Below are 57671 nucleotides of genomic sequence, written 5' to 3' on the forward strand. Positions count from 1 at the left end.
GAAGACCATTTTAATAACAATCAACGTGAGCATTTGACAGGCATTTATAAGATGCTGATTTCTGTCACAGAAGATGTGCGTGTGGTGTTGATTAAATTGGCTGAACGTACTTTTGCGCTTCGTGAATTGGCACATTCTTCTAAAGAGCGCCAAGAGCGTGTCGCACGAGAAATTTTAACCATCTACTCTCCATTGGCGCATCGTCTGGGGATTGCTCAGTTAAAGTGGGAGTTGGAAGACCTCGCTTTCCGTTATCTGGCACCTGAACGCTATAAAGAAATTGCCTCATTACTGAATGAAAAGCGTTTAGAACGAGAGCAATATATTCAATTTGTGGTAGAAAAACTTAAAAGCGAACTGGCTGACCATGATATTGAAGCTGAAATATCAGGGCGGGTGAAACATATTTACTCAATCTACCGGAAGATGAAGAGTAAAAACCTAAGCTTTGATCAGCTCTATGATATTCGTGCTTTACGGGTGTTGGTCAAATCGGTTGCTGAGTGTTATCACGCCTTGGGCATCGTTCATCAAATTTGGCGTCATATCCCACATCAATTTGATGACTATATTACCAATCCGAAAGCCAATGGTTATCGCTCATTGCATACGGCGGTAATTGCTGAAAACAAATCTTTGGAAATTCAAATTCGTACCAAAGAAATGCATGAAGAAGCGGAACTTGGGGTATGTTCACATTTCAATTATAAAGAAGGTTCTAAAACGACAGATTATTCATTTAATCATCGTCTACATTCTTTACGTGCGGTATTGGAACATTATCAGGAACGTACTGAAACCAGTGCGCATCCTAATGAAGATGAAACTGAAGATTTTGAACAAATCCAAGATTTTGAGGGTTTTGAAAAGATCTATGTCTTCAGCCGTGATGGAGATATTAAAGAGTTACCCCGTGGCTCTACAGTGCTTGATTTTGCCTATCATGTGCATACAGAAGTTGGTAACAAGTGCTATGCAGCACGGGTAAATCAACGTTATGTACCATTGACTTATACCTTGAAAACGGGCGAACAGGTTGAGATTTTAACCAAAAAAGACCGTGAGCCAAACCGTGATTGGTTGGTCAATTCATTGGGCTATATCAAGACTGCTCGTGCACGAGATAAACTTCGTCATTGGTTTAGACAACAAGATCGTAGTAAGAACTTGGAAGTTGGACGTGAGTTGTTAAATAAAGAGCTTTCACGTTTAGCGATTCATCCAAAAAGTATTGATTTAAGTGATTACTGCAATCACTTCAATGTGAAATCTGGCGATGATATTTTGGTTTCACTGGTCAGTGGTGATATCAGTCTTCATGCGTTGATTAATCAAGTCAACCGCCATATGCATTTGGATCAGGATGAACCAGAACTTGTACTGAAACCTACATTAAATCCACGCGCAAGCCATACGTTGTCTGCACATGGTATTTTAATTGATGGTTTGGATAATGTTGAATTGCACATTGCGCAATGTTGCCAACCTGTTCATGGTGAGTCGATTGCAGGTTATATCACCTTAAATCGTGGTGTAAGTATCCATAAAGTTGCTTGTCCTGATTATATGCGGATGATTAAGTTAGAACCTGACCGTGCAGTCGAAGCGGATTGGGAAATGCAACCAACGCGTGGGCAAAGTGTTCAAATCGTTGTGGAAGCCTATGATCGTCGTGGATTGCTCAAAGATTTGACTCAAGTGATTTTCTCTGACCAAATCAATATTCGCCAAGTCAATACGATTTCAGAAGCAGATGGTATTGCGAATATGAAATTGTTGATTGAGGTTAAAGGCTTGGCGCAATTGTCTCGCTTGCTCGCTCGTTTGGAGCAACAACCAGGTATTATCAGTGCACGCCGTTTGGTTCAAGGGAACTAAACAGGATTGCATTGATTAGACTCACTCATTGAAGCCATAAAAAAACTCGCTAAATGCGAGTTTTTTTATGGCTTACAAGAATATATTGAAATGGTTAAGCAAAATGGTTTGATTCGTTTTTAATTTTATGCAACTCAACTTTTAGGCTTTCGTGTAAGGATCAAATTACTCAAGCGATTGATAAATTGAGGGCTAATTGCAGAAAGTGTAAACATGACCTTGGTCTTTAATCCCACTGGGCGATGTGTTGCTGTGAAAAGTGTACCTTTGGCTTTCACCTGAGCAAATACCTGTTCTGCAACATCTTGCGGAGAAAGACTAACACCAATATTTTGAATCGCACCAGAATCCATATCCTTGACCATCGCCGTCTGAACAAAGAGTGGCATGACATCAAGTACACGAATGCCATATTTTTGCCATTCGATATCTAAACCTTCTGTAATGCCACGTACCGCAAATTTACTGGCAGAATAAGAAACTAAATCAGCCTGACCATAGATGGCTGATGCTGAAGAAAGGTTGATGACACGAGCAAATTTAGCTTCTTTAAGGTAGGGAAATGCAGCATGGCAACCATTGAGTACGCCATTCACATTGATATCAATCGTGCTTTGATGTGCTTGAATGTCTGTTTTTTCAAAATCACCTGAATAAAGAATGCCCGCATTATTGACTAAAATATTTAAGCCTTGAGCCCACTCAGAAAATTCTGCTAATGCTTTTTGCCATTGTGCATAATCACGAACATCCAATTTTCCAGCTTTGGCGTTATGACCCAATTGATCTGCTAAGGCTTGCGCTTGTACTTCATTGATATCATAAATACCAACTTGGTAACCTTGTTGGTAGAATAGACGTGCGATTGCAGCCCCAATGCCTTGTGCTGCTCCACTAATGAATATACTTTGGCTCATTACAACATCCTTCAATTTTATTTTTTAATTGCAAAGAGTTGAACATAAAATATTCGCAACAACAAGCGTTGTACCGTCATTTGTTATTGATCTTAAAGGACATAAAATGGAACAGTTATTAGCCATCATGAAACAGTTACGTACAGAGTGTCCTTGGGATCGTGAACAAACCCCAGAAAGCCTAACTCAATTTGCGATTGAAGAAGCTTATGAAGTCGAAGAGGCTGTGCGTTCTGGAAATATTGATGAGATTAAAAATGAATTGGGGGATTTATTACTCCAAGTCGTTTTTCAGTCACAAATGTACAGTGAACAAGGTGCATTTGATTTTAACGACGTGGTTGATGCAATTTGTCAGAAATTAATTAGACGTCATCCACATGTATTCCAAAAGCAAAAATTTGAAAATTTAACCCCAGAACAAGTATCGTCATTATGGCAAGAAATAAAAAAACAGGAAAAGCAGGGTAAAGTTCAATCCCGATTAGATACGGTAAAACATGGACCAGCGTTGACTCAGGCAGAAAATATTCAAAAAAATGTGGCAAAAGTGGGGTTCGATTTCCCCGATGTTACGCAAGCTTATGACAAGGTCAGAGAGGAGTTGGCTGAGTTTGAAGAAGCCATGCAAGCGGGAGAGTCTGAAAAAATTATCGAAGAATTTGGTGATTGTTTATTTTCTTTAATCAATGTTGGGCGTAAACTGAATATCTCGAGCGAAATGGCACTTTTAACCACCATTTTTAAATTTAAATCACGCTTTGCTTATATTGAAGAACAAATCAATTCTAAAAACAAAAAAATAGAAGAAGTGACTTTGACTGAAATGGATCAATTATGGGATGAAGCAAAGCAAAAATTACAACATTAGGAACATCATGAGTCGTTTTAAATATGTGATAAATTGTATAGTTAAATTAAATAAATCTGTGCTTTTGAGTGGGTTATACCTAGCTTTATTGGGTATGACTGTGATGTCACATGCACAGAAATTTGATCAGGCTTATTTAAAATGGAAAGCTGAGCAACAAGCACAAGATGCTCAGTTAAAAAAAGTAGATGACAATTACTATCTTTCACGCCCCAATATCCAGCCTTCCCAAACTCATTTGGGAAGAAAAGGACAGGCTTCTTCAGCACAGGTTCCATCCGCTTCCAGTCCAAAAATAAATTTGAACAGTGCCAATGTCATCCAATTACAGCAGTTAAGTGGGGTTGGTGCAAAGAAAGCACAAGCCATTATTGATTATCGAAATCAGTACGGAAAGTTTAAAAATGTGGAAGAGCTAAAGAATGTCAAAGGGATTGGTCCTTCACTTTATGAGAAAAACAAAAACCAACTTGGAATATAATCAATCATCTTATATTGTTTTTATCCATCGGAGCGTAAAACCTCGGGGTTTAGCCCGAGGATATAAGCGAATAGCGTAAACCATACGACATGAAATGTCGTTTTAATATAATAATATCATTTTTCATGAAAAGTTTTTGTTAATATAATGCTATGAAAACACTTAAATTACGTATAAAAGACAAACATTGCAAGGCACTAGACTAACTAGCGACCGAAGTCAATTTCGTCTGGAATTTCGTCAATGATTTGTGTTTCAAGCATCTACAACGCACACAACAATTCTTTTCAGCATACGACATTGCCAAGTACACCAAAGGCACATCAAAAGAATGTAATTTGCATAGTCAAACCATTCAAGCCATAACAGAAGAACTCATTACACGAAGAAAGCAATTCAAAAAAGCAAAATTAAAATGGCGTGTCAGTCATAAAAAATCAGCAAGGCGTTCACTCGGTTGGATACCATTCAAAAAGGTAGCAATCAAGTATGCCGATGGTTATGTGCAGTATGGTAAGCATCAATTCAGGCTTTGGGATAGTTACGAATTAAGCAAATACAATGTTAAAACAGGCTCGTTTGTGGAAGATGCCCGTGGTCGTTGGTATGTATGTTTAGTTGTAGAAGCTATTCCAATAATCAAATCAGAAGCTAAAACCTCAATAGGCATAGACTTAGGTTTGAAAGACTTAGCCACTTGTTCAGATGGCATAAAGCTCAAAGCACCTAAAATCTATCATGAATATGAACAAAAACTTGGCATTGCTCAACGAGCAAAAAATAACAAACGTGTCAAAGCAATTCACGCTAAGATTAAAAATATCCGTCAAAATATGCTGCATCAATTCAGCCGTAAATTGGTAAATGAACATGCAGCAATCTTCGTTGGCAATGTGAATGCCAAAGCACTCGCACAAACTAAATTAGCTAAATCAGTGCTAGATGCCAGTTGGACAACACTAAGAACAATGCTCAAGTATAAATGCGAGAACGCAGGAGTGTGGTTTGAAGAAGTCAATGAAGCGTATACCACCCAAACGTGTTCGTGCTGTAGCTCACGGCTCAGTAGTCCGAAAGGTAGGATGGGTCTTGGAATAAGAGAATGGCAGTGCATGGAGTGCGGTACGCTCCATGATCGAGATATAAACTCGGCAATGAATATTCTTGCGCTCGGACATGAGCGTCTCGCAGGAGGAATCACCCTCTTTTAAGGGAATGAGGATGTCAAAATCAAAGCTAAACGTCATTGATCTGAAATAAAGTATTGTTAAAAAACATGCAAGCTTAAAATTGAGATCAATCATTTAAGGATCACAATTTCAATGCAAGATTGCGAGAATCAAATTGCCCTTTAGCTGTGTAAGCGATATGATTAGCACAATTATGATTTTTACGTCCTGACGTAGGAGACAGTGTCTTTTGCAAACTTTGCGTGCGTCAAAGTGTGGATTATCCACCGCTCAATTACCTTCTTCCATTTTAGATGTTATTGATTCTTTAACCAAAGCTGGCTATGAGGCTTATATAGTCGGTGGAGGTGTGCGTGATTTAATGCTCGGCTTAAATCCGAAAGACTTCGATGCTGTGACCAATGCAACGCCATCGCAAGTCAAAGAAGTTTTCGGTCGTCGTTGTCGAATTATCGGTCGACGTTTTGAATTGGCACATGTCTATTCTGGTCGTGAATTGATTGAAGTCGCAACATTTCGTGCCCCACCCAAGAAAGCGATCACTTCGGCTCAAGGCATGATTCTGCGTGATAATAACTGGGGAACCATCGAGCAAGATTTTGCACGTCGCGATTTTTCTATCAATGCGATGTATTATCAACCACGTAAGGGTGAAGTGCTTGATTTTTGTAATGCCATTGATGATATAAAAACCAAAACTTTAAGATTATTGGGTGATCCGACTCTACGTTTTGAAGAAGATCCTGTACGTATGTTGCGTACATTGCGTTTTGCGGCAAAATTAAATTTCAGTATCGATCCTAAAATTTTAAAAATTTTTACCCAAGAGATGACGCAGCTTTTGCGTGATGTTTCTCCACACCGTTTATACGATGAATCACAAAAACTATTCACGATGGGACATTTACATCGTGTCATGCCAATGTTGATCGAGTTTGGTATTTGGAAACAATTATTTGCTGATATTAGCCCTGAAATTACTCAATTTATGGAGCGTGCAGCAAAAAATACTGACCAGCGAATTCAAATTGGCAAAACCATCAATCCTGCTTTTTTCTATGCCGTGTTACTTTGGAACAATTTTTTAGCACGTTGTGATTTTTATCAGGCTAAAGGTGTAGTTGCGGCAGAAGCCCGCGCACAAGCAGGTTTGGATGTTTTAAAACGACAAGCGACGCGGACCATTATCCCTCGATTTGCGGAGACGTTTATCCGTGAGGTTTGGGAAATGCAGACACGTCTGTTAAATCCAAAACCGCAACAAATTGAAGCGCTGTCAGGGCATGCGCGTTTCCGTGCTGGATTTGACTTTTTACTGTTAAGAGAAAAGTCTGGTGATTCGACGACCAACGGTATGGGGGCTTGGTGGGAAGCTTACCAAACCATGTCTAGTGATGAAAAAGAGCGTGCAATCAGTAGTTATAATCGTCAACGAGCAAAAAGCCGTAAAAAGTTAGCTGAATCTCCTGTTGTTGAAGAAGTGAAAACTGTTTCAACCGAGATTGAACCACTAGTCAAAGAACAAGAGTCACGTAGTCGCCGTTCTCGTCAAAAAGCCAATGCCAGCCATACTCCATCTGCAGCATCACATGATTTTAAAAGCAGAAATGACAGCAGAGCAGCAGTCAACAAAGGTGAAATTACAGCGGATCACCCGATCACCAAGCGTAGACGTGTACAACGTGATTTGAGCAAAGTGATCTTTGGACCAACGCAATGATGAATAAAACCTATATTGGTTTAGGCAGTAATTTGGGTGATTCAGAACAGATTTTGCGTGAAGCTGTTGAGCAGTTAAAACAATTGGGTGAGGTGAAGGTTTCCAAGCTTTACCACAGCCCACCCATGGGCCCACAAGATCAACCGCATTACCACAATGCAGTTGCCCAATTGTTAACCCATTTAGCGCCATTAGATTTATTAAATGAGTTGCAACGGATTGAAAATGAATCAGGTCGAGTGCGTTTACGCCATTGGGGTGAGCGGACTTTGGATTTAGATCTTTTGCTTTATGCTGAAAAAAACATTATAAATGAGCGACTCACAGTACCACATGTTGGTATTTTGCAGCGTGATTTTGTGGTGATTCCTTTATTAGACTTGGATACTGAGTTAAAGGTAAACGGACAATCATTACAAAACCTAGAACTTGTGCAACATTCAACATTGACTGTTTTGGCTGATCAAAGTTGGGCAGGCTGAACTGTTGGATGTGCTAAAGAACTCTCATTGATAGAGGATATCGTCATGATCAGTCTAAGTGATTTAAGACAATTTAAAACTCAGGGTCGTAAATTTTCATGCTTGACTTGCTACGATGCAAGTATGGCAAAAGGTATGGAAGTTGCCGAAATTGATACTATTTTAATTGGCGATTCTTTAGGGATGACCATTCAAGGGCATGATTCAACCTTGCCTGTTACGGTCGCGGATATGGCATATCATACTGCCGCTGTACGTCGTGCGAATCAGCATGCCTTTATTTTATGTGACCTCCCATTTATGAGTTATGCAACGCTCAATGATGCTTTAGTGAATGCTAAAACTGTCATGCAAGCAGGCGCGCAAATGGTTAAAATTGAGGGTGGTGCTTGGCTTGCAGAAACTGTACAAGTGCTGACACGAAATGGTATTCCGGTATGTGTACACTTAGGTTTAACACCTCAATCGGTACATGTTTTCGGTGGTTATAAACTTCAGGCAAAAACACGTGAAGCTGCAGATCAATTGATTGCAGACTGTAAAGCTGTGGTTGAAGCTGGTGCGGCAATATTACTGCTCGAATGTGTTCCGGCACAAATGGGTAAAGAAATTGCTGAATTATTCCCACATGTCCCTGTGATTGGTATTGGTGCTGGTGCTGATACAGATGGTCAGGTATTGGTTGTGCAAGATATGTTGGGTTTGACTTTTGGAAAAGTAGCACGTTTTGTACGCAACTTTATGACAGAGCAAACAGGTGAAACAGCAATTGTAGATGCATTCAAAGCATATCATCTTGCTGTGCAAGACAAATCTTTCCCTTCGAAAGAACATACTTTCCAAGTAGAGCTGTAAAAGATGAAAACAGAAACGACCATTCAAGGATTATCAGCATCACTGAATCCTGCTCGATCAGCGCGTAAAATCATTGGTTTTGTACCAACGATGGGGAATTTACATGAAGGTCATTTAAATCTGGTTCGTGAAGCACGTAAGTTGTGTGATGTGGTGGTAGTTAGTATTTTTGTCAATCCGATCCAATTCGGACCAAATGAAGACTTTGATAACTATCCTCGAACATTAGAGCATGACAGCCACTTATTGGCTGAAGTGGGATGCGATATTGTTTTTGCGCCATCTGTTGAGCAAATGTATGGTAAATATCCACGATTGACCAATATTAGTGTTGGTGAAATTACAGATGATTTATGTGGTTTACAACGTCCAGGTCATTTTGATGGCGTTGCTGTTGTGGTCACCAAGCTATTCAATATTGTACAACCCAATTTTGCATTCTTTGGGCAAAAAGATTATCAACAATTGGCTGTGATTAAACAGTTGGTTCGTGATTTGAATATGCCGATTGAAGTGATTGGTGTACCGATTGCTCGTGCTGAAGATGGTTTAGCTTTAAGTTCTCGTAATGGATATTTATCTGAGCAGGAACGCCAAACAGCCCCTGTTATCTTTAATTCTTTAACAACTGCTGCAGATGATCTACATGCGGGTAAAACACTTGTAAACGTGCTTCAACAGATTCGTCAAAGTCTGACTGATGCAGGATTAGTGGTGGATTATGTTGAAGCACGTAGCCCAACCTTACAAAAAGTTGAACAGTTCGACCAAGATGTTGTATTGTTTGTTGCAGCGAAATTAGGCAAAACCCGTCTGATTGACAATTTACAAGTGAAATATTCTGCATAAACTTTGCTTTTAGGATCGCTATGCCATGAAGCGTATACTTATCGTGACAGGACAATCTGGTTCAGGTAAATCCTCTGCTTTGCAGGTACTGGAAGATTTGGGTTATTACTGTATTGATAATTTGCCTCTGGCATTGCTTCCTGAAATTGTTGAAAAACTTGACCGAGAAAATAATTTAGAATTGTTAGCGCTAGGTGTAGATGTTCGTAGCGCAAAAGAAGATTTACAAGGTTTTGATGATGTTTTTCAACAAATACAAAAACATGGAAGTGTAGATGTTATTTATTTAACGACCCGTGATCAGGAGTTAATTTCACGTTTTAGTGCATCTCGACGTCCTCATCCGCTTTCAAATCGTTTTCAAAGTTTAAATGAATGTATCCAAGAAGAAAAAAATCTATTGTTGCCGATTCAACTGCGGGCAACAGCACATATTGATACCACTGACAAAAGTGTACATGATTTAAAAGATACCTTATTGTCCAAACTGGGACAGTCCGATAAACTAATTTTAATTTTGCAATCTTTTGGATATAAACATGGTATTCCATTAGATGCAGATTTTGTTTTTGATGTAAGGCATTTGCCTAATCCACATTGGGATTTAGAGTTGCGTAAATATTCGGGTTTGGATGAACCTGTGCGTAATTTTTTAGAAGCCAGCGAGCAAGCAAATGAGATGTATCAAGACATCTATCAGTTTTTAAATAAGTGGTTGCCTGCTTTTGCGGAAGGTCATCGTCACTATATTACAGTGTCAATTGGCTGTACGGGCGGTCAACATCGTTCGGTTTATATTGTGGATCGGTTGAAAAAGGCTCTTGAGTCGAAATGGACCATTCAAGTATTACATAGAGAAATGAAGCACTGGTCATGATTGACACAACTGTTGACGTAATTAATAAATTAGGGTTACATGCGCGTGCATCTGGAAAACTCATCGAAGTCACTACCAAATTTAAATGTTCTATTCAAATTGGGAAAGGTGACAAGTTGGTTGATGCCAAGAATATCCTTTCTTTACTTATGCTGGGAGCTGGTAAAGGAACAACCTTGCGTTTAGTGATTGACGGTGTAGATGAAGAAAAAGCTTTGTCTGAAGTTCAAGCACTTTTTGCAGATAAATTTTACGAGGCAGAATAATCGTGGCACGTCGTCCGCAACGTTTTACTGAAGATGATTTTGAGTCTTTAGAAGGGCGTGCAAGTAAAACCGAACAGAAAAAAGCTGTACAGCGTATGGCTGCTTTAGGTGAGCAACTCGCTGAGTTGTCAAAAAAACAAATTCAATCTTTACCTGTTGAAGAGCGCTTAATTGAGGCTTTATTAGATGTGCAGTTGATTACATCTTTTGAAGCGCGCCGTCGTCAATTTCAACGCATTGGAAAGCTTTTGCGTAATGAAGATGAAGCTGTAATTTTATCGTATTTAACGCCAAAACAAGGCGTTAAAAAGCTCGCACAGCTTGATCGTTGGGTTGAACGTATGATTGAACAACGTGACCCTGCAATTAAAGAGTTTTGTAAGTCTTATAATGCGGCAGAAGGGCATTCCTTACGTCAGCATGTATTACGTATTCACCGTGATATTACGCGTCAGGCTTCTGCTGAAGAATTAGCAGCTTCAAAACTGAAGTTGTTAAATTACGCGCAACAAGTGGCATTGATTTCAGACAATTCAAAGTAATTGAATCGCTAAAATAGAATAAACGATCCTAAAGGATCGTTTTTTTTATGAGAGATGAAATATGACTGATGCTTCGAGGAAAAATCCATTAGGGGGGTATTTATATAGCCAATCTGTTGAAAGCTCATACAGTAAAAACAATTTCTCTTGATCAATAAAATTAATGTGATGAATATATTGTTGAATGATTGAAATCAAATCACTTGTATGAAAAATCAGGCGTTTTATCTATAAAACAAAACCTGAATCTCAGTGCTGAGATTCAGGTTTTATGATCGGGATAATCAACAAGTTATGCCGTTTTATCCCACATATCTTTTATACTTTAGGTGGCATGGTCGGCATTGCACGGTCTGCTTTAAAATCGGGTTGAAATTTCACAACACATTGACCAGCTAAAGTTTTATCACCGATTTTCACTTGAATGGCTTTTCCATCAGTCTGACCAGCACAAGATTTTTGGATTGCATCCCATTGCGCTTTACGCTCTGCACGTTTTTGCGCAAATTCCTGCTGAATTTGAGCACGCTGTTCATCTGTCATATCTTTCATACGTGGTCCATCGTGACGCATCATACGTCCACGATCCTCTCCATCACGACGGAAATCATGTTTCATTTCTTTCATCGCTTTACGATCAGCTTTGAATACAATATTACATGTTCCATCAATACTTTGTTCACCAGCTTTGACCTGAACAGTTTGACCAATCGCTTTACCGTCACAGGCTTTTTGCATTTGCTGGCGCATCTCTTTATGTTGCGCACGCATTTTTTTCATTTCTTCACGTTGCTCAGGTGACATTTTATGATGTCCGCCATGCATCATTGGACGACCTTCTGGATCGTCTTTGGGACCTGGATTAGATTGACAGGCAGTTAAAGCCCCCATACTTAGAATACTTGCTGACAATAATGTGATTTTTGTGATCATTTTCATTGTTACTACTCCAATGAATGTTCTGTATATTTGTGGATACAGTAAAGATTAAATAATAATGATGTAGAAACAATGGAGAGTATTTTAAGCAAGTGTTGGGTACAATGTTGAAATGAGAAGAAAAACGAGAGATCAGTTTTGAAAATACGCCGAGTCCCCATCGCTTTACGTTTATTTCTCACGGTGTTGTTGACGACATTAGTCATCACGACAGTGAGTTTGAGTGTATTGCATTGGACCATGCAGAAAAACTTTGCCAGATATGTTGCTGATGTCGAAATGCAAAAACTTGATCATTTGATTGAGAATTTGGCAGATGTTTATGGTGTATATCAAGACTGGGGCAATGCAGTTCAGGCGCAAATTTTACAAATCGAAGGTGATGCTGCACCTGATGATTATGACAAGTTATCGCGGTGGTGGTTACGTCGTCAGTACGATATTGCTTTGCAGCAACGTTATTTTAAAGAACATACGATGATGGCAACTTTGGGGCAGACCGAAGGTGCTACGCCAAAATCCCAATTAGACAAAGAAGAAATAAAAATTCTTGAAGAAAACTTGCCTTCAGCCTACCAACCTTTTGAAGGTTTGAAATTTCCGCTCAGTTCAAATCAAAACTTATTTAAACCTTCTGATCGCAAAGCTAAGCCCCCGATGGACAAAGGACATATCGCGGGAGGTCACGAAAACCCTCCTGCTGAAGGAAAAGAATCGTCTATGCGTGATCCAATGCGTATGGTTAGTCCAAAAAATGGCAAGAAGATGTTTGTATCCATGCCAGACCGTTTAGGATTGAGTTCACGTCTTTCTTTATATGATGCCAAACATCAGTTTGTATTGGGTGAGCCTTCAGATGATCAAGTCTCTTATCGCCCAATTATTGTCAATGAACAAGTGGTGGGTTACTTAGGGCTTAAACCTGTTTTGGATGAAGATGATGCTTCGAGCATCAATTTCTTTAGTAGCCAAAAACGCTATTTGGTACTGATCTATATTTTTACATTTTTGTCGAGTTTGGTTGCAGCATTACTTTTAGCGACCTATTTTAAAACGCCAATTCAACGCTTACTTAATGGTACACGTGAACTCACCAAAGGTAATTTCCAGCATCAAGTTGCAATTAAACGAAATGATGAGCTTGGTGATTTATCAACAGAATTAAATCAATTGGCAGTGATTCTAGATCAGCATGAAACCTCTCGTCGACAATGGGTTGCAGATACTTCACATGAATTAAAAACACCATTGGCTGTATTACAAGCACAAATTGAAGCCATGCAGGATGGTATTCGTAAACCTACACCTGAACATTTTGCTGCGATGTTGCGTCAGGTGACGAGTTTGAAAAAACTCACTCAAGATTTGGCTGATTTAGCACAGGCAGAAGCACAGCAATTAAAATGTTATTTTGCAGAAGTTGATCCGTGGTCTGTGGTTTTGCAAGAGATTGATAATTTTAAACCAAAGTTTGAACAAGCCAATCTCAATGTCTCAGCAACAGGTGAGGGGGCGAAATTACAATTAGATATAGATCGCTTTAAGCAAATTATGGTCAACTTACTGGGAAATAGTATTCGTTATACTGAAGCGGGTGGTGAAGTTCAGGTACATACTGAACAAGACGCTGAATCTTGGAGTGTGATTGTGGATGACAGCCCGCTTGGCTTGAGTGATGAACAGATTGCACGTTTAGGAGAGCGATTCTATCGTGTTGATGATTCACGTACGCGTAGTACAGGTGGCACAGGATTAGGCTTGGCTTTATCTGGTAAAATTGCGCAAGCACTGGGTGGACAATTAACTTTTGATCATTCACCTTTAGGCGGTTTGCGTTGCAAATTGACATTTTCAAAACATACGAAAGTTTAAAAGGAATAGCACAACATGAAACATATCATGCTGGTAGAAGATGAAGTTGAACTTGCGCAATTGGTGCGGGATTATCTAGAAGCGGCAGGCTTTGAAGTCAGTATGTTTCATGATGGTCAAGAAGCCTATGAAAGCTTTCAACAACGTAAGCCAAGCCTCATGGTTTTGGACTTGATGGTTCCTCGTATGGATGGTCTCACGATCTGTCGTAAAGTGCGTGAACAAACCGATCTGCCGATCATTATGGTCACAGCGCGTACTGAAGAAATTGACCGTGTGTTGGGCTTAAATATGGGTGCTGATGACTACGTTTGTAAACCATTTAGTCCTAAGGAATTGGTTGCACGTGTACAAGCTGTGTTACGTCGTTTAGAACGTAAAGCTGAACCTGAAGCCAATGATTTATTCCGGATTGATAAAGCACAACAACGCATCTGGTATCAACAAAAATCGTTGAATTTAACACCAACTGAGTTTCGTCTTTTAGAGCTTTTCCTCGAACATTTGGGACAAGTCTATTCTAGAGCGCAACTTTTAGACCATATTAACCCAGATAGTTTTGATGTTGCAGACCGTGTTATTGATAGTCATATCAAGAACTTACGTCGTAAAATATCTGAAGCAGCGGAAACTGGAAATCGTCATGAATGGGTACAAGCTGTTTATGGCGTAGGCTATCGTTTTGAATATCCAGAAGATTAAGTTTTCGACATTTTAAGTTCATCGTTGTGGATAAACACAGGTTTATCCACAGATATTGTGGGTAAATGTTTATAAATGTAAAAAGTTATGTTTGAAAAATAAACATATAACTTGATATTTATTGATACATTCTAATTTTGACTGAATCGTGAATAGATAGAGGTTAGCTCTGTTGATCTAATGTGCGATCCAAAGCCCGCTAATTATTTAATATGTTGATAAACCGCCAATACCTGCTTTTGGGCTTTGGTCAGGCTCTTGCTCACAAGCTCATAAGAGCCTTCAACCAAGTCTTGAATCAGATCAGCACTGATCTGTTCGCCTTCATAGACTGAAATCCAATGACGTTTATTCATATGGTAGCCCACCTGAATCGAGGGGTAGAGATCTCTCAACATTTCGCTATGATCAGGTTCAACTTTTAAATTAATCAGTTTTTTGCCATGCAGTTCAGAGCCTAACATAAACATTTTTCCCATCACTTTAAAAACAGGAACATCCTCACCAAAAGGATAGTCAAGTTCGGATTTAGGCAAATGTGACGCAATCTTAAATGCTAAAGTTCGGATTTCTTCACCAGTCATTATGTTCTCTTTTAAATTCAATTATGGGTAAATGCGAATCATGGTTCCATCATCCACCAGTTTCCAGATTTCATCCATATCAACATTTCTAACGGCAATACAGCCCCATGTCCAGTCATTTCGAGGTAAATAGTTCATTAAACTCGGCATTTTCTCGATTTGTGAAGTGGTTGCAGAACCGTGAATCATAATATCACCACCCGCGGAAACACCGAGTCGTTTGGCTTGTGCGAGATCTTGCTGGTTTGGATAAGACACATGCAGAGATTTATAAAAGGCACTATTCGGATTGCGCCAATCTAAAATATATTGTCCCTCAGGTGTTTTTCCATCACCTTCTTGTACTTTATAACCTTGGGGGGTAAAGCCTAAGCGCATTGGATAGCTTTGAATTTTTTGATCATGGTGCATCAATTGGACAATGCGAGCAGACTTATAAACTTTAACCTCTGTAATCGGAGTGTTTTGACGAATAAGAGTGATGTCTTGCTGTGATAAATTTTTGACATGTATGGCAGCATTTGCTGTTGGAATAAATTGATTATATTTTTGATAGAACCATCCACCAGCGATCATCACAATGAAAATAGCAAAAATTGAAAAGAGATATTTTTTATTCATTTTAAATTACGAATGTTGTAAAGCAATGTATTGTCTAAATTTTACCCAAATTAAACTGGGAAGCTGTAGTTGAATTGTGATTGTGGATTTATCCTGTGGATAAACACATGGTTATCCACAGAAATTGTGGGTAAGTATGATTACTCAAAATAGACCTAAGATGAGCAACTCACCATAACTTCAGGTAAATCACTTGCTAAAGGAGCCAAATCTGCAGCGGTTTCTAAATCAGTTTGACGTGTAAAAGGTTGGCTGAGTAACTTAAATAAACGATCAACTTCAGAAAAATCATCACGCTCAGCCTGCTCAATGGCTTTTTGAGCCATATGATTTCTTAAGATATAAACTGGATTGGCAAGTTTCATATCAGCATCCAATTCATCTAAATCTTGATGTTCACGAATACTTTCATATTGAGTCAAAAATAATTCAAATTGATGGCGATCTAGGCAATCATCTTGAATGGCTTCATACTGCTTATTTTGTAAACGGATAAAGCTATTGGTATAGTCAAGCTGTTCGCTTTGTAAAATTTTTAAAAAGCTCATACCGCAGTCAAAGCTGTCTTTGTGAAAGTTTGGAAGCCCAAGTTTTTGACATAGCCCATCTGTATAGTGTTTAAGAAAGGTAGGTTCAAAATCTTCCAAGCATTCGACCAAATCCTGTTTAAATTTTTCTTTTGTTTCAGGTTGAGCAAGTGGAATTAAATGATTTAACCAGTTCCATAAGTTCCAATGTGCGATACTGGGTTGGTTTTGATAAGTGTAACGTCCATTGTAATCACTGTGGTTATTGATCCAGTTTGGACGGAATCGTTCCATAAAACCATAAGGACCAAAATCGAGAGTTGAACCTGTAATGTTTAAATTATCAGTATTCATCACCCCATGCGCAAAGCCAACCAGTTGCCACTTGGCAATCATGATGGCTGTATTTTGAATCACTTTGCGTGCAAAAGCCAAGATATGATTTTCAGTGCCTGCTTGCTGAAGCTCTAAACATTCAGGGTAGTGCCATTCGATACATTTTTGGGTGAATTCTGGCAATAGGTCAGGTTGGTATTGGTTGATCCATTCAAAATGCCCTAAACGAATGTGACAATCTGATGTACGTAACATCATTGCACCAAGTTCAAGCTTCTCTCGCTGAACACCTTGAGTTGATGAGGTAAAACCTACTGCATTACTTGATGGGACACCAAGCGAATTTAAGGCATGACCTGCCAAATACTCACGAATGACTGAGCGAAGTACAGCTCGTCCATCGCCCATGCGAGAGTAGGGCGTAGAGCCTGCGCCTTTTAAATGCAGATCAATGGTTTGATGATGACGATTGATAATTTGGGCAATCAACAAACCTCGCCCATCCCCCAATTGTCCAGCCCATTGACCAAACTGATGTCCTGCATAGACCATCGCTAAAGGATGGAATTCTGGGAATGTTTTTTGTCCACTGCAAATCTCCACCCACTGTGCTTTTTCTTCATCCGACCATTGTAATTCATCAGCAAGTGTAAGATTAAAATGTCCTGCTTTTACACCTTTAAGCGGGTTGGGCATTTGCTCATGGTATAGTTTTGGATTCAACGTGGGATAACGAGGATTGAAGTACATAACAGTTGATCGCAATGGATAAATCATGACTTGATCAATATAGCAAAATTTTAATGCTGTGGGAGAATGTCGACTAATTTAGTCGACAATAAATAACTTTGCGCCTGATGTGGTTGAAGAACGATGTGCTTCCGCTTGATCTGCAACTTGATAACTCATACCAGCGGTTAAAGTAAATGTACGTCCATCGTCAAGTTCTGTATATAACTCACCCTCTAAACAAAAAAGGATATGACCTTTCAAGCACCAGTGATCTGCTAAATATCCTGCTGAGTACTCGACCATTCGAACACGAATTTGATCAAATTGTTGAGTTCGCCAAAGTGCAAAACCTTGTTCACCTTGGTGACGGGTGGTCGGAATCTCTGTCCAGTTGGTGATGCCAAAAGGGATATTATTGATCTGCATGTCAGTTGCTCGGTTTAGATTTAGATGGTTATAAAAATTAGGCAAAAGAAAAGCTCCAGTTGGAGCTTTTCTATTTATGTGGATTTTTACTGATTTGATGATTGATAGATTAAGAAACAACGTTCTTTTTAATACCGCGCATCAATGTTTCTAAACGCTCACGGTGGAAAGCCAATTTTTGCTCAACCAACTGAAAATCAACTTTAAGTTTGACATCCATTTGGTGAATTTTTTCCGCAACCGAGGCTTTTTTAGCTTGTAACTCTTGCTCTTTTAAAGCTGCCCAATCGTTTAATGTATGGGTGAAAGCTTCATATTCTTGAGAGACTTTTTGTTTCATTGCTAAAATGTCAGCATTTACATTGTGACCGTAAATTGCTAAGTCCTGTTCAGCATATTTAAACTTCATTGCTAATTCTGCTTTTTTAATATTAAAGCTCGGAATACGACGAAGATTTTTTGCTAAACCAATTTTAGAGCATGACCAAATCAACCATTTCGTCGGGTCATATTGCCACCATTTCACGCCATTACGATAATCGTATTGGAAAATATGATGGTAGTTATGATAACCCTCTCCCCATGTCGCAATGGCAAGCAGGAAGTTATCACGTGCAGTATTTTCGTCTGTATAAGGACGTTTGCCCCACATATGACATAAAGAGTTAATAAAGAAGGTTACATGGTGGCTAATGATTAAGCGGAGTAAACCACCTAAGAGCAATACGCCCCAGATGTCACCTACAGCCCAACCCAATGGAAGGAGAATAGCTGCATGAACTGCAATGACCAATGGAATGTAATATTTGTCTTGGAACATCACCACTTTATCATTTAACAAATCTGGTGCATTTTTATAGTTTGATTCAGCAGCAGGATAGTTACGTAACATCCAGCCAATGTGTGCATACCAAAAGCCATTGTTAATTGAATATGGATCTTGATCAACATCGTCTACGTGACGGTGATGAGTACGGTGACCTGAAGCCCAGAACAAAATACTGTTTTGAACAGCAAATGTTCCCATAATCATCAGAATAATTTTAAGAGGTAAAGTCGCTTCATAAGCACGGTGTGCCCACAAGCGATGATAACCCGCAGTAATGCCTAAACTACTGAGGCCGAGTAAAACGAATAAACTAATCCAAGCTGCCATACTAAAATCATGATGGTAGGCATACAATGGAATCGCAATTAATGCCACAAGTGGTAAGAATACCAGAGCAAAAACACCGATCCAATTTATTGGGGCTTTGGGTAGGGGAGCATTCATCTCCAACAGCACTCCTAAGAACCTTCATTAGGTAAAGTTAAACGCATAGCTTCAGCATTTTTCTAGGCTATACTATTCACGAATAGTATCATGAGCGAACAGATGTTCACTAGTATTAGTGTACATCTGTATTGTATAAAACAGTAACAGAATAAAACACAGATTTTAGCGATTTGATCGAAAAAAATGAATGATTAAAAAGTCGTACTTGATTGTCAAAAGTGTGTAAAAAAATTTACCCAGAATAAGTGCCACAACTTCATACTTGGTCGTGACTGAATCCAAGAAAGTTATGAGTTAAATCACTTCCAACACTATAAAGAAAATCCGATTTTATGCGACTCAATTTATTTTAAATTATTGCAATTGACCTAATGCATCTTGCATCATTTTTGGAAAGTCTGTTATTAATCCTTGGATACCTAAATCACGTAAATGTTGAGCACGTTGAATATCATTCACTGTCCAAACGCTGATATTCAAACCTGCTGCTTGAGTCGCTTGAACTATTGCATCGCTTGCCAACTGATTCATCCAGCCAATTTGGCAACAACCCAGTTCTAATGCCTGTTCAATGGCTTGTTCCTGAATGTCCTCTTCAATCAGTAAACCACGTTTAAATTCTGATTTTTGTTGTTGTAAAGCGTGGTGTATTTTTAAGTCAAAACTGGTAATGACCGCCGTATGTTTAAAATCTTTGAGCTGTTTCTGTAATTCAACAGTGAGCTTTTCAGCATCTTGTACGGTTTCAACAGCCTTTACTTCAACTTCAATATGTTCAAAATCATGCATGATATTTAAACTTTGCCTCAAAGTCGGTGTCATTTGTTTTTCCCAATCCATCCAGATATTGGCTTGGTTAAACGATGCGAGTTGTGCGCTGTCTAAAGGGTAAAGTGGTTGATCAATTCCTGTGGTTCTTAAGAAATTATCGTCATGCATGATAATGAGTTCATCATCTTTTAATTGTCGCACATCAAACTCAACCGCACGGATACCTAAGTCATGAATATATTGAAAGCCACCCAAGGTGTTTTCAGGTGCTTCGCCACGTGCACCACGATGTCCGATAATTCTCATAGAATAAACTCGATATTCAGATCATCGATCTCATCATAGAAGCCTAACCATTAGATTATTTTGACTGATGACGAAACTTTAATCTTTAACTGAAAATTTGTGTTTAGTCCTATTCTTTCAGTAGGACTAAACATGATCATACTGTCAAAAAATCATAGATGAATGGTCAAAGATAGTTAAATTGTATCGTTGATGTTCTTTTGCCAAAGCACTTCACTACCACCTTCTGCACGTTGTAATGTACGAGAGGCAACAAAAAACCAATCTGACAAGCGATTGAGTAATTGTAAGGCTGTGGCTTGAATATTTTGGTCTCTGCTATGCACAGTCATGAGGCTACGTTCAGCACGGCGACATACTGCACGTGCTTGATGAGCATAACTGCATGCCAAGGTGCCTGATGGAAGAATAAACTCTTTTAGCATCGGCAAATCTTCATTCATTTTATCAATTTCATTTTCAAGAAATTCCACACAAACAGGTTGCAGCAAGTTGTAGTTGGGAATACAGACTTCACCCCCCAAATCAAACAGCCAGTGTTGAACTAAACTGAGCGATTTGTCCCAATGGGCTTTATCCGTAATATCACTGATTGAGATTTGTGAACGTAATACACCTATGATCGAATTGAGTTCATCCACATCACCTAAAGCGGTAATACGTAAGTCATCTTTAGGTACACGAGAGCCATCTCCTAATCCAGTGGTTCCCGAATCACCTGTACGGGTGTAAATTTTACTTAAGCGATGTCCCATGATTTTGTCCTAGATAAAAATGAAAAGCTAAAGAATAAAAAAGGATAATGTCGGTCAAAACATTATCCATAAACTGCGCTGTTTTAGATATTTTTTTGAGTCTAGCTTTTAGTAACGGAAAGTTACCCCAACCGAAGCTTGGCGACCATTATTGATATACCAATCTTGTGATGGATAATTATTGAAAACTTCACGATATTCAACATCACCCACATTTTGAATGTTGGTAAAGACTTTAACATTTGGTGTTGCGTTCCAATAAGCGTTTAAGTCTACAGTTGCATAACCAGGAACACGAGTTTTATTGACCGCATCTGCATAAGCTTTCGCCCGTGCAATGAGTGAAGCGCTAATACCATAATTAGTATTTTCTAAACCCGTGGTGAGCGTTAAAGTCTGACGGGGACGATAAGCAATTTCATTACCATCTTTGTCATTCTCTGTCTTCACATAAGCATATGCGGTAGAGAGGAACAAATCATCTTGATGCCATTTAACTTCAGCTTCACCACCGGTAAATTTAGCTTGATCAATGTTCTCATTACCCGCAGGATAATTGTAAACAATCAAGTTTTTGATTCTAGTGTGATAAGCAGAAATATTTGTGCTGATGTTTGATGTTAAATCATAATCAAAGCCCAGTTCATAAGAGGTACTTTCTTCAGGCTCTAACTTCTCATTACCACCCCATTGTGAATATAACTCATTTAAGGTTGGCGCACGGAAAGCGCTTCCGATATTGGCATATACACTTGCATTCGGTAAGAAATGATAACGTACGGCACCTTGTCCTACAGTATGCGTACCAAAACGCTCATTATCTTCTACACGAATACCAGCTTGGGTATCAAACAACTCATTTTTGAATTGGTGTTGTAAATAGTAACCTGTGCTATTTACACTTTGATCATTTTTTAAGATGGTATTACTTTTATAGTTCGCATCATTATATGTTGCACCAACCAAGACATTTTGATTTGGTGTAAACTTCCATTTTAAGTTTAAATCACCCTGATTATTCTCTGTGTTGTAATGCGATGCATAAGCTGGAACATTTTGTTTGTCTTGAACATTGGAATATTGTGCATTTACGATCAGTTCAGGCAAAATATTATAAGAGACTTTGGCATTGATCACACGATTTTCAAATTCACGTGGTGATGTGTTGACAATGTAATCATTACTAAAAATATTTGTACCTTTGTTTTCACTGATTGATGCGTAAGCATCCACGATATCTTCTTGTGAATAACCAAATTTTGCATTATAGCCCTTTTGATCAAAGCTTGCTTTTTCATTTTTTGGTTGGCTTTCAAAAATACGTGTACCGTCACTTTCTAAACGTTGTCCACCGACTTGTGCATAAAAGCCTTGATCAGTCACTAGGTCTGCTTTTGCAATCGCTTTGTAAGTATTATTTTCACCATAGATACCTGTTAATTCTGCTCCAGATTTAACTGGTTTTTTTGAAATAAGCTGAACAACACCACCGATGGCATCACTACCATATTGCACTGAAGCTGGACCTTTCAATATTTCAATCTGTTGAACATCAGTTGTATCCAAGAAAGCAGGATATAAAGGACCAAGTTCATTTTGACTGTTTAAACGAGCACCGTCTTTTAAAACCAATGTATGTACTGCTTTAGTACCACGAAGAGCAATTTCTGAAACTTGTCCAATACCACCACTTTGTTTAATGTAAACAGCAGGATCTCTTTGGATGACATCTGAAACATTCAGTAATGGGTTTTGTTCAATTGTTTTTTGATCAATTACAGTAAGTCGAACAGGAATATTTTTTAGACTTTCTTCTGAACGAGTGGCTGTCACAACAATCGGTGACAAGGATGCTATCGAATTAGAAGTCTGGTCTTGCTGTTCAGCAAATGCAGCAGAAGATAACCCCATCGCAATAGCGACAGCACCTACAAGCGCTGTAGGTTTAAAAATAACAGACATGATACGCTCCATACATTCACTCCCCGTGAATGATTGAGTTTAAGGGCACAACAAGCTGGTATCCGGACTTAAATATAGAATCTAAAACAATTCAGATTATTCCACCTTCCCACAAAATATTGCAGTGGTGTAAGCCATGAGACTTATAAAGAATAATATTTTCATTTTACCGTTGCGGGGGCAGTGTTGGATTTTCACCAACTTCCCAAAGCCTAAAGCTAGACTTGTTGCATTTGTGTGCAGTATAAAGTTTGTTAAGTGTATAAACAATGTAAAACAGATAATCCTATATAACTTTAACGCAAGTGAAGGAATTTGCTTTACAATGATTTGTCCAAAATATTGAAAAAATCAGTTTGATCTAAACAAATTCGAGTTCAAAACTATGCGTACCCGTGCCAAAATTTGTGGAATTACACGACCACAGGATATTCATGCTGCCGTAAATGCAGGTGTGGATGCGATTGGTTTTGTGTTTTATGAACCCAGCCCACGTTACGTGACAATTGAACAAGCACAACAACTCGCGCAACTCATTCCACCCTATATCAGTATTGTGGGCTTGTTTGTGAATGCCAGTGCAGAAGATATTGCACTAGTCTTAGCATCTGTCCCTTTAGATATTATTCAATTTCATGGGGATGAAACTGCACAACAATGCCAACAGATTGCCCAATATAATAAGCGTCGTTGGTATAAAGCAATTCAGATCAAACCTGACGCAGACAATTCAGCAATTATTACGACAATTCGACCATACCAACAGGCAGGCGCGAGTGCTATGCTTTTAGATGCATGGCATCCTGAATTGAAAGGGGGAACAGGGCACAGTTTTGATTGGTCGCAATTCCCTAAACTTGATATTCCTTTGATTTTGGCAGGTGGTTTAAAGCCTGAAAATGTTGAAAACGCCATACAAACGACTCAAGCCTATGCAGTCGATGTGAGCGGAGGCGTAGAGTCCGCAAAAGGTATTAAAGACCAACAACTCGTAGAACGATTTATGCAAGGAGTCCAACGTGGATCAGCAAAGTAATCAACAAAATAGTGTGATTGACTATACCCAATTCCCAGATCAAAACGGGCATTTTGGTATCCATGGCGGACGTTTTGTGTCAGAAACTTTAATGGCAGCTTTAGAGGATTTAGAGAAGCTCTATTTCCGTATGAAAGATGATGCTCAGTTTTTGGCAGAATTCGACCGTGATCTCGCTTATTATGTAGGACGCCCTAGTCCTTTGTATTATGCTGAACGATGGTCGAAAGAGTTGGGTGGTGCGCAGATTTATCTTAAACGTGAAGACTTGAATCATACAGGCTCGCACAAGGTCAACAATACCATCGGTCAGGCATTATTGGCGAAGCTTTCTGGAAAGAAACGTATTATTGCAGAAACAGGTGCGGGGCAACATGGTGTTGCAACAGCAACCATCGCAGCACGTTTAGGTCTCGAATGCGTTGTCTTTATGGGTGCTGAAGATGTTAAACGTCAGGCGATGAATGTCTATCGTATGCGTTTGCTCGGAGCAACTGTTGTTCCTGTAGAAAGTGGCTCTAAAACATTAAAAGATGCCATGAACGAAGCAATGCGAGATTGGGTCACCAATGTTGACTCAACTTATTATGTCATTGGTACAGTTGCAGGTCCGCATCCGTATCCACAATTGGTACGTGATTTTCAGTCGATTATAGGTCGTGAAGCACGTCAACAAATTCAACAGCAGGCAGGTCGTTTACCTGATGCCTTGGTTGCATGTGTGGGTGGTGGTTCAAATGCGATGGGCTTGTTCTACCCATTCTTAAATGATCCAGATGTGAAAATGTATGGCGTTGAAGCTGCTGGTCTGGGTGTAGAAACAGGTAAACATTCAGCACCACTTAATGCAGGTCACGTTGGTGTTCTACATGGTAACCGAACTTACTTAATGTCTGATGAACAAGGTCAAATTATTGAAACACATTCAATTTCAGCTGGTTTGGACTATCCAGGTGTAGGACCTGAACATAGTTTCTTGAAAGATATGCATCGTGTAAATTATGTGCCAATTAACGATACAGAAGCTTTACAAGGTTTCCGTGATTTGACCCATATTGAAGGAATTATTCCTGCATTGGAAAGTTCACATGCGATGGCTTATGTCACTAAGCTGGCACCAACGATGTCAAAAGATCAAATTATTATCGCAACTGTATCAGGTCGTGGTGATAAAGATTTAATGACTGTGGCGCGTATTGATGGTGTGGAAATGGTGGAAATGTAATTCATCATTTTTATTTGGAAAGCCTCTTTTATAAGGGGCTTTTTTATATCTTGATGATAAGCACTCTATACACAGTATTTGGAATTTACGTTCTTTTGCGCAAAATCTACTAAAAATAAAAGATTATCTTGGTTATGCATTTTTTACAAAAAGTTTGGGCTGAAAACTTCCCTGAAAAAATTATCTGGGGATGGAAAGACACTTTTGCCGTTTCTATTCTCCCATTGATTGTTATAAATGGTCTTATTTTAGAAAAAATATTTGGAATCTCGATAGCTGTCAGTTTGGGCGATACTATTTTAAGAGGCGTACTGTTTATTTTAGTGTGCTGCTTATATAAGGATATGTTGTTTACGCATTGGAAAAAATATCAACAGGCTTTTTGGCGTTCAAGTATATTGGTTGTGGTGGGTGCAATATGCTTACAAGTGATTATCTCACTCACACGTCAATTTCTTCCTGTGAGTGAAAGTCACGAAGAAAGACCATTTATTGATCCTGAAAAAATTGCTTTTCTGAGTTTGTTACTCATCAGCTTTGGACCTTTATTTACTGCACTTTTAGAAGATATCGTGTTCCGCTATACCTTATTACAAAAACTATTTATTCAGCCGTGGTTATGGCGCATGGTTTTGATCATGCTGAATTCGATTTTATTTGGTTTGATTCATTATTATAATTTTGATGGGAACCTAGTCGCAACAATCAGCTTTATGAGTGCAGGATTATTTTTAAACTTGATCTACTTATGCACAAGAAATATATGGCATGTGTTACTCATTCATTTTCTCAATAATGCGGTATTATCTGTGGGTGGGATTTTACTATTAAAACTTATTCAAACATTCACTTAGTTATTTAGTTGTTGCATATGTCTAGTTTATTTATCGTTATGTTGGGTGGTCGCCATGCACGTGCCAATACAGAAGTCCATGATGTCGTTTTGGCTGTTGGAGACACACTTGAAGAAATTTATCCTCAATTAAAAAATGCGTGGTTTGGTGAACAACAAGGTTTGCATATTGATGCTTGGCAAAAGCTACAAGTCATTGAGTTTGAAAATAAGACATATCAGATCCGTTTTAGTGATGCTCAACCGAATCTATTAGACGCTAAGTTGTGGTTAATTAACCTAGGTGGCTACGATGTAAATGAGTTTGGAGAGTTGCATCGTTATGTTCTTGTTGTCGCCCAAGATGCCAGTGAAGCAAAAAGCAAGGGCAAACAGCATTTTGCCAACCATTGGCAAAAGCAGCACACAGATCGGGTTTTAGATATCGATGATTGTATTGCAATTGATCATGTACATGGTCGCTATGTTGAATTGATTGAAGTAGATACGAAAACAGATTTAAGTCAATTCTGTGAAAGTACGTGGGAAAATACCTACTTGACGATTTAACAGTAAACGCGATTTGATTCATCGAAATGGCGCAGTATTTCAGCCTTAAAAGATTAACAGTGGTTTAATTAGCAACAAACAATATAATTCTTTGCAGTACTTACGCATAAGCCTGTTGTTTATACAACAAAGTCTCCGCAATGTTGAACATGAGACTGAATACAATGAGAACTCAAACAAAACACTGTGGAGTGTATGCAATGAGCGGATTATTAGATGAATTGGGTAAAATTGCAGGTGCTGTAATTGCTGAGCAAGGTGTTGATAAATTAGATCCTGATGCTGGATTTTTAGAAAAAGCGGCAGGTGCATTTGCAGGATATGAAGCTGCAAAAATTGCTGAAAATAAACTGGAAAATGATACTGAACAGCAAAGCTCGGATGACCAATCCTAAATTAGCTCTTTAAATCTTTATCTACGAGTGAATCCAAGAGATGATCATGTGTTTAACTCAAGTATTTAAATTGCTTCATGGTTAATCCTCTTTTAATAAGTCTTCAATCAGTTAAAAAGGGCATAGAATCTATGCTCTTTTTTTATTATCTTAAATAAAGATAAGTAATGAAGAAAAACATCAAATGCATTATAACGCTGAGGATATTAAGCGAAGTCTTGCCAATTCAATCCCTGGAGGATGCTTATCAATAAAACCGCTATAAAATATGGAAAAAAAGCATTTCTTTGATAGATCAATACTCGTTATATTGTCCATCGTTATAATGAAACTACTAGCTGTACGCCATGTATTTATATACTGATTTTGATCAGCAACTGATCAACGAACGTGTTGCACAATTCCGTGATCAAACGGAACGTTATTTAGCTGGAAAACTCACTGAAGATGAGTATCGTCCTTTACGCTTACAAAATGGTTTATACGTGCAGCGTTATGCGCCAATGCTACGTATCGCTGTACCTTACGGTTTAATGAATTCTAAACAATTGCGCAAAGTTGCTGAACTTGCTAAAGAATACGACCGTGGCTATGCGCATGTTTCAACACGTCAGAATATTCAGTTTAACTGGCCTGCACTGGAAAACGTTCCTGATATGCTTGAAGGTCTTGCTTCTGTTCAAATGCATGCCATTCAAACCTCAGGAAACTGTATTCGTAATACAACTACTGATCAATATGCTGGCGTTGTGGCTGGAGAAATTGCCGACCCACGCCCAACTTGTGAATTGATTCGTCAATGGTCGACATTCCATCCTGAATTTGCATTCTTACCACGTAAATTCAAAATTGCAGTGTCTGCACTTGAAGAAATTGATCGTGCTGCAACTTCATTCCATGATATCGGTGTATATTTAACTCGAAATGAAGCGGGTGAATTGGGTTATAAAATCAAAGTCGGTGGCGGTTTAGGACGTACACCGATCATTGGTTCAATGATTCGTGAATGGTTACCACGTGAAGATTTAATTGCATATTTGGAAGCAGTACTTCGTGTATATAACTTACATGGTCGCCGTGACAATAAATACAAAGCACGTATTAAAATTTTGGTGAAAGCATTAACACCTGAAGTGTTTGCTGAAAAAGTGGAAGCTGAGTTTGCTGAAACCATCAAAACATTGAAAGTACAACCCGAGATCTTAGAAAAATTAGATCAAGAATTCATGCCGTTTGATTATCAAGATTATGCGGATGAAGACTTTAGTGCCTTATTTGCTGAATATCCAAAATTCAAGCATTGGTTCAATATCAATACCAATGCACATAAAGTGGCTGGTTATCGTATTGTCACCATTTCACTCAAACGTGCAGGTATTGCACCGGGTGATATGACTGTTGAAGAAATGAATTTGATTGCAGATCTTGCAGACAAATATACTTTTGGCGAGTTGCGTACTACGCACGAACAAAATATTTCATTGGTGGATGTTCCGCAAAAAGATTTATTTGAATTGTGGCAAGTTCTTGAAAAGAACAATTTGGCTCGTGCACATATTGGCTTTATTACCGATATTATTTGCTGTCCGGGTGGTGACTTCTGTTCTTTGGCGAATGCGAAATCGATTCCAATTTCTGAAGCGATTACACGCCGTTTTGATGATTTAGATACAGTTTATAATTTAGGTCATATTGACTTGAATATTTCAGGTTGTATGAATGCTTGTGGTCACCACCATGTCGGTAATATCGGTATTTTAGGTGTAGATAAAAAAGGTGCGGAATTCTATCAAATTACTTTGGGCGGAAACGCAGACCACGATGCTTCAATTGGTGACATTTTAGGACCATCATTTGCTGCGGAAGCTGTACCTGATATTATTGATGAAATTTTAAATACTTACCTTGATCTTCGTAATGAAGGTGAAGCATTTATTGAAACTTACCGCCGTGTCGGCATTAAACCATTTAAGGAGCGTGCATATGCTTAATACCGCACTTCAAGTCCTCTCTAAAGATGGCTCTATTGCAGACAATACTTATCAAATTATTGGTGAGGATGGTGTGTTACCTCAAGGTGATGTATTGTTGACTGTTGAACAGTTGGATCAGCTTGCCAATGTAACAGGTAAAAAAGCGCTATTGATCACTGTGGATGCTTCGCCAGAAACTAACCAGTTTCCGCTTGATCAGTTAGATGCAATCTTTATTGATTTTGCAGGGTTTAATGATGGTCGTGGTTATTCCTTTGCGGCATTATTGCGTCGCCAAGGTTACCAAGGTGAGCTTCGTGCAACTGGTGATGTATTTAAAGACGTTTTGAATTATATGAAGCGTTCAGGTTTTGATACCTTTGTAATTAAAGAAGGTAAAGATATTCAAGAAGCTGCTGCTGGTTTAGGTGATTTTACTCACCCTTATCAAGCCTCTACAGCAGTACCGAAAGCGCATTATCAAACCGGCGCTTGATTATTTTAAGCATTGATTTTGAATTAGAAAGCCGAACATATGTTCGGCTTTTTTCTGGATGATTGGTCGAATTATTAAACATGAATGCTTTCATGCCGACTAAAACTATGTTCAAAGTTAAATCAGGAATTTAAATTGATCGTTGCATTTTTGCAATGTTGTATGCTGTAAAAGTCGCTGTTTTACCGAATTGAAAGATCACATAATGAAATAAAGATTTATTATGGTGAATGAAATGCTCAATCAAACAACAGGTGATTTATCGTTACTCAAAGGTTGGAATGCAACTTTACCGAATACTGAAGTCATGCCTGTATTGTTTCTTGGGCATGGTTCTCCAATGAATGCCATTCAAACCAATGATTTTACACGTTCGTGGAATCGTATTGGTGCTGAAATGGAGACACAACCGACAGCAATTTTATGTATTTCTGCACATTGGCTTACACAGGGTGTTACAGCAGTTACTGCCATGCAACAACCCAAAACGATTCATGATTTTGGTGGCTTTCCTCAAGCATTATTTGATATGCAATATCCTGCTTCTGGAAATAAAGCACTGGTTGAAGAAACAACTGCTGCGATTCATCGTGTTGAAGTTCATCATGATCATACGTGGGGCTTGGATCATGGAACATGGGCGGTGTTATGTCATGTATTTCCACAAGCCAATATTCCCGTCGTACAGTTGAGTATCGACTACAGTCAGGATGCACAATATCATTATGATTTGGCAAAAGAACTAGCTCAATTGCGCCGTAAAGGTGTTTTGATTGTTGCGAGTGGTAATTTGGTCCATAACCTTAGAAAAGTTGCTTTTGACAAATTTGATGGTCACTTTGGTTATGATTGGGCTTTAGAAGCAGATGCAAAAATGAAGAATTTTTTGTTAAGTCATAATCATCAAGCATTGATTGATTGGCAAAAGCAGGGTCCTGAATTTTTATTGTCGATTCCAACACCAGATCACTATTATCCAATGTTATATGCTTTAGGTTTACAGGAAGAAAATGATCAGCTGAGTATTTTTAATGATCAAGCCGTAGCAGGTTCTTTGACCATGACATCATTTAGGTTGGATCAAGCATAGTTTTTAAAATTCAAACCTAAAAAGGTGAATCGAGGGATTCACCTTTTTATTTATCCAAAGATTCTGCTGGTTGTTGAGGTTTACTCAAGATAAAATTTGACGATGATGATTTGAACTAAAACGACAATGTCTTTCTTACTTGCAAAAATTAATCCTGGGGTATTTTGGCTGTTGATCGCAATTGCGACTGATGTTCTATCCACATTTTATTCTGCTAAAGGCAATGGTCTGGTCAATAAATTTGATCAAGGCATCGCTCTAGTTTTGTATATCATTTCTTTTGCATGTGCTGCTTATGCGTTGAAATTTATGCAAGCTGGAATTCTATATGTTTTATGGTCTGGGCTTGGGGTGATCGCCACTGCGTTATTAGCCAAGACATTTTTAGGTCAAAATATTGATTTAGCTGGCTGGGTCGGGATTGCTTTTATTACTGTTGGTCTCACAATTATTGCGCAATTTTCCAATATTGATGTCTAAAGCTTAACCATAGCTTAGACATCAGTGAGTGAATGCAAAATTTAAAATAGTGGTGAATTAATAAACTTATAAAAAAATGCTGTGCCCAGAGAAGGTTCTAAAAGTAATGGGAATAAGAAACCATAGATTGCACCAGTAATATGAGCACGATGGTCAATCAGTGGTGAATGCCCAGAACGAATCGCATACATGCTATAGCACAAATATATTGTTCCAAAAATAATTGCGGGAACCGGTAAAATATAGATATAGATCATGCCCCAAGGATTAAATAAGATCGAACTAAACAGTACTGCATTGACTGCACCTGAGGCGCCTAAACTTCGATAAGAGTTTAAATTCCGATGATGCAAATAGCTTGGAATAGCAGCAATAATGATGGCGCTACAATAAAATAAGACAAAGCCCATACCACTTAAATAACCACGGAAAAACCATTCAATATTTCGTCCAAAGAAATACAAGGTAAACATATTAAAGAATAAATGCATACCATCATTGTGGATGAAACCATGTGTTAAAAAGCGATCATATTGACCATGCTTAATTGCTGAAATATTGAAAATCAAACGATTCATGACATTGCGTTGTTGCCAAGCAATGATAGAAATTGCAATCGTGATGAGAATAATCAGAAGTGTATGGGTAAGCCCTGTGATCATATTTGTTATAAATGATGTCGTTTTCTTGAGTAAACTATAGCCTATATCATGTCGAATCAATAGGCTATATTTTAATGAGATGATTAAACTTCATTGAGTTGGCAGTTTACCATCCATCGAATACCAAACTGATCTGTGAAAGCGCCATATAGAGCACCCCAAAACGTTTTATCCAAAGCCATTTCAATCTGACCATTGGCAGAGAGTGCTGTAAATAATCGTTGAGCTTCATCCGCTTCATGTGCTTCTAAATTAATCGAAATATAATGATTAGTTCCTTTGCTGAATGGAGCACTATTTGGTGCACAGAACTGTTCAGTGGTATCCGAGCCCATCAATACAGTAAAGTCATTAATGGGCAAAGAAATGTGCAAAATATAATTTTTCTCTTGTTCAGGGACTTGGACATCAGGCAATTCTGAATAGCGCTTTAAAAAAGAGAAATCTCCACCAAAAAACGACTTATAAAAGTTAAAAGCGGCTTCTGTTTGACCTTCAAAATTTAAATAATGATTGAGTTGCATTGTGCTTGTGTCGATTTTGTTGTTTTGAAGTGACTAATTTATCAGCTCATTGTTTAAAAATTGATGAAGGTTTTGTAATTGGACAGATGAATGCTTGATACCAAGGATTCATCTGCCCATTGAGCTTTAAAGCTGTTTATCTTGTTTTTGCTCTAACTTTAAATCTTGTTGATTGGCATATCCATCAATGTCTGCATTTTGCAGTGGTTCATTTGGATTTGGACGATCCACAAAACCAATTTTAGGCACAGGAATCTCAATTTGATTTTCCACAAAGCGATTACGGATCAGCTCATGAATTTCATCTTTAACTTGTAGATAGTTGGCTTGCATACACCAAAGTGCAAATAAAATTTCAATGGATGATTCACCAAACGCGGACACAGTCACACGTGGTTTAGGATCTGCCAAAACCAATGGGTAATCGTTGGCGACCTCAATCAATACTTCACGGACTTTGTTAATATTTTCATTAAAATTAATTGCTACCGTGATCGACAATCGTCGTATCGGGAATTTTGATAGATTATGGACTGGTGCTCGAATCAGTTGCTCATTGGGTAGGCGTACATAAACATTGTCCATGGTTAAAAGTTTCACGGACAAAAGGTCAATGGAAATTACTTCACCTTCAATCGTATGCCCACGAATGAGGGTGATTTGGATTGTATCACCGACTTCAAAAGAACCTTCACCGATTAAAAATAATCCACTGATCAAGTTAGATGCTGAGGTTTGTGAGGCGAAACCCAGTGCTACGGTCAAAATCCCTGCTGCACCTAAAAATACACTGAGTTTAAATCCTGCTTCTTTTAAACTGGCAATTACAAACAGCAAGAAAATAAAATAAAAAATACCTCTGCGCCACACCAAACGTTGATGTGCATTAAAACGTGCACCTATAGTTCGAATAAAAGTATTGGAAATAACACGCGCCAGTACAAAGCCAACAAAGCAGAGAATCAGTGCAACGGCAATTTCACTTAAACGATCTAAATTTACATTGGTGAAAATGCCTTTTAAGCTGTCCGCGATGTCTTTGGGAATATTGGATTGAGCCATTGTTTACCTCATCCCTTAGAAAAATGAATCAAACATGTTAAATAATGCGCCACCCGGTGAACGTGGTGGATGAACATAAATCACTTCTCCAGCCAGTGGTGGGGTACGATTTTCAATTCTAACGCGAGCAGGACGATCATTACCTTCATAAATGACCTTAATTTGTGAGGTCCATAAACGACCTGTACTTTCACTATAAAATAAAGGCAATGCAGGAACAGGCACATTCATCCGATCGAAGCGTAATTGATGACTGCTGACATTGTGAAAATCAATCGGGGTAACAGCACGGAAAGCACGGGGGCGCAATAAATTCAATTCTGTACGACCATCGACTGAGGTCGCATAACACATTTCACCTGTACGGTGATCTGGACCAAACCATGTATCCTTAGGCAAAATCACAGGAATATCAAATAGTGGCTCTTTCTGTGCCTGAACAAAGCCTGAAATCCATAAGGGGGTACTGATATACAGCGTACCACGTTGTCCTGCTGGAATATAAATAGGATCGACAGGACGAATAACTACAGAACGGTCAGCCAATCGGGGCATTAACTGAAATGTTTTGTGAGTTTCTCTAAACATGTAGCGCTCAACATGCACGGGTTCAGGAAAACCAAAATTCACATCATGAATTTTATGCCATTGCTGTTCATAGTCGTACTGGAAGTGTGGGCGATAATATTCTAGACGCCATTCTTGTAAACCGCGTGTAATGCGCATCATCATTGAACCAAACTGCCATGCTTTGGATTGGTTCAATTCAAAATTTTGTTCTCCCCACCACTTTAAATCGGGAAGTTCTGGTTCAAGATGGTCTTTCTTTTTAGACAAAAGTGTTCATCCTATTCATAAAATCATCATCAAATCTTTAACAAACAGACTTCACGCTGTCATGTGCATAGAGTACACTCAAAGCAATTTAAATGATTAATATAAGTTGTAATGCAAGTTCTTAAACAATTACAAATACCATATAGTTTTGCAAAACGGCATGGAGTGCTGTTGCGTTATGAAGGTGATCAAGTTTTTATTGTTCGTCGTCAGGATACCGCACAAATTGCGATTCAGGAAGCACGTCGTTATCTTGGTCGCGTTGCACAACATCAATTATGCAATGAAACTGAATTTAATCAAATGCTCAGTTCAAGCTATGCAGGTGAAACAGGTGAGTCACAACAAGTCGCAGCTGGCTTGGAAGATCATCCCGACTTATTAAGCCTTGCTGATCAAGTTCCTGAAACAGAAGATTTGATGGATCAGGAGGATGATGCACCTATTGTCCGACTGATCAATGCCTTGTTGTCAGAAGCCATCCGTGTGGGTGCATCTGATATTCATATTGAAGCATTTGAAAAGAAATTATCTGTGCGATTACGTGTTGATGGTCAGTTGCGTGAGATTGTACAACCACGTCGAGAACTTGCACCGTTGTTGGTATCACGTATCAAGGTGATGGCAAAACTGGACATTGCCGAAAAACGTATTCCGCAGGATGGTCGTATTTCTTTACGTCTCGCTGGGCGTGAGGTAGATGTTCGGGTATCCACACTGCCATCATCTCATGGTGAGCGTGTAGTGATGCGTTTGCTGGATAAACAGGCTGGACGTTTAAACATGACGCATTTGGGGCTGATGAAAAACGACTATGATCGCTTGACTCAATTGGTTCACCGTCCACACGGCATTATTTTGGTTACGGGACCAACAGGTTCTGGTAAAACAACAACTTTATATGCCGCACTTTCTGACTTAAATGATGGTTCAAAAAATATTCTAACCGCTGAAGATCCAATCGAATATCAACTTGAAGGTATTGGACAAACCCAAGTTAACACCAAAGTGGATATGACTTTTGCGCGTGCGCTGAAAGCGATGCTTCGCCAAGATCCTGATGTTGTGATGGTGGGGGAAATTCGTGACTTAGAAACCGCAGAAATTGCAGTGCAAGCCTCTTTAACAGGTCATTTGGTTTTATCTACACTTCATACCAATACTGCAATTGGTGCAGTAACACGCTTGAAAGATATGGGAATTGAACCCTTCTTATTATCCAGTTCATTGATTGGTGTGATTGCACAACGCTTGGTTCGAACTTTATGCTCTCATTGCCATACATGGCGTGAAGCAGATGATTTTGAAAAAGATGTATTTAAACCTGTAAGTTTAGAATCAGATCTAAAGTTACCTGTGCCAAACGGTTGTGATTATTGTTCACATACGGGTTTTACGGGACGTACTGCGATTTATGAAATTGTACCGATTGATGAGCAAATGCGTCGTTTAATTCATGGTAATGCTGCTGAGTACGAACTTGAAGAATATGCACGTAGAGATGCGAGTTCAATTCGTGATGATGGTTTACGTAAAGTATTGGCGGGTAAAACGACCATGGAAGAAGTATTACGTGTGACCAATGAGGCGGCTGAATAGTTAGAGATGACTTGGTTGTATAATTCGAATTTTCTTTCGCTTTACTGCGTGTGTGACTTAAGTAGCAATTAATTCTATCTCGTTCATAAAGTTCAACGAGAAATAAAACAGTGCGCCCCTACTTAAAAAATAAAAATTCCACTTTTAATTAAGTAGGGGGCATAACATTAAACAATCACATTCAATGTCACATCAATATTGCCACGAGTCGCATTTGAATATGGGCAAACAATATGAGCAGCATCGACTAATTTCTGTGCTTCTTCTTGCTCTAAACCTTCTAAATGAATGTTTAACGTCACTTGAATACCAAAGCCAGTAGGAATAGGACCAATACCGACATCACCTTCGATATATACATCTGGGGTAATTTTTAAATGATCACGATTCGCAACAAATTTCATCGCACCTAAAAAACAAGCTGAATAACCTGCTGCAAAAAGTTGTTCTGGATTGGTTCCACCACCAGCACCGCCCATTTCTTTTGGAACAGCGAGTTTAACATCTAAAATTCCATCTGATGATGTTGCACGACCATCACGACCACCTGTTGCTTTTGCATGTGCTGTATAAACCACTTTTTCTAAAGACATTGGATGCTTCCTTTGATTGTGTTCAAATATATCGTATACGATATAAATATTTAAACAAGTAGTGTTTGTGTAAAATTTAATAAAAAATTATTTTGAAATGTTGTCGCGTAAAGTTGAAAGGAGCTCTTTAAGCTCGGTCAATGTGTCTAAATTACATTCACTGGCTTGAGCGATTTGAAGTGGGATATCAACGGCTTTTAATTTTAATTGCTGTCCTTCTTCAGTTAGGCTAATGATCACTTGACGTTCATCAAGGGTCGAACGTTCCCTATTAAGTAAACCATGACTTTGTAATTTTTTAAGCAAAGGGGTTAGCGTAGAGGATTCTAAAAACAGCTTTTCACCTATTTCAGAGACAGTTACACCATCTTTTTCCCAAAGCACGAGCATGACTAAGTATTGTGGGTAAGTTAAGCCCAATGGTGCAAGTATTTTTCGGTACAGTTGATTGAGTGCCAAGTTCGTAGAATAAACAAGAAAGCAAACTTGATGATCAAGATTTAAATGTGAATAGTCTTGTTGCATGCTTGTCTCAAAAGATATGACTCATACTGAGTATAACGCTGTTTGTCATATTCATAAAATAAAGTCATTTGGGAAAATATTAGAGAGTAATCAATCGGCGATGTTGTATCAGTGGCATTGATGCACGAACAGCATCTTGTTCAGCTAAATCAAAAGGTACAGTCAGCAGTTGAGCGCCTTCCTGATTTGACATTGCCAAAATTTGACCTCGGCTATTGGTTGCCCCAGCATGGCCCCAAGTTTGGCGTTTCTCACCGTGCCAACCTTGTTGAGCAGCACCTAAAACTTGACATTGACTGTCCATCGCACGAGCTTGCAGTAATAACTGCCAATGCATTTGACCTGTGGTATAAGTAAATGCAGCAGGCGCTGTTAAAAGATTTGCACCTTCGGAGCGAAGTATCAGTGCAAGTTCAGGAAAGCGTAGGTCATAGCACACCATCAAGCCGATATTGCCAAAAGGTGTTTTTGCAACCACAACATCATTGCCTGGTTCAAAGAATTTTGATTCTTGATAGCCACCAACAGCATCGCCCACTTGCACATCAAACAAGTGAATTTTGTCATAACGCGCCTCAGTACGTTCAGGGCTAATACATAAGCTTACTGTACGTACACGACCATCTTCAATGATAGAGCCATCTGGACGGAACGGGCACGGTAATGTACCGGCAACTATCCATATTTGATAACGATGTGCTAAATGCTCTAAACGCTTTTGAATATCTTCAAAGCGTGTCGCAGTTTCTCGTTGTTTTCCAGCCGCGAAACAGACAAAGTTTTCTGGGAAAACAATCAAAGATGCACCATCAGCTTTACTTTGTTGCACCAATGACTCAATCACACTGAAGTTAGCTTCAATGTCATTTTGAGAATTCATTTGAACAACAGAAAGTAAAGTCATGTGCTATCCCTAATCATAACAATTTTGAAAAGATTAAGCGTTTTGCTGATCTGAAGATACACATTCCATAGTATCTTGCTGCTTTTCAAGTTGTTTCACTAATGGCTCGAACATATTTTGATTGTTTTCGTTGAGCTTCATTAACGTTTTGTGTGCATCGAGAACGGTACACAACATGGTGCTGTGATTCACATTGTCGTCAATCAAAGCATTGGTACATACTTTAGGGTCACCACAATAATTTAAAATGACAAACACCTGCCCTAAGCCCATGCTATTGGCTAGAGTGGTAATGTCTGGATTTGTGGATAGCATGACTGCTTGGATGTGGTGTACTTGTTTTAACTTTAAACCAAGTTTCGCAAGTATTCCAAGAACAGTACTATCAATAAATGTGGTTTGGGTTAAATCAACAATTGCGCCAATGACGTTTTTCTGTTGTTCAATCCTTGCCAAAAGTTTGTCTAAACTAATACAAGATTGGGCTCGCACTTCACCAATAAGTTTGAAAATATGCGTTCCATTCAAGCTTGCATATTCAACATGACCTGTTGACATATAAATGCCATTTGCAGAGAAGGATAGGAAAATTATCACATAGCGCAAGTCTATACTCAAGCGTTTGCATATCAGTTAATAGTCTAATTAGTTATATGTATTTGATTATAATGTTAATTCATTCTGCGAAGACTGAGGATGGCAATGTCATCTGCGACGTGATCTGGCGCGCGGAATGATTGATTTTGCAAATGATAGACCAATTGAGCGAATTGTTCATTCAAACCACCAGAAAAAGGTTCAAGTGCACCATCAGAACAAATAATGAACCGCGCATGCTTATTTAAAGTACATTCAAATTCTTCAACCTCTAAGTCTTCTGTAAGTCCTAAAGGAAAGCTACTGGTATTTAAAACACGAGGAGCTTGATTGGGTTCAAAAATAATAGGGGGTGGATAGTGCCCCGCACTTGACCACTTTAATGTATGTGTCTCAATGTTGAGAATTCCTGCCAGCATAGTGATGTGTTTTTCAATATTCTCTTGTACAAGCATTCCATTCAGTTTCTTAATTAACTCTCTTGGTGTTTTTGAACGCCCGTGAAAAGCTGCCATCCATGAAGTCAACAAAGAGCTGGTTACGCCATGACCGGAGACATCCGCCAAATAGAACATGATTTCTTTATCACTGATTTTCCAGTAATCATACCAGTCACCAGACAAGTAAGCTGAAGGCTGAAAAAGGGTTTCAACTTTATAGTTTTGCAGGTCTATTGGATTGGGGAGGAGTTTTTTTTGTAATTCTGCAGCAGAGGGTAGATCGCGACTATCTTGGTTTCGTTTATATTGGGCATCTATCTTAAAGAGCGAACCTTCAAGGTTGCTAGGAAGCTTGGTCCATATCCAACCAGCAAGCGCACCAAGTTCCCATGCTAGGGAAAGCTCAGCACCTTCATTCTCTTGTGCAATGACAATCGTTGGCAGTGCCCATTGATATTCTAAAAAATCATGTACATCTGCAATCGCGATTCTGGTTGGATCATAAAGATGAATCTCTTCAATGGTAATCATCTGCAAGCTTGGAAGCGTATTTAATACGTGCTCTAAACTTGAAATCTGGCGACTGGGTTGAATGAAATACATAGAAGAAATGAATGATCCTTAATCAATATAAAAAGCGATACCCACTAGATTTACTATAGATAACACCACATTGCTAGTAAAACTAAAGAGATTACTAGCAAATAAGTTTAACAAAATATTGTGATTATTTGTTTGTGCCTGTATCAGATGAATCATCAGTATCATCATCGTCATCATCAACAAAAGAAACAGCTTCTGCACCACCGCCTTTTTTCTCTGCGATTTGGAAAGCAAGGCGCTGTAAATAAATATCACGGATTGCTGAATAGCGATCACCTTGCAATACATTTTCCACATCTAATAGTTTTGAGCGTGTATTGATCCCGCCTAAAACACGATTTCCCCAAATTAAACCTGTTTGATTGTTATCATCCATTGGATAGCTAATCGGGTTTGCATAGCTTTCAGCAACGTAATCCACAGAGTGGCGAAGTGTACTTGGTCCTAAGACAGGTAACATGAGATAAGGACCACTCGGTACACCATAATAGCCAAGTGTAATGCCTAGACTTTCTTCTTCAGTCGATAAACCTAAACGAGTTGCTGGATCTGCTAGACCTAAAGAAGTAACAGTATTCAGTGTAAAACGACCCAATGATTTAGCTGCACGCTTAAAACGACCTTGAGCAAGCTGATTAACCGCATTCCACGGTTCGCTTAAATTTTTACGAAACAGACTATATGAAGAGCGCACATCTTCAGGAACTTTTTGCTTATATTGAATGGCGACTGGTCGAGCGACATTACGGTCAATCATATCGTTAAATGCATAAATTTCACGGTTTAACGGTTGTAGGGGGTCTTTTACAGCATCTGGTTGAGCAGCATTTGCATTTACTTTTAAATCATTTTTTGTAATGTTTTTGAGCTCTTTAAGTGCTTCAATTCTTGGATGCTTAGACATTGCTGGATCAGAAGAATTCTCTTGAGACAACTTATCAGCTGAAACAGAGTCAACAGCATTGTCAGAATTTTCTTGGGTAGATAATTCTTCTTGAGCAAATACATGGCTCGTCAGACCAATGCTGAGTAAACAAGCCCAAAGTACGTGATAAGGACGCATAGAATTCCTTGAAATATGCTTATAGTAAAAATGGTCGATAATATTATTAAAGACACTTTCGTATTCTAACAGTAGTTGTTGCATATGTATTAAAGCAAATTTGATTAAAAAGTGTGAATAAATTTGATTAATGGATAATATTTGTACAAACAAATGAAATAATTAAAAAAGGGGGTTGTGTTAGGTTAGGAATGCTGTAGAATGCACATCCATCGGCGGTGATGAAGATTAAAACTTCTGATAAAACAATGACTTGGTTGAATTGATTAAGTTGGGTTTTAGAAAGGAAGTTTAAAAAATAATTTGAAATCACAGTTGACTTTCTAGAGATAGAGAGTAATATAGCCGACCTAGCTTGATGCTGACGAAGCATGAAGAAGATCATTAAGAGAATATGAAGAACAACTTGTGTGGATTTTTACTGATTGATTGATCGAAATATTATCATTGATTGATTGGTTTAAATTACTCGAAGTTTATTTGAGAGAATTTGTCAGTAATTGATGAGCCAGAATTGTGACCTTAAGTCACTAATGATTTTAACTGAAGAGTTTGATCATGGCTCAGATTGAACGCTGGCGGCAGGCTTAACACATGCAAGTCGAGCGGGGAGATTGCTTCGGTAATTGACCTAGCGGCGGACGGGTGAGTAATACTTAGGAATCTGCCTATTAATGGGGGACAACATCTCGAAAGGGATGCTAATACCGCATACGCCCTACGGGGGAAAGCAGGGGATCACTTGTGACCTTGCGTTAATAGATGAGCCTAAGTCGGATTAGCTAGTTGGTGGGGTAAAGGCCTACCAAGGCGACGATCTGTAGCGGGTCTGAGAGGATGATCCGCCACACTGGGACTGAGACACGGCCCAGACTCCTACGGGAGGCAGCAGTGGGGAATATTGGACAATGGGGGGAACCCTGATCCAGCCATGCCGCGTGTGTGAAGAAGGCCTTATGGTTGTAAAGCACTTTAAGCGAGGAGGAGGCTCTTTTGGTTAATACCCAAGATGAGTGGACGTTACTCGCAGAATAAGCACCGGCTAACTCTGTGCCAGCAGCCGCGGTAATACAGAGGGTGCGAGCGTTAATCGGATTTACTGGGCGTAAAGCGTGCGTAGGCGGCTTTTTAAGTCGGATGTGAAATCCCCGAGCTTAACTTGGGAATTGCATTCGATACTGGGAAGCTAGAGTATGGGAGAGGATGGTAGAATTCCAGGTGTAGCGGTGAAATGCGTAGAGATCTGGAGGAATACCGATGGCGAAGGCAGCCATCTGGCCTAATACTGACGCTGAGGTACGAAAGCATGGGGAGCAAACAGGATTAGATACCCTGGTAGTCCATGCCGTAAACGATGTCTACTAGCCGTTGGGGTCTTTGAGACTTTAGTGGCGCAGCTAACGCGATAAGTAGACCGCCTGGGGAGTACGGTCGCAAGACTAAAACTCAAATGAATTGACGGGGGCCCGCACAAGCGGTGGAGCATGTGGTTTAATTCGATGCAACGCGAAGAACCTTACCTGGTCTTGACATAGTAAGAACTTTCCAGAGATGGATTGGTGCCTTCGGGAACTTACATACAGGTGCTGCATGGCTGTCGTCAGCTCGTGTCGTGAGATGTTGGGTTAAGTCCCGCAACGAGCGCAACCCTTTTCCTTACTTGCCAGCATTTCGGATGGGAACTTTAAGGATACTGCCAGTGACAAACTGGAGGAAGGCGGGGACGACGTCAAGTCATCATGGCCCTTACGACCAGGGCTACACACGTGCTACAATGGTCGGTACAAAGGGTTGCTACCTAGCGATAGGATGCTAATCTCAAAAAGCCGATCGTAGTCCGGATTGGAGTCTGCAACTCGACTCCATGAAGTCGGAATCGCTAGTAATCGCGGATCAGAATGCCGCGGTGAATACGTTCCCGGGCCTTGTACACACCGCCCGTCACACCATGGGAGTTTGTTGCACCAGAAGTAGGTAGTCTAACCGTAAGGAGGACGCTTACCACGGTGTGGCCGATGACTGGGGTGAAGTCGTAACAAGGTAGCCGTAGGGGAACCTGCGGCTGGATCACCTCCTTAACGAAAGATTGACGATTGGTAAGAATCCACAACAAGTTGTTCTTCATTGATGTATCTGAGGGTCTGTAGCTCAGTTGGTTAGAGCACACGCTTGATAAGCGTGGGGTCACAAGTTCAAGTCTTGTCAGACCCACCAAGTCTACTGAACACAGAAGAGCAGATATATTAAGATCTTAAGCTGGGGACTTAGCTTAGTTGGTAGAGCGCCTGCTTTGCACGCAGGAGGTCAGGAGTTCGACTCTCCTAGTCTCCACCACTACTACGCAGTTACCTGATTAAAAAAGATTGATTATAGAAATTAATGAACTGAAGTTTATAGAGTTTATTAACTTCTGTGATTTATCACAGTGAACTACTTGCTGACGAGGCGGTAGTGAATCATTAACAGAATATATTTGAGTTGAAATAATTGTTTAACTCGTTTTATGAAGCTTAACAAGCAATTGTTAAAGCGGAATGAAATGAGAACTAGCGATAAAACTGAATCAAGCGTTTTGGTATATGAATTAAATTGAAGCTGTACAGTGATTAAGTTCACAAGCAACAAATAGAAGTGGTTAAATCCACATTGTTGATCCTCCTTGTAGGGATTAACGACTGTTTGGGGTTGTATAGTCAAGTAATTAAGTGCATGTGGTGGATGCCTTGGCAGTCAGAGGCGATGAAAGACGTAATAGCCTGCGATAAGCTTCGGGGAGGCGGCAAATATCCTGTGATCCGGAGATTTCTGAATGGGGAAACCCACTTACCATAAGGTAGGTATCGCATGATGAATACATAGTCATGCGAGGCGAACGAGGGGAAGTGAAACATCTCAGTACCCTTAGGAAAAGAAATCAATTGAGATTCCCTCAGTAGCGGCGAGCGAACGGGGATCAGCCCATTAAGTTATATGTGTATTAGCGGAAAGCTCTGGGAAGTGCTACCGTAGAGGGTGATAGTCCCGTACACGAAAGTGCACATATAATGATGACGAGTAGGGCGAGGCACGTGAAACCTTGTCTGAATATGGGGGGACCATCCTCCAAGGCTAAATACTCCTGACTGACCGATAGTGAACCAGTACCGTGAGGGAAAGGCGAAAAGAACCCCTGTGAGGGGAGTGAAATAGATCCTGAAACCGCATGCATACAAGCAGTGGGAGCCGACTTGTTCGGTGACTGCGTACCTTTTGTATAATGGGTCAGCGACTTATATTCAGTAGCAAGGTTAACCGTATAGGGGAGCCGTAGAGAAATCGAGTCTTAATAGGGCGTTTAGTTGCTGGGTATAGACCCGAAACCGGGTGATCTATCCATGAGCAGGTTGAAGGTTGGGTAACACTAACTGGAGGACCGAACCCACTGTCGTTGAAAAGCCAGGGGATGACTTGTGGATAGGGGTGAAAGGCTAATCAAACTCGGTGATAGCTGGTTCTCCCCGAAAGCTATTTAGGTAGCGCCTCGGACGAATACCATAGGGGGTAGAGCACTGTTTCGGCTAGGGGGTCATCCCGACTTACCAAACCGATGCAAACTCCGAATACCTATGAGTACTATCCGGGAGACAGACTGCGGGTGCTAACGTCCGTAGTCAAGAGGAAAACAATCCAGACCGCCAGCTAAGGCCCCAAAATTATAGTTAAGTGGGAAACGATGTGGGAAGGCATAGACAGCTAGGAGGTTGGCTTAGAAGCAGCCACCCTTTAAAGAAAGCGTAATAGCTCACTAGTCGAGTCGGCTTGCGCGGAAGATGTAACGGGGCTAAAACTATATGCCGAAGCTGCGGATGTATACATTGTATACGTGGTAGGGGAGCGTTCTGTAAGCCGATGAAGGTGTGTTGAGAAGCATGCTGGAGGTATCAGAAGTGCGAATGCTGACGTGAGTAACGACAAAACGGGTGAAAAACCCGTTCGCTGAAAGACCAAGGGTTCCAGTCCAACGTTAATCGGGGCTGGGTGAGTCGACCCCTAAGGCGAGGCCGAGAGGCGTAGTCGATGGGAAATTGGTTAATATTCCAATACTTCTGTGTAATGCGATGAGAGGACGGAGAAAGTTAAGTCAGCCTGGCGTTGGTTGTCCAGGTGGAAGGTTGTAGGCATGCATCTTAGGCAAATCCGGGGTGCTCTATGCTGAGAACTGATAGCAAGCGAGTTTACTCGTGAAGTGGCTGATACTATGCTTCCAGGAAAAGTCTCTAAGCTTCAGTTACACAGGAATCGTACCCGAAACCGACACAGGTGGTCAGGTCGAGTAGACCAAAGCGCTTGAGAGAACTCTGCTGAAGGAACTAGGCAAAATGGTACCGTAACTTCGGGAGAAGGTACGCTGCTGACGGTGATAGGACTTGCTCCTTGAGCTATTGGCAGCCACAGAAACCAGGCCCCTGCAACTGTTTATTAAAAACATAGCACTCTGCAAACACGAAAGTGGACGTATAGGGTGTGATGCCTGCCCGGTGCTGGAAGGTTAATTGATGGGGTTAGCGTAAGCGAAGCTCTTGATCGAAGCCCCAGTAAACGGCGGCCGTAACTATAACGGTCCTAAGGTAGCGAAATTCCTTGTCGGGTAAGTTCCGACCTGCACGAATGGCATAATGATGGGGGCGCTGTCTCCAGCAGAGGCTCAGTGAAATCGAAATCGCCGTGAAGATGCGGTGTACCCGCGGCTAGACGGAAAGACCCCGTGAACCTTTACTGCAGCTTGACATTGAACTTTGATCTTACTTGTGTAGGATAGGTGGGAGGCTTAGAAGTAGCGACGCCAGTTGCTATGGAGCCATCCTTGAAATACCACCCTGGTAATATTGAGGTTCTAACTCTGTCCCGTTATCCGGGACGAGGACCATGTCTGGTGGGTAGTTTGACTGGGGCGGTCTCCTCCTAAAGAGTAACGGAGGAGTACGAAGGTGCGCTCAGCGTGGTCGGAAATCACGCGTAGAGTATAAAGGCAAAAGCGCGCTTAACTGCGAGACCCACAAGTCGAGCAGGTACGAAAGTAGGTCTTAGTGATCCGGTGGTTCTGTATGGAAGGGCCATCGCTCAACGGATAAAAGGTACTCTGGGGATAACAGGCTGATACCGCCCAAGAGTTCATATCGACGGCGGTGTTTGGCACCTCGATGTCGGCTCATCTCATCCTGGGGCTGAAGCAGGTCCCAAGGGTATGGCTGTTCGCCATTTAAAGAGGTACGCGAGCTGGGTTTAGAACGTCGTGAGACAGTTCGGTCCCTATCTACCGTGGGCGTTGGAAATTTGAGAGGATCTGCTCCTAGTACGAGAGGACCAGAGTGGACGAACCTCTGGTGTACCGGTTGTGACGCCAGTCGCATCGCCGGGTAGCTATGTTCGGAAGGGATAACCGCTGAAAGCATCTAAGCGGGAAGCCTACCTCAAGATAAGATTTCCCTAGGACTTTATGTCCTCTAAAGAGCCGTTGAAGACTACGACGTTGATAGGTTGGATGTGGAAGTGCGGTGACGCATGAAGCTGACCAATACTAATTGCTCGTGAGGCTTGACTATACAACACCCAAGCAGTTGTATGTGAAGCATCATTTGATTCATAAAAGATCAAAGAAACTTGATTTAGTTGTAAAGCTAGTTACAATAACCAACTCAAATGTTCTTCTGTTAAACTCATTTGGAACAAAGTAAGGCATACCCATAAGACCCGAAAAAGTCCATAACAGTTTGCTGGCGACAATAGCAAGAGTGAACCACCTGATCCCTTCCCGAACTCAGAAGTGAAACCTCTTAGCGCTGATGGTAGTGTGGGGTTACCCATGTGAGAGTAAGTCATCGCCAGCTTTTAATTCTTAAAACACCCTCAACTAACTGTTGAGGGTGTTTTTTTTATGTGTAAAGAAAAGTGAAAATAGAAATGATAAGAAATTAAGAAGAGAAATAAAAGTGCTACCTTGTGGTAGAGCTTATATCAATTGCGGTTAAAGCAAAAATAAGTCAGTCTTTAAAGTGGATTGGAATCCATTGATAGCTTTTCCCATCTGCTGAGTAGATATGACCAATGCCTGGAAAAGGTAAGTGAGGTGCTGCTATAGTTTGTCCATTTTTAGCATAGTCTGCAAATTGTTTTAAACGTGTTTGTACAGCCATTTTAGGATCAATATCATATTCGATCGCTGTTTCTGGTCTATCAAATTGAACAGTGTGAGAATGCACAATATCACCAATAAAGATAACATCTTCACCTGTGGTTTTGAGTTTATAGCTGAAATGGCCTGGTGTATGACCAGCAGTGTTGATCACTTCAAAGCCATTGATTTTGTCACCGAGTTTAAAGGTTTTAAATTGCTGTTTCGCTTGATAAGGTGCAAGAGCAGCTTTAATTTTCTCTACAGTAGCCACATAATTTTGGCGCTTATCCTGTGCTATTTTTTCAGCTTGCTTTGGATTTAGCCAATAACTCGCTTCTTTTTCTGAGACATAAATGGTGGCATTGGGAAAATTGGCAATAGCATTTTTACTGACACCACAGGAATGATCAGGATGCAAATGCGTGAGTAAAATGGTATTAACTTGTTCTGGTTGATAGCCTGAAGCTTTCAGATTTTTCAGTACAGAGCCTAAGTGAGTACCAAAACAATCTGCAGTACCACTGTCAACTAAAACTAAAGACTTTCCAGTATTAACCAGAAAAGCATTGACTGAGGTTTGTACACCTTTTGCTTGATCAGCGTGGTACTTTTTTAAAATCTCTTGAACTTTGTCTGATGAAATATCTTTAAAGAGTGTAGGCGACATAAAATTTGTGCCATCAAGTAAGGCTGTAATTTGTGTATCACCAACTTGATGTTGGTAAAAGCCAGAAACTTGCGGCTGTTGCTCAATAATCGGTAAAGTTTTTTGAACATCTGCCTTTGATGCAAGTGGAAATAAACAAACGCAGAGTACTGACAAAGATTGGACAATATTTTTCATTGGATATGTTCAACATTAATTTAATGAATTATTTTGTAGCATGGATTGATCTGTCACTGAGCTTTTTATTGATGAAAAAAATTCTGCTTTTGTAAGCGAATTTTTTATGATTCTCAAAAGTGTTGGTGTGAGTACTTCAGTTGATTTGCCTTTTGTTTTGGATTCTTTTCCATTCAATAACAGTACAAATTAGGATTGTGGGGAGGATGAGAACAAATTGAAGATAACTAAATGTGAATATAGGTGATGGAGTGAGTATGGAAAGAATAAGGATAAAGGGTGAAAGCATTAATCCTAACATTGCGCCATAGATTATGCATCGCATGAATGGTATTTGAGCGAGCTTTTCAGCAAAGAAATGTTGGAATAATAATTGAATGATTATTGCAGGAATAATGCCAAGTAAATAACCAAACGGTGTAATTAAGAATAATCCGCCAATCATTGGAAATATGATCGAGGGCGTAATGAGACCTTTTAAAAATCGTATTGGATCACCGAACATAATATGACTATGAAATGTGATTGCGATAATCAAAGTTCCAATAAATGGTCCCCAAATGACAAATGCTGAACTTTGCCATTTAGCTTTTTGTGAAAGGCTGGTTTTTGTAATTGCCATATTATGAGCTTTATCTTGATTTTATTCTTGAACATAACATAAAAAAAGGCTTCCGAAGAAGCCTTTCAAAAATCATTGGATTGCTACTTAAGAGACTTTGTCACCAGCTTTTGCACCAGATTCAGGTGAAATGACCCAAACACCTTCACCATTTCCAGCAGCAAGCACCATTCCATTGGAAATACCAAAGCGCATTTTACGTGGAGCGAGGTTAGCAACCATCACAACCAATTTACCTTTTAAATCTTCTGGTGCATAGAATTCACGGATTCCACTGAATACATTACGTGGTTCTGCTTCGCCAACATTTAAGGTCAGTTGAAGTAATTTATCTGATCCTTCAACATGGGCAGCCTCTACAACTTCTGCGACACGGAGATCAACTTTGATAAAGTCCTCAATACCAATAATTTCAGCTTCACCCACTTTAGGTTCAGGCTTTTTCTCAACTTTCTTCTCTTTTTTCTTTTCAACTTTTGCTGGTTCAGCTGCAGAAGCCAAAGAGTCTTTAGATGCATCAACCATAGCAGCTACTGCTTTAGGGTCTACACGTTGCATCAATGGTTGGAATTGCGAAATTTCATGTACTGTTAAGATATTTTGACGTGAAGCAAAATCAAAACGATCCAGTTTCAAGAAATCTTGGACTTGTTGAGCAAGTGTTGGCAAAACAGGTGCGAGATAAACAGCTAATTGGCGGAACAGGTTAATACCCACTGAACAGACATCATGAACTTGTTGTTCTTCACCTTCGATTTTTGCCAAAGCCCAAGGTTTTTTCTCATCAATATACTGATTTGCACGATCAGCAAGTGCCATGATTTCACGAATGGCAGTAGAAAATTCACGTGCTTCATAAGCTTTGGCAATTGAATCACCAGCATCGATAAAGCTTTGAACTAAAGCAGACTCTGTACAGGTCTTTGATAAGGTATTGTCAAATTTGGTGTTAATGAATTTTGCACAACGACTGGCAATATTGACTACTTTGCCGACCAAATCTGAGTTCACTTTCTGTACGAAATCATCAAGATTTAAGTCAGAATCTTCAACCTTATCAGACAGTTTGGAAGCAAAGTAATAACGTAAATATTCTGGATTCAAATGCTGTAAATAGGTTTCAGCTTTGATGAAAGTACCGCGAGACTTTGACATCTTCTGACCATTCACAGTTAAGAAACCATTTACGAATAGACCTGTAGGAGTACGGTAATTTGCACCTTCAAGCATTGCAGGCCAGAACAGCGCATGGAAATAAACAATATCTTTACCAATGAAGTGATACACCTCATTTTTAGAATCTTTTTTCCAAAATGCATCAAAATTTAATTCTGGTCGCTTGGTTTTGATGTAATTTTCAAAACTCGACATATAGCCAATTGGTGCATCAACCCATACATAGAAGTATTTATTAGGTGCATCGGGTATTTCAAAACCGAAATATGGAGCGTCACGAGAAATATCCCAGTCGTTTAAACCATTATCAAACCATTCATCTAATTTATTTGCGATAGATACAGGTAGACGACCTTCGTCACGCGTCCATTTTTGTAAATATTCTGCAAAATTAGGCAGTTTGAAAAAGTAATGATCAGATGATTTTTCAACAGGTGTCGCACCACTTAAAGTCGAGCGAGGGTTTAACAACTCTGTCGCATTGTAGGTGGTTCCACAAACTTCACATGAGTCGCCATACTGATCTTCAGCTTTACATTTTGGGCATGTGCCTTTAATGAATCGATCTGAAAGAAACATGCTTTTTTCAGGATCAAATAATTGTGTTACAGGACGAATCGCGATATTTCCTGCTTCACGGTTTTTGATATAAATTTCTTCAGAGCGAGCCTTATTTTCATCACTATTGGTTGAATCATAGTGATCAAAATGCACACCAAAACCATCGAAATCACGAATATGTTCTTTCTGAACATTGGCAATTTGTTCTTCAGGGGTAATTCCATTCGCCTCAGCGCGAAGCATAATGGCTGTACCATGAGCATCATCCGCACATACATAAGTCACATCATGACCCATTGCACGCATGGCACGAACCCAGATATCTGCTTGGATGTAGCCGAGTAGATGACCCATATGAATAGGACCATTTGCGTATGGAAGGGCGTTAGTGACTAAGATATTTCGCACGGATATAACTCTCTTTCTCAAAGTTAAGGCAAGGGTATTGATTTTAACGTAATTGCTATCAAGATGCACAACTGAATAGGTGAATTCTTTTCAAATGTGGATTTTTAATCATATTCATATACCCAACGATTTATTATTATAGAATCAACGATTGAAGCATGCTCATGAGTAATAAAGTAATGATTGATGAAGATTATTTTGATGATGATCAACCTGTAATTCGTATTGCACAAAATCAAAAAACCAAAGCACAGTTTGAAAAAAATATTTTAAAACAAGCACAACAGTATCTAGACGATATTTCTGAGGATGAGCATCAGTTTTTAATTCAGACGCTCAGAGATATGGCGCAAGAAGAAAAATATTTCGATGTACTTGCAGATCAGTTAGATCAACCTGTGGATGCGAAGGTTGCTAATGATGCATTAAACCTTTTGTATTTTTGGCAACTCATTCATGAGGCTAAAGAGATTTCAGAATTTAATCTTTTGGATGTGATCAATACTGAGTTTTTTCAAAGCAGCTTACTAGATGCTTTTGAGCTATTAGATATTGGTGAGTCAAAAGCTCAATACAAAGCTGTATTAGCGCAAAGTTTTAAACTCTATGAGTTAAAATTTTATGCAGGATGTATACCTTTGCTATATGCACAATTAGAAGGTTTACTGACAGCAGTTTTACTTCAAAATGGGTATTTGAAACAACAGGACACTAAATTTATTGATGTTTATAAAATTGTGCCAGGTTTAAAAGGTCATGAGATCAAGAGTTTATGGCATAAGGTCAAAATTGCCAATGAATTGAATCATTATTTTTTAGAGCTTGTGGCATACAAAATGGACAATAGTTCAACCGTGAGTATGACACGTCACAATATTTTGCATGGTACAGAGTTGAGCCATTTTAATCAGGGGCGTAGCTTTGTATTGTTTATTTGGTTATTTAGCGCTGTAAGTTTTATGAGCTCATTAAAATCCTAAGCAAGGAAAATATCAAAAACTTCACTTAAATTTCACTGAAGAATCAAATATTTTACATTTATGTTTTAGACACTGATGCCAAGATCGGAAAAGGAGAACAGGATGCGGTCTTGGTCTTTATATATGGTTTCCGCGGCTGCCAGTCTTAGCGCTGTTTTGAGCTTAGTTGTTCCATTCAGCATGTCATTATATTTCTATCAGGGCGATTTTTTTGGCATCGCTTCTGAGCGAAACCCAAGTCGTGGTATGGAAGTGCTTTTGTATCTCACACCATTGCTATTTTTATTGGCATTCTTTAGCTACCTTCTGATTTTTAGCATTCTAAAAAAGCCTAAAGCAGTGATTGAAACTGCTCAAATGTTTAAAGTGACTATATTTATTTTCCTGCTCATTTTAAGTTGTCTCTTTTTGATTTTATGTTTAGAGGGAACTCTATATCGTTTTCTCGAAATGTTGGCATATTTATGTATTGCTTATGCTTTGTTGTTAATTCCTATTTTTATAGGCTTAATGGCTGGAAATACATTATATTTATATTTGTCTAGAATATATCTAAAAAGGTAATGCTTAATCAAGATAAAATCATTTGAAGAAATATCTGTGCTAAAAAATAAATTTTTTTAACCTTTATTATTCATGCTGTTGAATTTTTTTAAATGTTTTTTTATAAAATTAAAAAGATGGTCAATTATCATTGTCCATTCAGTTTGTTTTCTATGCTATGTTGCAAGTCATTATTGTCATTTAGAACTGATTGATGCTTAAACTAATTGCTGAAGACTTTATTCAAATAGATAAAATTGATCTTGTTTTGCCTTTATATCAAGAATTAATTGACAAGACGAAACAAGAACAGGGCTGTATTGCTTATGACTTGTACCATGATTTACGTAATACAGGTCATTTTTTTTTATTGAAGAATGGATAGATCGAGCTGCATTAGATGCTCATGTCCAATCAGCACATTTTCAGAGATTAGTGCCTTTGATTGACCAATATACAAGACAAGGAAGTATTTTTACGCATATGCAGCATTACCAAGAACTATTTTAAAATGCTAAAGCACCTATTATCCATTTTCTATCATTTGTTTAATTTTGCTCGCTTTTTCAAAGTGATCAAGCTGATGGGTTTTAATCCACCATTCTGCGACTTGCATTAATGTTTCTGGATCATCATTTTTATTCGCGAAAAAAGCATAAAAGGATAGCCCGACTTGATCACCCTTTTTGGCAATTTTTTCATTACATACTCGAATAATTTTTTCTTTGATGGCTTGTTGCATAAATAATCTCGATGTATCCATTAGATTGAATTCTTTATATGGATTTAGCTGTTGTGACTATTTTATTCATTTTGAAACAAAAAGATACATCGCTACATTCTGTGGGTGAATTGTTTCTGAAATGCAGTTTTTGACGTTTTATCTCGATTCTGTTGCTATAACTGTTAAGTAACTTAATCAAAATAGGAACGACAGATGACTAACTTAGACGATTTAAAGAATAAAGCTTCTGAAGTAATTGATGATGTAAAGTTAAAGGCAAAAGAAGCAAAATTGGGTGCGGAAAAGGTCGCTGATGATTTAAAACATAAAGCCAAAGAAACCTTATTGAAAGGTGAGCAAAAGGTCAATGATTTAAAACATAAAAAAGATGACGAGAGTGATAAGAGTTAAGTAAAAAAAGCCTTTGAGGAAAATTTTCTTCAGAGGCTTTTGCTATTATAGGTCTTTACGTGTCCATTCAATATGGCGAATGTGATTTTCAATAACTGTAAATGTATAATAAATCTGATCAATTTCATAAATATAATTTGAGACAGTGACTGTCGTTTTCCCTTCTTTCTTTTCGTAGGTGTGCATTGAGATTGGAGGCTGAGCAATCCGTGTGCTCATATCTGCATAACTATCACCTATAGAAATGAGTTGCCCAGAAATGGTTCTTACAGTATTGGTAGATGTTCCCGCAATCACAGAACCAGAAATAAATAAAGATAGCATCAAAGCATGGCGAAGTTTCATTAACGGTAAGCCTTGTTATTATTAAGATCAGAAGCATCACTATAGCCGTTTTTTTACGCATTTTGTATGAAATGATCTATTAAAAACGATACCAATTTAGATTGATGAGATTGCACTGACCATTAAAGATTATAAAAGTACTGAATATAGTTTAGAAATGAAGTTTTACCAATAAATTCCGACTAAATCAGTAGGATTAATAAAGACATTCAAAAAGCTGAATAGAACTTTGCTTACCCTCAGCTCAATTTACAGTTAAACTATAGTTTCAGTATTTGTTGTATTTGCAAACTTGGAGCAAATCTATGTCTTGGCTTTCTTCACTTAAATCAGTTTTTTCTCCCGCGCAGGAGGTGAAAGAGGAAGAAGTCCAATCCGTTTTGCAAAATTATATGTTGCCAAACTCGAACAACGCTTTAAAGGATCGTATTACTCAAGTGAATGTTGTTGGACGAGTATTACAGCTTACGATCAATACATATCCCAATGAAGCGGATGACTTGCAAAAAATCCATGATGATCTTGCCGATGCTTTAGAAAAATGTGGTATTCAAGAATTAAACATGCATGTGATTCAGCAAAAAATTCAGCATGACTCAAGCTGCTCAAGCGAACAACATGGAAAAGCAGGGCATAGTTGTTCTAGCCAACCCAAAGCAGAAAGTCATACATTACCGCCTGTTGTCGATGCTTCACCACAACATGCTCAAGCAGAGGCTGATCCTAATAATCCACCGATTCAGAAAGCTGCACCACAACAACGGGACATTCCTAAACATCCACGTATACAAAATGTCATTTTGATTTCATCGGGTAAAGGTGGCGTAGGAAAATCGACAACTACTGTAAATATTGCGCTCGCACTGAACAAATTAGGGTTAAAAGTGGGTGTTTTAGATGCTGATATTTATGGTCCAAGCATTCCAACGATGTTGGGCAATGCTGGACAAACGCCCAAAATTGAAGGTGAAAACTTCGTTCCACTTGAAGCGCACGGGATGGCAGTTCTTTCAATCGGGCATTTAATTGGTAAGGAAAATACCCCCGTTGCATGGCGTGGTGCAAAAGCTACAGGGGCATTGATGCAACTTTTTAATCAAGCCTTATGGCCTGACCTTGATGTACTTGTGATTGATATGCCACCTGGTACAGGTGATATCCAATTGACCCTTGCACAGCGTATTCCTGTGACAGGTGCGGTGATTGTAACAACACCACAAAATGTAGCTTTAATGGATGCAGTAAAGGGCATTGAACTCTTTAATAAAGTTCAAATCCCTGTGATGGGTGTGATTGAAAATATGTCGACACACATTTGTTCGAATTGTGGTCATGAAGAGCAAATTTTTGGTACAGGTGGTGGTGATCGTTTGTCTGAGCAATACGATATTCCATTACTTGGTCGCTTACCTTTAAACGTACAGATTCGTGAAAATGTCGATGCAGGTCATCCCTCTGTTATTGCTGGGGATGCAGCAGCAGAAAGCTATATGTTGATTGCTGAAAAAATTGCCAAGGCTTTGCCTCGAGTAGAAAAAGATCCACATCGAATTTTCTAAATTTATTCTATACGATCGCCTTTCTCGATGTTTACCATTTAATTCAAGAAAGGCAAATGAGGATAAGTCAATGAAATATTTTAACTTACTCGATAATAAGGTTTTTATTAGTCTCGCCAATACTGCCAATGGTGATGTTAATAGTGCTACTCGTTTTTATTATTCCCAAAAAAGATTAGGTGATTACTGCCAAGGATGGGGGGAGAGTGGTACAAATTAGCAAGATGCTGGAAAGATACTTTCAGATTTTGAATCTGTAATTAATCTGAGTTCGATGTAATTAAATCTTCAACTCATTGAAAAATAATAAATCTATATGGAGTCTTGCTGTGTTTTCATCAAATTTTAGTATGAGGAGCGGAGCTCCGCAAGCGTAACCATCAATAGCGTTTCCTTTCTCTTGATCAATAAAATGAAAGCGATCAATAGATTGTTTGATGATCTAAAGCTTGCACTGCCACGCTTTACTTCTAAAGTTTAAATTGTTTTGCGTAGGCGATGCTTCACTTTTCAGAGATGAAAAGTGACAAAAATCTTTCGTTGAGCGAGGGGTACATCCTCATATCCCCGCTCAACATGGCGACATCCATGTCGCCTCACGATCGCAAGACCATCGATGATTCAAAAGTACAAAATAAATGAATCATCCAAATCACGTGTATGAATAATCAGGCGGTTTGGCTATATCATCTTTCATCAAGGATTTTTATCGAACTCAGGTTAATTAACATTTCACTATCACTGGTGAACTTAGATTTTGGCAATGTAAAACCAAAATTGAATTGTTAGATAAAGATGTCATTAAATTAATTGATGATTGGTAAGGGGGAAATGCTGATTTATCTTCAGGTCATTCTGAATTGATTAAAATCGTGCTGAAATTAATTTCAATCATAGCCAACATATTCAAATCATATATACTTTAATTTTGATATAAAAAAATGAAATTTGTGGAATTGGTATATTCATTGCTTAAATATCCAGTTCTTATTTAAGCTGTTGAGCAAATGATGCAATTCAAAAAAATAATCCATGCTATTGGCATGTGCGGTTCCCTGCTATTGGCAGCGTGTAATAATGATTCACACAATACAAATCAAAATAGCGATACTCAGAAAGCTTTACAACCCATTGTAATTCAAGGCGCATTACCTGTTGAGTCTGAGCAAATGGCAGCAAAATTGACCAATGCGACTGTTGAAACTGTGGGGGGATGGAAGTTTTGGAAAGGGACTTATCAGGGCTATCCCGTGATTATCTCTAAAACCCGAATGGGAATGAGTAATGCGGCAGCTGCAACTGCAATCGCAATTGAGCGGTATAAGCCTATTGCGATTATTAACCAAGGGACATCGGGCGGGCATGATCCAGAGCTCAAAATTTATGATATTGTTTTGGGACGATATACAACAAATATTGGTGCTTTCAGGACCCCTAAAAAAGCGTTGGGAGAAGGTTCAAACGCTTTAGAATGGAACGAAGCCTTTGATGTACTACCTGATGATGAATCTGATCCAGAGCCGATTGCGATTCGGAAGTTCGAAGCGGATGCTGAGCTTTTAACAGCAGCTCATCGTGCTCAGAATAATTATACACAGGGTAATGTTGTTGAAGGTACCATCGGTTCAGCTGATGTGTGGAATAATGAATTAGATCGAATTGCATTTTTCCATAAAAACTATGCAACATCGGTTGAAGAAATGGAAGCTGCCTCTGTTGCACAAATTGCCAGTCAATTTAAAGTCCCTTTTTTGGGTATTCGAGTGCTATCAAATAACATTACCAATGGTGGCGCATATGATGCAGGCACAGGTGAAGCATGCCAGCACTATGTTTTAGATGTCGTGGTTGAATATATGAAAGCAAAACAAGCGGCTTTGAAATAACAATCAATCCTGTCGGAAGCGGTTTTAAAGTGGGTGATTCTTACGATCATTCCATTTTTTAACCACACTCCAACGCCAGTAAATACGTGTCACAATAAAAAGCAAAGATGCACAGACCAATGCCTCAATAAAAAGCCCTGTGGCTAAAATTTTTGCCAAACTAAAATCAATATGACCATGCCCAAAGTTTTTAATCCAATGGATGATTTGATGGAAAACGCCCAGTAGCATCTCTTTGTTGATCATATGCACATGATAAATTTTAGAGCCAATCCAAAATGCAAAAATCAAAATGGGAATAATAGTGATTGGATTCATAATCCAAGCCAAAATTAAACCAATTGGAAGATTGGCTTCAAACAATAACACAGAAAAAATGATCAACAATGTATGAAACGGAATGGGTAAAATTCCCCAGAATGTACCAATAAACATTGCCTTAGAAATTGACTTTCGATTGACGTACCAAAGCTGAGGACTTAAGGCTTTATCACCAAAAATCTTCATAAATTTCAAATTATTGACCCGCTCGGGGGAGGGAAGCCAAGACTGAAAAAAATGCTTTGCCATAAAATTAAAAAATGAAAGAAAGGCTACTATTGTGCATCAATGTAGAGAAAAACAACAACCTTTCGGACAAAATACCTAAAATAGTGAAGGGAGGTTTTGATTGAATAATAGACATTAAAGCTGAAAATTTGCTTAAAATCAGTCATATTCGGTCAAGACATTCACTGCGCTCCATTTTAATAAGCTATTTTGTGAACTGGTTCACTTTATTTTATGGAACATACTGATTTAAAAGATAATATTTGGAATATAATAATGAAAATATGATTATTAAAGGAACAACTAATGATGAAATGACTTAACAGTCTTTTGGTGATATAATGTTATAATATATTGAAAATAAAAGATATTTGTGTATTTTGCTATCCATATTCATATGTTCTCTTACAATTCTTTTTTTGCCAATCTGAATCAAAAGATTTAATCTGCGGTCAATTGATAGATGAGGTCATTTAATGATTTCATGGTTTTTTATCGGTCTGGTGGTGACGATTCTTTTAACCCCAGGACCAACCAATACGCTTTTAGCATCTTCTGGAATCCAAGTTGGAATTCGAAAATCTCTCCCTTTAATTCCAGCAGAAGCGCTAGGATATTTTATCTCCATTACTGTTTGGGGATTAATCATTGGAACTGTATCTAAGC

54 protein-coding genes, 2 tRNA genes, 3 rRNA genes, 2 pseudogenes and 1 riboswitch (2 of these 62 cut by a window edge) are annotated in these 57671 nt (G+C 39.1%); of the genes and pseudogenes, 35 read left to right on the forward strand and 26 right to left on the reverse strand.

From position 1 onward, the window contains the following. Positions 1 to 1878 carry the 3' portion of a RelA/SpoT family protein gene (locus I9192_RS02985; protein WP_004824987.1) on the forward strand. The gene continues 429 nt to the left of window position 1, outside the view, so only the last 1878 of its 2307 coding nucleotides appear in the window; its start codon lies beyond the left edge, outside the window; it ends in the stop codon at positions 1876 to 1878. A 134-nt stretch (positions 1879 to 2012) separates the two neighbouring features. On the opposite strand, the gene I9192_RS02990 is transcribed toward I9192_RS02985, so the two are convergent. Continuing rightward, positions 2013 to 2795 carry an SDR family oxidoreductase gene (locus I9192_RS02990; protein WP_005033862.1) on the reverse strand — a complete coding sequence of 261 codons (783 nt, stop codon included), beginning with the start codon at positions 2793 to 2795 and terminating at the stop codon, positions 2013 to 2015. A 106-nt stretch (positions 2796 to 2901) separates the two neighbouring features. On the opposite strand from I9192_RS02990, the gene mazG reads away from it, so the two are divergent. The 10 genes and pseudogenes from mazG to yjgA all read left to right on the forward strand — a co-directional run bounded on the left by mazG (position 2902) and on the right by yjgA (position 10928). Then, entirely contained in the window at positions 2902 to 3666 is a 765-nt protein-coding gene (mazG, locus tag I9192_RS02995) for a nucleoside triphosphate pyrophosphohydrolase (RefSeq protein WP_005033860.1), read from the forward strand. Positions 3667 to 3673: 7 nt separating this feature from the next. Beyond that, on the forward strand, positions 3674 to 4147 hold the full coding sequence (locus tag I9192_RS03000) for a ComEA family DNA-binding protein (RefSeq protein ID WP_005033857.1): 474 nt from the start codon (positions 3674 to 3676) through the stop codon (positions 4145 to 4147). 152 nt (positions 4148 to 4299) lie between these two features. Further along, a pseudogene (locus tag I9192_RS03005) lies at positions 4300 to 5358 on the forward strand (RNA-guided endonuclease InsQ/TnpB family protein). A 208-nt stretch (positions 5359 to 5566) separates the two neighbouring features. After that, on the forward strand, positions 5567 to 7057 hold the full coding sequence (gene pcnB, locus I9192_RS03010) for a polynucleotide adenylyltransferase PcnB (protein ID WP_004824981.1): 1491 nt from the start codon (positions 5567 to 5569) through the stop codon (positions 7055 to 7057). Next, positions 7054 to 7539 carry a 2-amino-4-hydroxy-6-hydroxymethyldihydropteridine diphosphokinase gene (gene folK, locus I9192_RS03015; RefSeq protein WP_004824980.1) on the forward strand — a complete coding sequence of 162 codons (486 nt, stop codon included), beginning with the start codon at positions 7054 to 7056 and terminating at the stop codon, positions 7537 to 7539. Before pcnB ends, folK begins: the two co-directional genes overlap by 4 nt. Before the next feature lie 45 nt (positions 7540 to 7584). Next, complete coding sequence (gene panB, locus I9192_RS03020) at positions 7585 to 8394, forward strand: 3-methyl-2-oxobutanoate hydroxymethyltransferase (RefSeq protein ID WP_005033852.1); 810 nt, start codon at positions 7585 to 7587, stop codon at positions 8392 to 8394. A gap of 3 nt (positions 8395 to 8397) precedes the next feature. Further along, positions 8398 to 9243 (forward strand): pantoate--beta-alanine ligase, encoded by an 846-nt coding sequence (gene panC, locus I9192_RS03025; protein ID WP_004824978.1) that lies wholly within the window; start codon positions 8398 to 8400, stop codon positions 9241 to 9243. Positions 9244 to 9268: 25 nt separating this feature from the next. Continuing rightward, positions 9269 to 10120 (forward strand): RNase adapter RapZ, encoded by an 852-nt coding sequence (gene rapZ, locus I9192_RS03030; RefSeq protein WP_005033850.1) that lies wholly within the window; start codon positions 9269 to 9271, stop codon positions 10118 to 10120. After that, positions 10117 to 10386 (forward strand): HPr family phosphocarrier protein, encoded by a 270-nt coding sequence (locus tag I9192_RS03035; RefSeq protein WP_004824976.1) that lies wholly within the window; start codon positions 10117 to 10119, stop codon positions 10384 to 10386. Before rapZ ends, I9192_RS03035 begins: the two co-directional genes overlap by 4 nt. A gap of 2 nt (positions 10387 to 10388) precedes the next feature. Next, positions 10389 to 10928 (forward strand): ribosome biogenesis factor YjgA, encoded by a 540-nt coding sequence (yjgA, locus tag I9192_RS03040; protein WP_004824975.1) that lies wholly within the window; start codon positions 10389 to 10391, stop codon positions 10926 to 10928. A 318-nt stretch (positions 10929 to 11246) separates the two neighbouring features. On the opposite strand, the gene I9192_RS03045 is transcribed toward yjgA, so the two are convergent. Then, positions 11247 to 11867: a hypothetical protein gene (locus tag I9192_RS03045; protein ID WP_005033846.1), complete on the reverse strand. Its 621-nt coding sequence runs from the start codon at positions 11865 to 11867 to the stop codon at positions 11247 to 11249. Between the two features lie 138 nt (positions 11868 to 12005). Here I9192_RS03045 and baeS point away from each other — a divergent pair, with 138 nt between their 5' ends. Both baeS and I9192_RS03055 read left to right on the forward strand, forming a co-directional pair. Continuing rightward, positions 12006 to 13739, forward strand: coding sequence for a sensor histidine kinase efflux regulator BaeS (gene baeS / locus I9192_RS03050; RefSeq protein ID WP_005033843.1), 1734 nt, complete (start codon positions 12006 to 12008; stop codon positions 13737 to 13739). A gap of 15 nt (positions 13740 to 13754) precedes the next feature. Next, complete coding sequence (locus tag I9192_RS03055) at positions 13755 to 14441, forward strand: response regulator (RefSeq protein ID WP_004824972.1); 687 nt, start codon at positions 13755 to 13757, stop codon at positions 14439 to 14441. A 203-nt stretch (positions 14442 to 14644) separates the two neighbouring features. Here the strand turns inward: I9192_RS03055 and I9192_RS03060 are convergent, their stop codons facing one another. The 8 genes from I9192_RS03060 to I9192_RS03095 form a co-directional block, all read right to left on the reverse strand. Beyond that, entirely contained in the window at positions 14645 to 15025 is a 381-nt protein-coding gene (locus tag I9192_RS03060; RefSeq protein WP_004824971.1) for an MmcQ/YjbR family DNA-binding protein, read from the reverse strand. 21 nt (positions 15026 to 15046) lie between these two features. Beyond that, entirely contained in the window at positions 15047 to 15646 is a 600-nt protein-coding gene (locus I9192_RS03065; RefSeq protein WP_005033839.1) for a L,D-transpeptidase family protein, read from the reverse strand. A 155-nt stretch (positions 15647 to 15801) separates the two neighbouring features. Further along, a complete protein-coding gene (locus tag I9192_RS03070; RefSeq protein WP_010591079.1) occupies positions 15802 to 17259 on the reverse strand; it encodes a protein adenylyltransferase SelO in 1458 nt (485 codons plus the stop codon). Positions 17260 to 17337: 78 nt separating this feature from the next. Next, positions 17338 to 17667, reverse strand: coding sequence for a DHCW motif cupin fold protein (locus I9192_RS03075; protein ID WP_005033833.1), 330 nt, complete (start codon positions 17665 to 17667; stop codon positions 17338 to 17340). Between the two features lie 109 nt (positions 17668 to 17776). Then, complete coding sequence (locus I9192_RS03080; RefSeq protein ID WP_005033830.1) at positions 17777 to 18940, reverse strand: acyl-CoA desaturase; 1164 nt, start codon at positions 18938 to 18940, stop codon at positions 17777 to 17779. Between the two features lie 357 nt (positions 18941 to 19297). After that, positions 19298 to 20020, reverse strand: coding sequence for a glycerophosphodiester phosphodiesterase (locus I9192_RS03085; protein WP_005033828.1), 723 nt, complete (start codon positions 20018 to 20020; stop codon positions 19298 to 19300). 176 nt (positions 20021 to 20196) lie between these two features. Further along, positions 20197 to 20775 carry a cob(I)yrinic acid a,c-diamide adenosyltransferase gene (locus I9192_RS03090; protein ID WP_005033827.1) on the reverse strand — a complete coding sequence of 193 codons (579 nt, stop codon included), beginning with the start codon at positions 20773 to 20775 and terminating at the stop codon, positions 20197 to 20199. Positions 20776 to 20883: 108 nt separating this feature from the next. Next, a complete protein-coding gene (locus I9192_RS03095; protein WP_005033825.1) occupies positions 20884 to 22749 on the reverse strand; it encodes a TonB-dependent receptor plug domain-containing protein in 1866 nt (621 codons plus the stop codon). A gap of 24 nt (positions 22750 to 22773) precedes the next feature. Next, positions 22774 to 22980: riboswitch (cobalamin riboswitch) on the reverse strand. A gap of 142 nt (positions 22981 to 23122) precedes the next feature. Here I9192_RS03095 and I9192_RS03100 point away from each other — a divergent pair. The 9 genes from I9192_RS03100 to I9192_RS03140 all read left to right on the forward strand — a co-directional run bounded on the left by I9192_RS03100 (position 23123) and on the right by I9192_RS03140 (position 30834). Continuing rightward, a complete protein-coding gene (locus tag I9192_RS03100) occupies positions 23123 to 23773 on the forward strand; it encodes a phosphoribosylanthranilate isomerase (protein ID WP_005033821.1) in 651 nt (216 codons plus the stop codon). Beyond that, positions 23757 to 24998 (forward strand): tryptophan synthase subunit beta, encoded by a 1242-nt coding sequence (gene trpB / locus I9192_RS03105; RefSeq protein ID WP_004824961.1) that lies wholly within the window; start codon positions 23757 to 23759, stop codon positions 24996 to 24998. Before I9192_RS03100 ends, trpB begins: the two co-directional genes overlap by 17 nt. Before the next feature lie 134 nt (positions 24999 to 25132). Beyond that, the gene (locus I9192_RS03110) at positions 25133 to 25852 is read left to right on the forward strand and encodes a CPBP family intramembrane glutamic endopeptidase (protein WP_005033819.1); all 720 of its coding nucleotides are present in this window, start codon (positions 25133 to 25135) and stop codon (positions 25850 to 25852) included. Positions 25853 to 25869: 17 nt separating this feature from the next. Beyond that, the gene (locus I9192_RS03115) at positions 25870 to 26400 is read left to right on the forward strand and encodes a DUF1543 domain-containing protein (protein WP_004824958.1); all 531 of its coding nucleotides are present in this window, start codon (positions 25870 to 25872) and stop codon (positions 26398 to 26400) included. A gap of 200 nt (positions 26401 to 26600) precedes the next feature. Then, on the forward strand, positions 26601 to 26795 hold the full coding sequence (locus I9192_RS03120) for a hypothetical protein (protein ID WP_004824957.1): 195 nt from the start codon (positions 26601 to 26603) through the stop codon (positions 26793 to 26795). Between the two features lie 347 nt (positions 26796 to 27142). Further along, complete coding sequence (locus I9192_RS03125) at positions 27143 to 28786, forward strand: nitrite/sulfite reductase (RefSeq protein ID WP_004824956.1); 1644 nt, start codon at positions 27143 to 27145, stop codon at positions 28784 to 28786. Further along, on the forward strand, positions 28779 to 29264 hold the full coding sequence (locus tag I9192_RS03130) for a DUF934 domain-containing protein (RefSeq protein WP_004824955.1): 486 nt from the start codon (positions 28779 to 28781) through the stop codon (positions 29262 to 29264). Before I9192_RS03125 ends, I9192_RS03130 begins: the two co-directional genes overlap by 8 nt. A 223-nt stretch (positions 29265 to 29487) precedes the next feature. Continuing rightward, positions 29488 to 30354 carry a 4,5-DOPA-extradiol-dioxygenase gene (gene ygiD, locus I9192_RS03135; protein WP_005033814.1) on the forward strand — a complete coding sequence of 289 codons (867 nt, stop codon included), beginning with the start codon at positions 29488 to 29490 and terminating at the stop codon, positions 30352 to 30354. A gap of 126 nt (positions 30355 to 30480) precedes the next feature. Next, complete coding sequence (locus tag I9192_RS03140) at positions 30481 to 30834, forward strand: DMT family transporter (protein ID WP_005033812.1); 354 nt, start codon at positions 30481 to 30483, stop codon at positions 30832 to 30834. A 41-nt stretch (positions 30835 to 30875) separates the two neighbouring features. Here the strand turns inward: I9192_RS03140 and I9192_RS03145 are convergent, their stop codons facing one another. The 4 genes from I9192_RS03145 to I9192_RS03160 all read right to left on the reverse strand — a co-directional run bounded on the left by I9192_RS03145 (position 30876) and on the right by I9192_RS03160 (position 33919). Then, entirely contained in the window at positions 30876 to 31496 is a 621-nt protein-coding gene (locus I9192_RS03145; RefSeq protein WP_005033809.1) for a rhomboid family intramembrane serine protease, read from the reverse strand. An 83-nt stretch (positions 31497 to 31579) separates the two neighbouring features. Beyond that, positions 31580 to 32020: a VOC family protein gene (locus I9192_RS03150; protein WP_005033806.1), complete on the reverse strand. Its 441-nt coding sequence runs from the start codon at positions 32018 to 32020 to the stop codon at positions 31580 to 31582. Positions 32021 to 32146: 126 nt separating this feature from the next. Further along, on the reverse strand, positions 32147 to 33082 hold the full coding sequence (locus I9192_RS03155) for a mechanosensitive ion channel family protein (protein ID WP_004824949.1): 936 nt from the start codon (positions 33080 to 33082) through the stop codon (positions 32147 to 32149). Between the two features lie 15 nt (positions 33083 to 33097). Further along, complete coding sequence (locus I9192_RS03160) at positions 33098 to 33919, reverse strand: hypothetical protein (RefSeq protein ID WP_004824948.1); 822 nt, start codon at positions 33917 to 33919, stop codon at positions 33098 to 33100. A 111-nt stretch (positions 33920 to 34030) separates the two neighbouring features. Here I9192_RS03160 and gspE point away from each other — a divergent pair, with 111 nt between their 5' ends. Continuing rightward, complete coding sequence (gene gspE, locus I9192_RS03165; RefSeq protein ID WP_005033803.1) at positions 34031 to 35518, forward strand: type II secretion system ATPase GspE; 1488 nt, start codon at positions 34031 to 34033, stop codon at positions 35516 to 35518. 167 nt (positions 35519 to 35685) lie between these two features. Here the strand turns inward: gspE and I9192_RS03170 are convergent, their stop codons facing one another. From I9192_RS03170 to I9192_RS03195, 6 genes are all read right to left on the reverse strand, one after another. Continuing rightward, positions 35686 to 36111: an organic hydroperoxide resistance protein gene (locus tag I9192_RS03170; RefSeq protein ID WP_005033801.1), complete on the reverse strand. Its 426-nt coding sequence runs from the start codon at positions 36109 to 36111 to the stop codon at positions 35686 to 35688. 87 nt (positions 36112 to 36198) lie between these two features. Then, a complete protein-coding gene (locus I9192_RS03175) occupies positions 36199 to 36636 on the reverse strand; it encodes a MarR family winged helix-turn-helix transcriptional regulator (protein WP_005033798.1) in 438 nt (145 codons plus the stop codon). Between the two features lie 79 nt (positions 36637 to 36715). Continuing rightward, positions 36716 to 37540: a carbon-nitrogen hydrolase family protein gene (locus I9192_RS03180; RefSeq protein WP_005033796.1), complete on the reverse strand. Its 825-nt coding sequence runs from the start codon at positions 37538 to 37540 to the stop codon at positions 36716 to 36718. A 33-nt stretch (positions 37541 to 37573) separates the two neighbouring features. Then, positions 37574 to 38098 (reverse strand): anti-anti-sigma factor GigB, encoded by a 525-nt coding sequence (gene gigB / locus I9192_RS03185; protein WP_009586265.1) that lies wholly within the window; start codon positions 38096 to 38098, stop codon positions 37574 to 37576. A gap of 113 nt (positions 38099 to 38211) precedes the next feature. After that, positions 38212 to 39180, reverse strand: a complete 969-nt coding sequence (gene gigA, locus I9192_RS03190) for an RsbU family protein phosphatase GigA (RefSeq protein ID WP_005033793.1) — start codon at positions 39178 to 39180, stop codon at positions 38212 to 38214. Positions 39181 to 39304: 124 nt separating this feature from the next. Then, complete coding sequence (locus I9192_RS03195; protein ID WP_005033791.1) at positions 39305 to 40243, reverse strand: MlaA family lipoprotein; 939 nt, start codon at positions 40241 to 40243, stop codon at positions 39305 to 39307. 540 nt (positions 40244 to 40783) lie between these two features. Between I9192_RS03195 and I9192_RS03200 the strand changes: the two genes are divergently transcribed. The 5 genes from I9192_RS03200 to rrf all read left to right on the forward strand — a co-directional run bounded on the left by I9192_RS03200 (position 40784) and on the right by rrf (position 46110). Next, positions 40784 to 42321: ribosomal RNA gene (locus I9192_RS03200) — 16S ribosomal RNA — on the forward strand. Positions 42322 to 42380: 59 nt separating this feature from the next. After that, positions 42381 to 42457 (forward strand) — tRNA-Ile (locus I9192_RS03205). 44 nt (positions 42458 to 42501) lie between these two features. After that, a tRNA-Ala gene (locus tag I9192_RS03210) sits at positions 42502 to 42577 on the forward strand. Between the two features lie 357 nt (positions 42578 to 42934). Further along, positions 42935 to 45825: ribosomal RNA gene (locus tag I9192_RS03215) — 23S ribosomal RNA — on the forward strand. Between the two features lie 170 nt (positions 45826 to 45995). Next, positions 45996 to 46110, forward strand: a 5S ribosomal RNA gene (gene rrf, locus I9192_RS03220). The 16S, 23S and 5S rRNA genes sit together here with 2 tRNA genes alongside, the layout of an rRNA operon. A 153-nt stretch (positions 46111 to 46263) precedes the next feature. Here the strand turns inward: rrf and I9192_RS03225 are convergent. From I9192_RS03225 to metG, 3 genes are all read right to left on the reverse strand, one after another. Continuing rightward, positions 46264 to 47241 (reverse strand): MBL fold metallo-hydrolase, encoded by a 978-nt coding sequence (locus I9192_RS03225; RefSeq protein WP_005031118.1) that lies wholly within the window; start codon positions 47239 to 47241, stop codon positions 46264 to 46266. 136 nt (positions 47242 to 47377) lie between these two features. After that, complete coding sequence (locus tag I9192_RS03230) at positions 47378 to 47863, reverse strand: hypothetical protein (RefSeq protein WP_005031117.1); 486 nt, start codon at positions 47861 to 47863, stop codon at positions 47378 to 47380. An 87-nt stretch (positions 47864 to 47950) separates the two neighbouring features. Next, the gene (metG, locus tag I9192_RS03235; protein ID WP_005031116.1) at positions 47951 to 50008 is read right to left on the reverse strand and encodes a methionine--tRNA ligase; all 2058 of its coding nucleotides are present in this window, start codon (positions 50006 to 50008) and stop codon (positions 47951 to 47953) included. A 179-nt stretch (positions 50009 to 50187) separates the two neighbouring features. Here metG and I9192_RS03240 point away from each other — a divergent pair, with 179 nt between their 5' ends. From I9192_RS03240 to I9192_RS03250, 3 genes and pseudogenes are all read left to right on the forward strand, one after another. Next, complete coding sequence (locus I9192_RS03240; RefSeq protein WP_005031115.1) at positions 50188 to 50988, forward strand: hypothetical protein; 801 nt, start codon at positions 50188 to 50190, stop codon at positions 50986 to 50988. Positions 50989 to 51090: 102 nt separating this feature from the next. Next, entirely contained in the window at positions 51091 to 51552 is a 462-nt protein-coding gene (locus tag I9192_RS03245) for a hypothetical protein (protein ID WP_005031114.1), read from the forward strand. Between the two features lie 193 nt (positions 51553 to 51745). Then, positions 51746 to 52041 (forward strand): annotated as a pseudogene (locus I9192_RS03250) (putative quinol monooxygenase). A 16-nt stretch (positions 52042 to 52057) separates the two neighbouring features. On the opposite strand, the gene I9192_RS03255 reads toward I9192_RS03250, so the two are convergent. Further along, positions 52058 to 52273, reverse strand: coding sequence for a DUF6500 family protein (locus I9192_RS03255; protein ID WP_005031111.1), 216 nt, complete (start codon positions 52271 to 52273; stop codon positions 52058 to 52060). 195 nt (positions 52274 to 52468) lie between these two features. Between I9192_RS03255 and I9192_RS03260 the strand changes: the two genes are divergently transcribed. Further along, on the forward strand, positions 52469 to 52666 hold the full coding sequence (locus I9192_RS03260) for a hypothetical protein (RefSeq protein ID WP_004827580.1): 198 nt from the start codon (positions 52469 to 52471) through the stop codon (positions 52664 to 52666). Positions 52667 to 52711: 45 nt separating this feature from the next. Here I9192_RS03260 and I9192_RS03265 read toward each other — a convergent pair whose 3' ends face one another. Beyond that, on the reverse strand, positions 52712 to 53011 hold the full coding sequence (locus I9192_RS03265) for a hypothetical protein (protein ID WP_005031110.1): 300 nt from the start codon (positions 53009 to 53011) through the stop codon (positions 52712 to 52714). A gap of 305 nt (positions 53012 to 53316) precedes the next feature. Here I9192_RS03265 and apbC point away from each other — a divergent pair, with 305 nt between their 5' ends. Together apbC and I9192_RS03275 are read left to right on the forward strand one after the other, a co-directional pair. Then, positions 53317 to 54570, forward strand: coding sequence for an iron-sulfur cluster carrier protein ApbC (gene apbC, locus I9192_RS03270; protein WP_005031108.1), 1254 nt, complete (start codon positions 53317 to 53319; stop codon positions 54568 to 54570). A 1010-nt stretch (positions 54571 to 55580) separates the two neighbouring features. After that, on the forward strand, positions 55581 to 56456 hold the full coding sequence (locus tag I9192_RS03275) for a 5'-methylthioadenosine/S-adenosylhomocysteine nucleosidase (protein WP_200150407.1): 876 nt from the start codon (positions 55581 to 55583) through the stop codon (positions 56454 to 56456). A 24-nt stretch (positions 56457 to 56480) separates the two neighbouring features. On the opposite strand, the gene I9192_RS03280 is transcribed toward I9192_RS03275, so the two are convergent. After that, positions 56481 to 57026 carry a DUF2062 domain-containing protein gene (locus I9192_RS03280; protein WP_005031104.1) on the reverse strand — a complete coding sequence of 182 codons (546 nt, stop codon included), beginning with the start codon at positions 57024 to 57026 and terminating at the stop codon, positions 56481 to 56483. A 455-nt stretch (positions 57027 to 57481) separates the two neighbouring features. Here I9192_RS03280 and I9192_RS03285 point away from each other — a divergent pair, with 455 nt between their 5' ends. Next, positions 57482 to 57671 carry the beginning of a LysE family translocator gene (locus I9192_RS03285; protein WP_005031101.1) on the forward strand. It continues 404 nt past the right edge of the window, so 190 of the gene's 594 nt are visible here — the first part of the coding sequence; the start codon lies at positions 57482 to 57484; its stop codon lies beyond the right edge, outside the window.

The sequence above is a fragment of the Acinetobacter bereziniae genome (assembly GCF_016576965.1).
GTDB classification, from domain to species: domain Bacteria; phylum Pseudomonadota; class Gammaproteobacteria; order Pseudomonadales; family Moraxellaceae; genus Acinetobacter; species Acinetobacter bereziniae.

What these genes read in the sequence shown, in the direction of transcription:
- I9192_RS02990 (WP_005033862.1), bottom strand. Translation starts at nt 2,795, where the DNA reads ATGAGCCAAAGTATATTCATTAGTGGAGCAGCACAAGGCATTGGGGCT.
- mazG (WP_005033860.1), top strand. Translation starts at nt 2,902, where the DNA reads ATGGAACAGTTATTAGCCATCATGAAACAGTTACGTACAGAGTGTCCT.
- I9192_RS03000 (WP_005033857.1), top strand. Translation starts at nt 3,674, where the DNA reads ATGAGTCGTTTTAAATATGTGATAAATTGTATAGTTAAATTAAATAAA.
- folK (WP_004824980.1), top strand. Translation starts at nt 7,054, where the DNA reads ATGATGAATAAAACCTATATTGGTTTAGGCAGTAATTTGGGTGATTCA.
- panB (WP_005033852.1), top strand. Translation starts at nt 7,585, where the DNA reads ATGATCAGTCTAAGTGATTTAAGACAATTTAAAACTCAGGGTCGTAAA.
- panC (WP_004824978.1), top strand. Translation starts at nt 8,398, where the DNA reads ATGAAAACAGAAACGACCATTCAAGGATTATCAGCATCACTGAATCCT.
- rapZ (WP_005033850.1), top strand. Translation starts at nt 9,269, where the DNA reads ATGAAGCGTATACTTATCGTGACAGGACAATCTGGTTCAGGTAAATCC.
- I9192_RS03035 (WP_004824976.1), top strand. Translation starts at nt 10,117, where the DNA reads ATGATTGACACAACTGTTGACGTAATTAATAAATTAGGGTTACATGCG.
- I9192_RS03045 (WP_005033846.1), bottom strand. Translation starts at nt 11,867, where the DNA reads ATGAAAATGATCACAAAAATCACATTATTGTCAGCAAGTATTCTAAGT.
- I9192_RS03055 (WP_004824972.1), top strand. Translation starts at nt 13,755, where the DNA reads ATGAAACATATCATGCTGGTAGAAGATGAAGTTGAACTTGCGCAATTG.
- I9192_RS03060 (WP_004824971.1), bottom strand. Translation starts at nt 15,025, where the DNA reads ATGACTGGTGAAGAAATCCGAACTTTAGCATTTAAGATTGCGTCACAT.
- I9192_RS03065 (WP_005033839.1), bottom strand. Translation starts at nt 15,646, where the DNA reads ATGAATAAAAAATATCTCTTTTCAATTTTTGCTATTTTCATTGTGATG.
- I9192_RS03070 (WP_010591079.1), bottom strand. Translation starts at nt 17,259, where the DNA reads ATGTACTTCAATCCTCGTTATCCCACGTTGAATCCAAAACTATACCAT.
- I9192_RS03075 (WP_005033833.1), bottom strand. Translation starts at nt 17,667, where the DNA reads ATGCAGATCAATAATATCCCTTTTGGCATCACCAACTGGACAGAGATT.
- I9192_RS03080 (WP_005033830.1), bottom strand. Translation starts at nt 18,940, where the DNA reads ATGAATGCTCCCCTACCCAAAGCCCCAATAAATTGGATCGGTGTTTTT.
- I9192_RS03085 (WP_005033828.1), bottom strand. Translation starts at nt 20,020, where the DNA reads ATGAGAATTATCGGACATCGTGGTGCACGTGGCGAAGCACCTGAAAAC.
- I9192_RS03090 (WP_005033827.1), bottom strand. Translation starts at nt 20,775, where the DNA reads ATGGGACATCGCTTAAGTAAAATTTACACCCGTACAGGTGATTCGGGA.
- I9192_RS03095 (WP_005033825.1), bottom strand. Translation starts at nt 22,749, where the DNA reads ATGGAGCGTATCATGTCTGTTATTTTTAAACCTACAGCGCTTGTAGGT.
- I9192_RS03100 (WP_005033821.1), top strand. Translation starts at nt 23,123, where the DNA reads ATGCGTACCCGTGCCAAAATTTGTGGAATTACACGACCACAGGATATT.
- I9192_RS03110 (WP_005033819.1), top strand. Translation starts at nt 25,133, where the DNA reads ATGCATTTTTTACAAAAAGTTTGGGCTGAAAACTTCCCTGAAAAAATT.
- I9192_RS03115 (WP_004824958.1), top strand. Translation starts at nt 25,870, where the DNA reads ATGTCTAGTTTATTTATCGTTATGTTGGGTGGTCGCCATGCACGTGCC.
- I9192_RS03120 (WP_004824957.1), top strand. Translation starts at nt 26,601, where the DNA reads ATGAGCGGATTATTAGATGAATTGGGTAAAATTGCAGGTGCTGTAATT.
- I9192_RS03125 (WP_004824956.1), top strand. Translation starts at nt 27,143, where the DNA reads ATGTATTTATATACTGATTTTGATCAGCAACTGATCAACGAACGTGTT.
- I9192_RS03130 (WP_004824955.1), top strand. Translation starts at nt 28,779, where the DNA reads ATGCTTAATACCGCACTTCAAGTCCTCTCTAAAGATGGCTCTATTGCA.
- ygiD (WP_005033814.1), top strand. Translation starts at nt 29,488, where the DNA reads ATGGTGAATGAAATGCTCAATCAAACAACAGGTGATTTATCGTTACTC.
- I9192_RS03140 (WP_005033812.1), top strand. Translation starts at nt 30,481, where the DNA reads ATGTCTTTCTTACTTGCAAAAATTAATCCTGGGGTATTTTGGCTGTTG.
- I9192_RS03145 (WP_005033809.1), bottom strand. Translation starts at nt 31,496, where the DNA reads ATGATCACAGGGCTTACCCATACACTTCTGATTATTCTCATCACGATT.
- I9192_RS03150 (WP_005033806.1), bottom strand. Translation starts at nt 32,020, where the DNA reads ATGCAACTCAATCATTATTTAAATTTTGAAGGTCAAACAGAAGCCGCT.
- I9192_RS03155 (WP_004824949.1), bottom strand. Translation starts at nt 33,082, where the DNA reads ATGGCTCAATCCAATATTCCCAAAGACATCGCGGACAGCTTAAAAGGC.
- gspE (WP_005033803.1), top strand. Translation starts at nt 34,031, where the DNA reads ATGCAAGTTCTTAAACAATTACAAATACCATATAGTTTTGCAAAACGG.
- I9192_RS03170 (WP_005033801.1), bottom strand. Translation starts at nt 36,111, where the DNA reads ATGTCTTTAGAAAAAGTGGTTTATACAGCACATGCAAAAGCAACAGGT.
- I9192_RS03175 (WP_005033798.1), bottom strand. Translation starts at nt 36,636, where the DNA reads ATGCAACAAGACTATTCACATTTAAATCTTGATCATCAAGTTTGCTTT.
- I9192_RS03180 (WP_005033796.1), bottom strand. Translation starts at nt 37,540, where the DNA reads ATGACTTTACTTTCTGTTGTTCAAATGAATTCTCAAAATGACATTGAA.
- gigB (WP_009586265.1), bottom strand. Translation starts at nt 38,098, where the DNA reads ATGTCAACAGGTCATGTTGAATATGCAAGCTTGAATGGAACGCATATT.
- gigA (WP_005033793.1), bottom strand. Translation starts at nt 39,180, where the DNA reads ATGTATTTCATTCAACCCAGTCGCCAGATTTCAAGTTTAGAGCACGTA.
- I9192_RS03195 (WP_005033791.1), bottom strand. Translation starts at nt 40,243, where the DNA reads ATGCGTCCTTATCACGTACTTTGGGCTTGTTTACTCAGCATTGGTCTG.
- I9192_RS03225 (WP_005031118.1), bottom strand. Translation starts at nt 47,241, where the DNA reads ATGAAAAATATTGTCCAATCTTTGTCAGTACTCTGCGTTTGTTTATTT.
- I9192_RS03230 (WP_005031117.1), bottom strand. Translation starts at nt 47,863, where the DNA reads ATGGCAATTACAAAAACCAGCCTTTCACAAAAAGCTAAATGGCAAAGT.
- I9192_RS03240 (WP_005031115.1), top strand. Translation starts at nt 50,188, where the DNA reads ATGATTGATGAAGATTATTTTGATGATGATCAACCTGTAATTCGTATT.
- I9192_RS03245 (WP_005031114.1), top strand. Translation starts at nt 51,091, where the DNA reads ATGCGGTCTTGGTCTTTATATATGGTTTCCGCGGCTGCCAGTCTTAGC.
- I9192_RS03255 (WP_005031111.1), bottom strand. Translation starts at nt 52,273, where the DNA reads ATGCAACAAGCCATCAAAGAAAAAATTATTCGAGTATGTAATGAAAAA.
- I9192_RS03260 (WP_004827580.1), top strand. Translation starts at nt 52,469, where the DNA reads ATGACTAACTTAGACGATTTAAAGAATAAAGCTTCTGAAGTAATTGAT.
- I9192_RS03265 (WP_005031110.1), bottom strand. Translation starts at nt 53,011, where the DNA reads ATGAAACTTCGCCATGCTTTGATGCTATCTTTATTTATTTCTGGTTCT.
- apbC (WP_005031108.1), top strand. Translation starts at nt 53,317, where the DNA reads ATGTCTTGGCTTTCTTCACTTAAATCAGTTTTTTCTCCCGCGCAGGAG.
- I9192_RS03275 (WP_200150407.1), top strand. Translation starts at nt 55,581, where the DNA reads ATGCAATTCAAAAAAATAATCCATGCTATTGGCATGTGCGGTTCCCTG.
- I9192_RS03280 (WP_005031104.1), bottom strand. Translation starts at nt 57,026, where the DNA reads ATGGCAAAGCATTTTTTTCAGTCTTGGCTTCCCTCCCCCGAGCGGGTC.